Origin of the sequence: Paraburkholderia aspalathi, assembly GCF_905220735.1 — a bacterium.
Taxonomy (GTDB): Bacteria; Pseudomonadota; Gammaproteobacteria; order Burkholderiales; family Burkholderiaceae; genus Paraburkholderia; species Paraburkholderia aspalathi.
In genome coordinates, this window is sequence record NZ_CAJNBA010000002.1 from 1728801 (window position 1) to 1785256 (window position 56456).

Sequence of the window (56456 nt, forward strand, 5' to 3'; positions counted from 1 at the left end):
TCTCGCTGGTCACAGGCGCCGTGAACGGCAGCGTGGCGGCCACGTCGGGTGCACCGCCTACCTGCGGCGCGTTGCCCGGCAGCGCAGAGAAGAACGCATTGGCCAACGACGCCAACGTCGCCGGATCAGGCAAACCCGCGGGCGGATCCGTCGGCACGTCGTGCGGCAGGACGCTATCCATGGGCTTACTTGTAGGTGTCTGGGTAGTCATGGTACTTGCCGATCTCCACGTCATCGAGAACTGCCAGCGCGTCCGGCGAATGCACCGCGAGCGAGCAATAGAGCGAGATCAGATACGACGCGATCGCATGGTTGTTGATGCCCATGAAGCGCACCGACAACCCCGGACCCTGTTCGCCGGCCACGCCCGGCTGGAACAGACCAACCACGCCCTGGCGCTTATCGCCCACGCGCAGCAGCAGGATCTTGGTCTTGCCATCGGCAACCGGCACCTTGTCCGACGGAATCAGCGGAATGCCGCGCCACGTCAGGAACTGCGAGCCGAACAGGCTGACCGTCGGCGGCGGCACGCCACGGCGCGTGCATTCACGACCGAAGGCGGCAATCGCAAGCGGATGCGTCAGGAAGAACGCCGGCTCTTTCCATACCTTGGTCAGCAACTCGTCGAGATCGTCGGGCGTCGGCGCACCGGTCAGCGGAAACACGCGCTGCTCTTCGGTGACATTTGCGAGCAGGCCGTAATCCGGGTTGTTGATCAGCTGGCTTTCCTGCAACTCCTTGATCGTTTCGATCGTGAGGCGCAGCTGTTCCTTGATCTGGTCGTGCGGGCTGCTGTACAGATCCGAGATTCGCGTGTGCACGTCGAGCACCGTGCTGACCGCATTCAGGAAGTACTCGCGCGGTTGCTCTTCGTACGGCACGAATGTGCGCGGCAGGATGCTTTCATCTTCGCGCGCGGTGCAGGCCGCTTTGACGGCTTCAGGATTCTTCACCTGGTTCAGACGATAGATACCTGCCTCGACCGGCAGCCATTGCAGCAGATGCGTGAGCCAGCGGGGCGTGATCGTGGCGAGTTGCGGAACGGTTTTGGTGGCATTGGCTAGTTGCCGTGCTGCGGTATCGCCGAGCGCCGTCAGGCCGCCGACTGTTGCTGTCATCTGAAGCTCCAGGATTGATAGAAGAAAAACAGGAAAGCTTATGAGCGAAACTGATTATGGGAATACGCCCCAGGCCGTTCAACATGCTATAGACGGCAAAGCAGCGGTCTAACGGGCGGACGCAGGATCGATGAGTGCGGAATGCGGGCGTGCGGCAACGCTCACGCCATCGGACGAATGACTGAGCAGGCGTTCGACCGGCACGTTGAAAGCACGGGCAAGCTTGTCGAGCGTGACAATCGACGCGATCGCGGAACCGCGCTCGATCTCGCCGACATAAGACCGGTTGAGTCCGGCGTGCTCGGCCAATTGCTCCTGCGACCAGCCGGACGCCTCACGAAAGCGCCGCACCGCGGCGCCGAAGTCTCTGACGAGCACGCTCATCGAGCCGCCCCGGCCGTGGCAGGCTCCGCGACTGTCGCCTGATCGCGCGGCGGCCGTTCGCGGCCTGCGGCGGAGCCGGTGCCTTCGTTGCGCGACACGGCCTGCGTCACGTGTGAACCGGGCGCGACGTCCTGCGTGACCCACACATTGCCGCCGATTACCGCGCCCTGCCCGAGCGTGACGCGTCCAAGAATGGTGGCGCCCGCGTAAATCACGACGTCGTCCTCGACGATCGGATGCCGTGCATGGCCCTTTTCCAGATGTCCTTGCGCGTCGCGCGGAAAGCGCTTCGCGCCCAGCGTGACCGCCTGATAGAGCCGAACGCGTTCGCCGATGATGGCCGTTTCACCGATCACCACACCCGTCCCATGATCGATGAAGAATCCCGCGCCGATCCGCGCGCCTGGATGAATGTCGATACCGGTCTGCGCATGCGCGAGCTCGGCGATGATGCGCGCCAGCAGCGGCAGTCCCAACCCGTACAACTCATGGGCGAGCCGATGGTGGATCATCGCCAGCACGCCGGGGTAGCACAGCAGAACTTCATCCACGCTGCCGGCCGCCGGGTCACCGTGAAACGCGGCTAGTACGTCGCTATCGAGCAAGCTGCGGATCGCCGGCAAGCGCGCCGCGAAAGCGCGCACGGCGATACCGGCCTGCGCCTCGATCGTGGCGGCGGGCGGCGGTTGATGGCGGCTGCGGTAATGAAATTCCAGACGCGCCTGACTCAGCAACGCATGCAGCGCGGCGTCGAGCGCGTGCCCGACGTAGAAGTTTTCGCTTTCCTGGCGCAGATCGGGTGGTCCGAGCCGCATCGGAAAAAGCACGCCCTTCAGCGTTTCAATGATCTCCGAGAGCGCTTCGCGCCCCGGCAATTCGCGCCCGCCCGGCTCGAGCGAGCGCTTCTGCACTTCGCGCCATTGCTGGCGGACCGTCTGAAGCGCGTGAACAATCTCATCGACATCAAACACAGCCACAGCGGTTACTCCCCGTAAAGTGCAGCATGAACGATCAGACTGTCAGTCCTGAATCCACGGCAGGCCATGAAAGCGCCAACCATTGCTGGCGCCGCGCCGTTGCGTGCCGTCCAGTTCCCCTTCAAAGCCTTCCAGAACATTGAATACCTGCGTGAAGCCGGCTTTCGCCGCGGCCTCGGCGGCCAGTGCCGAGCGGTTGCCGCTGCGGCACAGCAGCAGCACGACGGCGTCCTTGCCGGTTTTCGCTTCCAGTTCACGCACGAAGCGCGGATTGCGCGTCAGGCTCGTGCCCGTCGCCCACGCGACATGCAGGCTGTCCGGCACGAGTCCGACGAATTTGCGTTCTTCGGCGGTGCGCACGTCCACCAGCACGGCGTCGCCGGCCTGGACGAGCGCCCACGCATCCTGTGGCGACAGGCCTCCGGCATAGGGCAAGCCGGCTTCGGCGGCCTTCGCACGAGCGGCTTCGAGCAATGCAAGCGTGGGGCGTTCTGCGAGTTCAAGCGTCATGATGTCTCCGTCGATATCGCGCGAATCAGTACGCGCGGGTCTAAGCCATCTGCGAATGCAACCGCCTATAGCCATCAGAAGACACTATGAAAGAGAGTCAGCCGAAGCCGAACCAATTAATTTTCATTTCTAAAGAAGCATCGGTTCGGATGCTCCGGCTTGCAGCGCCCCTGCTCTGCCCGTTCGCCGCGGAATTGCCACGCCACCGCCGCCAGGCGCGTTATTCTCGTGGGATCTCCAGCGGCACGACAAACATGCCCGCGGTGTATTCCATATGGAAATAGCCGCAGCGCGCGTAAGCCGCAATGCGTTCGAGCCGTTCGGGCGATTGGGAGGTATAGGTCACGGCAGCCGTCTCGTCTGAGGATTGCCCAGACGTAGGTGCGCGTTTTGACAATTGCTTCTGCAGGCTTCGCACAGGATGCCGAAGTCCGCCCCAGATGAGCGTCGCTGAAAGTGCGGCCATACGGCCTCCGTCGATTCATTGCGATATGAATGAATCTAGCGACCTGGATACTGAATCGCAAACAAGCTTTTGTGGAATGGTTTTCGGAGAACGGATCAAACAGTAAGTAGTGTTTTGCGCTGCCCGTGATGCATCCGCTTGGTGCACTCATGTATCACGGGCAGCGCTCTTCCCTGCCGTCCTGAATACGCTACAGCCCGTGCGACGGCGCCTCGCCGTACCAGTAGCTGCACTGATGCGCGGTGTACGCGTCGTAAGTGTTAGAGACCGGATAACCGAAGTCGAGCGTTTGCCGGGTCGCCGAGGTGTACAACGGCCAGTTCGCCACCGTGCTGCCCGAATTCGGATTACCGGAATGCGCGAAACCTGCAAGTGCGGTTGTCATCGCCGTGGACAGGCTTGCCTGGTTCGCCGTCGGGCTCGGGATCAGTTGCCACCAGTAGTCGAGGTCCGATGAGTGAAAGGCGCCGTAATTCATGGTGGTGGGCGGCAGCAATGAAATCAGGCTATGTACGCTGTATGGCGCGGGATCCGAAAAGCGGTACATGTAAGCCGCAGGCGAATACTTTGCGAGGTTGTCGGCGTCCTGCATTTCGCTGCAGGTGAACAGGTAGTCGCCCGTGGCTTTGGCCAGTGCCTGGCTCGGCGACGTGAACTGGCTCGCCGGATAGAGGGCCGCGGTGGCGGCGCCGGGCACGCCGAGGAAATTCTGGATCGCCGTTTCGTAGCCCGCGGATGTGACGGGATTGCCCTGCGCGTCGAATGCCGCCGCCACGAAGTACGTTCCTTCGTCCTCAGTGAAACCGGATATCACCGGCACGCGGTTGTACTGGCCATTGGCAAATGCCGCGCTCGTCGAACTCGGCAGTACCTTGCCGTCGATCGTCGCATACCAGGCCACGGGATTGCCTTGCAGCAGTGCGGACGCCGGCAGATTGCGCAGGCAAGCGGCGCTGGTGGTGTCCGTGCAACCCCATGTTTTGGCGTAGCCAATGCCATCCGTTTCAGCCTGCTGCAAGGTCTCCTGCTGCCGGCTGAAGCCACCGCTCATAGCGACCGCCTTCGCAAACAGACCCGCAGCACCGGGCGAAGCAAGTTGCACATACACCGAATGGCCGCCCGCCGAATCGCCGAAGATCGTCACGTTGGCAGGATCGCCGCCGAACGCCGCGATATTTTTCTGCACCCAGGCAAGCGCGGCGGTCTGGTCCATGATGCCGTAGTCGCCGGAAGCGCCGTTGGGATCTTCCGCCGCTAGCGCGGGATGAGCCAGAAAGCCCAGCGCATTGAGACGGTAATTGATCGTCACCACAATTGCGTTCGCCTTCTGGGCAAGCGCGCTGCCATCCGTCGCGGAACCGGAACCAACAATGAAACCGCCACCGTGAATCCAGAACAGCACAGGCAACGCCGTGGTGCTTGCGGTGGCGCCAGGGACGTAGACGTTGATGAAGAGACAGTCCTCACTGCCAGTCGGTGCCGTCGCCGTTCCCTGTACACACGACGAGCCGACGTGCGACGCGTCGTACATGCTCGTCGTGTAGGCCGCCGCAACTACAGGAGGTTTCCAGCGCAGTGCGCCTGTTGGCGGCGCCGCATACCGCAAGCCGAGAAACTCACGCACGCCGTTGACGGTGACGCCTTTGACCTGTCCTTGCTGGGTCTTGACGACAGTGGGGTCGGCGGGCGCTGTGTCGTGAACACTCCCGCCGCACCCAAGAATGACCAGTGGAATCGCTATTGCAATGAACCATCGAATGACGCGCCGGTGATAGGTACTCATGCTTGTCTCCTGAACTCCGGAGAACGCCACCGCCTGGCGCTTACTCCGGATCGGGTCCAACTGGCGGTTTGAAATGAGCTGGCGGCAATACGCAGCGCCTTCACTGCTGACACGTCAGGCCTAGAACAGCGTGCGCAGCCCCACCCGCACCGCGGTCGACGACTGACCTGTGCCGACATACACGCCATTGGCAAACACCGGCGCCGCACCGCCGCCGAGGAACACCGGTGCCGCGCCGCCCGATGCGCGCAGATAAGTCGCACTCGTATAGACATCGGTGCGCTTCGACAGCGCGTAATCGAGCAGGAGCGTGCCGTTCTGCCACTTCTGCGAGCCGAGCTTGCTGTACCAGTAGCCGCCCATCAGCGTCGTGGCGGGGGTGAGTTGAAACACCTCGTTCACTTCATAGGTCGGCATCGAGCCGTTGTCGTGGCCGATGCGGAAGTGCGTATCGGTGAACAGCAAGCGCGTCAGGCTCCTGCCAAAGCGATAGCTGCCGCCCACACCGAAGCTGCTGACGCTGCTTGCCAGCACAGGCGTGGCAGGCAGATTGGGGAAGAACGTTGTGCCGGCCTGGCTCGGCCCATTCAGCCCGAGATCATGCGTATCGGTGTACGCGGCGCCGAGGTTCAACGGACCGTTCGAATAACGCAGCCCAAATGCAATCACACGTCCCGTTCCCGCTGATACGGATTGCGAAGGAAATGCATACAGCGCGCCTGCCTGCAGTCCCAGGTAGTTCGGCGACGTGTACTTGATCGCGTTATTGATATGCAGCGTGCCCGCAAGGTGATCGAAGTCGCCCGGATGCCACGAGTACTGACCGGCGACCTGCCCCATCGCAAACTGCGTGAGGTTGTCCCAGAAGAAGTCGTATTGCTTGCCGAGCGTGAAGCGGCCGTACGTTGAATTCTCGATACCCAACCACGCCTGCCGGCTAAACAGCACGCCCGATTGCACCATCGTGCCCGAGTACAGATTGAAGCCGTTCTCCAGCACGAAGACGACGCGCGTGCCGCCGCCGATATCTTCCACACCGCGCAGGCCCCAGCGATTCGACTGGATCGAGCCGTCGTTGGCGACGAAGTTCGAATGGCCGTTCACGTTGCTGAAGTAGGTAATGCCCGCATCGATAATGCCGTACAGCGTCACGCTGCTTTGTGCGTGCGCAATCTGGCTGCTCATGCTCAATGCCAGTACAGCGGATGCGCTTAAGCTCAAGGCAAACTTTTTCATTGCTCGTCTCCAGTGGTTTTATTTTTAAAAGGCAAAACGGTGCCCTCCCTCGCAGAAGGGATATCTGTTCCCTGTCGGGAATGCCCGGCGGGCGGCCGGGCGCTGGGGATGTCGTTTAGGCGCTAACCGTTGAACCGGTATAACGTCGAATCAGTGCGAAAGCGGATCGCTTCACTCAGGCTGTTGCTGACCACCAGATAGCGCTGACCGTCATCGACGAAGCTGGCGGCGTCGGTCGCAGCGGATGTCGCGAAATCGCCCACCAGTTCGAAGCACCCATCGCGCCAGCGGAAAATCTCCGATTGCGGCACGACAACCGGTGCTTTCGGCGTGCCGGTGATAAAGCACACGCGCACCAGATAGCGCCCCTCCTTTCCGTCGATCAGGCACAGTTCGCGCCCGCCAGGGCCACCCAGCATCTGCATCTCGACGAATTGCGCGCCGTCGAATCGATACAGCGTGGTGTGTTTGAGCAGGTTCGCGTGCAGCATCCAGAGCGCGCCGTCGGCTTCGAAGAACCGGAACGCGCGTCCGCCGTTTTCCTCGAACGTTTGCAGCGGGACAAACTTCTCGCCGTTCCAGCGATTCACCGACGACCCGCTAACGTGGTCCGCATACGCGAGATAGTGCTCGCCACCGAACGACACGAACGCGAAGTTGTAGCCCCACTGTCCGTTGAAAGTCTGGAACGGCACGAAGCGCTCGCCATTCCACTCGAACAGGCACGATTCGCGAGGATGTTTCGGCTCGACACCGTCGACCACCACGCCTTGCGACAAGCCGAGAAAATGACGCGAGTCGAACGAAAAAGCCGTCCACTGCTTCGCCCCGAATACCGGAAAGCTTTGCAGTGGCACCCATGCGCCGGCGATGCGTTCATACAGCACCGCATCGGTATCGAGATCGTATGGCCCCTTGCCGGTTCGAATGCCCGCCACCGCGAGGAAGCGCCGGCCGTCGATTTCGAAGTACTCGAGGTCTTCGCCACCGGGCAATGGCAGCGCTTCATGCTCGACGAAACGGCCGTCCTGCCAGCGGTAGATCGGTGCTTCGATGTCGCTGTCGCCGCCGTTCATGTAAGGCGCCTCACCCGGCACATCGCGTGCGAGTTGCGGGACGCCGAGGAAGGTGCCCTCGTCCGTCGTAAAGACTTCGACTGCGCGCGCGCCGCTGGTCGGCAGCTCCTGCAGCCTGGTGAGCAGACCCGCGCCTAATTCAGTTCTTGCCATGACCCGCCTCTCCCAACTCCGAACTCGTGATCGCAAACGACGCAGCCGGCGTGACCGCGCCACTCTCTGTTTCACGCGGCCGCAGCACATTGGCGAGAATGATGCCGAGTGCCGCGCCTACGGCGAGGATCGCCGCCAGCATGAAAAGTGCTTCGAACGACAGATGCTGCGACAGCAGAATACCGCCCACCACCGGCCCGACGATCGAACCGATGCGTCCGATTGCCAGCGTCCAGCCGACACCGGCCGCCCGCACGTTAGCGGGAAAGAGATAGCTGGCAATCGCCGGAAACGTCAATTGCCCGCCGACCAGAAACCCGCCGACGGCAAACAGCATCGCAAGCGCGACATTGCCCGCACCGATGATCTGGCCCAAGGCCACCGTCAACACAGCGCCACCCAGAAAGGAAATCGCCACCGGCACGAACGGCCCGCGCTTGCCGACCAGAGTGGAAATCACCAGCGCGCCGCCGATCGCGCCGAAATTGAGCACGACCGAACCGAGCGCCGCGCGGCCCGGTTCGACGCCGTTCATGTTGAGAATGGTCGGCATGAAGCTGACCAGGAAGCCCGACAGGATCATGCTCGACAACACGCCGAACCACAGCGCCAACGTTGCCGGCAGCCGGCCACCGGCAAACACGCCGCCGATCACGCTCAGACCGCGCGCCGCATGCAATCGCGCGGCCACCCGTTCTGCGCGGCTCACGGTTTGCGCCGGAATCACGAGCAGCACCGGAATCATCGCGAGCAAGGCGAACGTGCCGCCCATCAGGAACACGAAGGGCCAGCCGAAGCGCACCATCAACGCCGCGGTGATCGCGCCGCCCACCACCGCGCCAAGTGGAAAGCCGATGAACATCAGAATCACCAGCGAAGAACGGCGTTGCGGCGAACCGCTCTCGGCCGTGATCGCCGCCACCGGCGGAATGGCGCCGCCCATACCGAGGCCGCCGATAAACCGGAGCGCGGCCAGCATCGTTGCCGACGTGGCAAAGGCACAGCCCAGCGTGAAAATGCCGGTTACGGCGAGCGCCAGCAGCAGCATCGGCCGTCGACCGAAACGGTCCGCCAGCGGGCCGATGATCAGCGAGCCGAGCACCGTGCCGATGAAACCGGCGCCGAACACGCGGCCTAATGTGGCGTGATCGATCTGCAGCGATTTCGCCAGCAAGGGCGCGACGAACGACAGCATTAGCGTGTCGAAGCCGTCGATCATCGACACCGCGAAGCACACCAGCGTGATGCGCAGCACGTTGCTGAGCGGCGGACCCGCCGACGGCTCTTGTGCAAGTGAATTCATGAAGCCTGTCTCCTTCATCAAGGGCATTTTGTTATGGCCCGCGCGGCTGCCCTTACGCGCGGGTATGAGTCCGGCGTCCGTCGTTACGACTGCACGGCGCTCGGGAAAGTCACATTCGTAAAGCCAGGAATCGCAACCTTTTGCGGCTGATTGCCATTGCTGTACAACTGATCGACGATGTAATCGGCAACGCAGTTCGACAACAGTTGCGTCGGATCTTCCATGATGCGGCGCAGGCGCGCCGTGGTCGCATCGCGGTCGTCGATCGAGGTGATGGGCGGCATGCCGCCGGCCGGCACCGGATCGAAGTGAAACGGCCGCTGCCCGGGAAACAGCAAGCGCGCGACATCGATACTCGAACGGGTGTTCAGCCACAACGCCCGATAGGTGCGCTCCAATTCCGCCATGCCCGCGGCGTCCGGCAATTCGGCGACCGAGAACGACGGTGCATGCGGTGCGATGAGCACGCGCTCCGGCAACAGCACACGATCCGATGCGCACCACACCAGATAGCAGATGTTGTTCGACGCCCAGCTCACACCGGCGGTCGGCCGGCCCGACTGTCCGCTGACGAGGAACATCAGACGGTTCCAGTCGATTGCTTGTGCGCGAAACCAGTTGCCGATGCGGTAGACGATGTCGAGAAACGCCAGCCCGAAAGTCGCGAACATCACGTCGTTCATCGGCACCGGCAACGCACTCGTGGACGGCGCGGCGAAGTACTCTTCGTTCAGACGTTCGAAGCTCAGCAGCGAGTGATCTTTCTCGATCCGATCGAGCAGATCGATCGTCACGCCGCAGGTGTAGTCGACGAGATCGGCGATCTTCCGCTCGTGGCCCGCAAAGCTGGCGACCGCGACTTGATCGCGCCACAACGCGAGCGAGTTCGCCGCGCGCGTTGCCTCGGCATGACTACGCAGGTTCGACGCGTCGCGTTGCCACGCATTGTCGTGCGGCGACAGTTCACGCATTCGCGCAAGATAAGCCAGCGCCAGCGGCAAATGCGATACCGCCGTCAACTCGATGAAGCCACGCGTCGATTTACGAAAACTCTCGATCGACGGCGCACGCCCCGCGCCGGGAAACAGCACGATATCGCTGCCGGTCGACACCAGCATTGGATCGTCCGCCTGCAGCTGCGCCATCTGCTGCGTCAGATGGATGCCAATGCTCTGCGGGTCCGACGTGAACGCGCGAAAGAGACCGGCAAACGCTGCGTTGGGTTGGTAGGACATAGTGGGTGTGGATTGCCTCAGTAGTCGAACAAGCGTGCGGGATTGTCGGACAGAATCATCTTGTGCACCACCGGATCGTCGGTCCATGCGCCGAGCAGATTCAGCAATTCGCCGGTGTCGCGCGTCGAATCGGGAATGTGCGGCCAGTCCGAACCCCAGATCACTTTCTGCGGTGCTGCCTTGATGATCGCCTCGGCCATCGGCGCCACGGCTTCATAGCCGCGATGTTTGGCGATCCGATACGGCGCACTGAGTTTAAGCCAGCAGTTGCCGTCTTTCAGCAAACTGAGGAGGCGGTCGAAATCCGCCTGCGTAAGGCCGTCTTCCTCGAGCATGTAGCCCATGTGATCGATGACGAAATCCGTCTGCACATCGGCAAGAAACGGAATCAGATTGCGCACAACCCAGCCCGGCGCATAGAACTGCACGTGCCAGCCGAGGCTCGCGCACAGGCGCGCCATGCGCGTGATGTACTGCTGGATCTCGACAGTCGGCAGGCCGGAACGCGCAAACAGATCAAGACGCACCGCGCGAACGCCGGACTGACGGAAGCTATCCAGCGTGGCCGCGTCCGTGTTCTCCTCGATCATCACGACACCGCGTGCGATCGAACCCGCCACGTGCAGCGCGTCGATCAGGCAGCGGTTGTCCGTGCCGTAAAAACTCGGCTGCACGATCACGAAGCGCTTCAGGTGCAGCACGCTCATCATCTGCAGATAGTGCGAGAGCTTACCGTCCGGCAGCGTGTAATGCGGATGCTCGACCTTCGGATATTTGTCTTCGGAACCGAACACGTGCATGTGCGCGTCGCAGGCAAGCGGCGGCATCGTGAACGATGGGCGCGACAGGGTTTCGTAGTCACGCATCGGCGTGGAAATCAGCGGGGTTTCTGCCATGATCTGAAATTGGAAGTTCGAATTAAAGTTGACGTGCCTGTTCGACGCGTTCACGCAGCGCCGCCAGATAAACATCGCTGTCGATGCCGGCAAAGACGAAAGGCGCGGCGCCCTCGCGGCGCAATTCATTGAGCGCCTCGCACTCGGGCATGCCGCCCACGATCACCACCTTGCCGTGCCGCTGCGCTGCCGCGATCACCTTGCGGCATGCGGCCACAACCTCTGGATGCGCCGATTCGCCGGTGTGGCCCAGATCGGCGGAGAGATCGTTACAACCGAGCGCGAGCACGTCGACGCCTTCGATCGCCGCAATCGCATCGGCCGCCTCGACGCCGGCGCGGCTTTCGATCAGCACCTTGAGCACGGTCGCGTCATTCAGACGGCGGTTGAGTTCGCGAGCGGGAAGTTTTTCGAAGTTGACGTAGGGCAGCGTCGCCAGTTGCGAGCGCTGGCCGAGCGGCGGAAAGCGCGTGGCGATCACCGCGTCGCGCGCCTGCTCGGCGGTTTCCACACGCGGCACGATGATGCCGAGCGCGCCGCCGTCCAGCACGCGGTTAATCGTGCCGTAATCGCGTTCCGGCACGCGCACCCACGGCATCAGGCCGAGGTCGACCGCGCATGAGCACAGTTGCGACACGGTATCGACCGGCAACGAGCTGTGTTCCATATCGACCCAGATCGTGTCGTAGCCGGCCGCTTTGGCCCAGCGCACCGCATCGGTTGTGCGCGAGGCGCGAATTCCCAGCGCAATGATCTTGTGTCGCGCTCGCAGGCGTTCGACCAGTTCCGCACCGTTCATGCTGTCTCCGTCGTTTGAGTAAGTGGAAAACAGTATCGCCCGGGAAACAGTTTTGATTTATTCTCCAAATCAAGGTTATTGATTTACAGAGCAAATCAATGAATATCCGTCATCTGGAATTTTTCGTGGTGCTGGCGCAGGAGCTGCATTTCCGCCGCAGCGCCGAGCGGCTGGGCATTACGCAGGCGCCGCTGAGCCTCGCGATCCAGTCGCTGGAGACGGAACTGGGCGCGCGGCTCTTCCACCGCACGCGCCGCTCGGTCGCGCTGACCGAGGCGGGGTTGGCCTTGTTGGACGACGCCCGGGCGATCCTCGCGCGGATCGAACACGCGAAGGAAAGCGTCTGGGAGACCGTGAGCGGCGACGTCGGGCGTTTGCGAGTCGGCTTTACCAATGCTTCGACGCTATCGCCGTTTTTTCCCAAGCTGATTCATGCGTACCGGACGCAGCGTCCGAAGGTCAATATCACGCTGCTGGAGTTGTCGTCGTCGCGGCAGATCGAGGCGATCGAGCAGCGCGAAATCGACGTCGGTTTGTTGCGGATGCCCGAAAGCGTGCCCCCTACCGATCTGGTGTTCACGCCGTTGATGGAAGAGCCGCTCGTGCTCGCCATGCATGCGCGGCATCGGCTCGCCAAAGCCGCGTCGATCAAGGTGAAGGATCTGCGCGATGAGCCGTTCATCGCCTATCCGCGGCAAGCGGGGGTCGCGGTCCACGAAAAGATTATCGCGTTGTGTGCGAAGCGTGGCTTCGAACCTCAGGTCGTGCAGGAGGCCCAGCAGGCATCCACCCTGATCGGGCTGACCGCTACCGGGCTCGGTATTGCGCTCGTGCCCTCGACACTGCAGACCATCGCAGTGCCGGGGGTGGTGTTCAGAGAGCTGGACGAGACGGACACCATCACGACGCTGTACATCGCTCATCGTCGTGGTGACGCCAACGCGCGGGCGATGCAGTTTGTGGAGTTGGCGCTGGGGCTTCGGTAGAGTGCGCTGATACCGTCGACACTGTGCACATCATGCACAGAACTTGTGATGCACACGGCATTGTAGCGACACCCTCCGGCCCCTAGACTTCGTTCCTTTCCAGTCCATCGAAAGGAACCTCATCATGTCGAAGCGCACACTGCGTAGCATCCTCGGTGCGGGTACGCCAGCTTCTTTGCCGGCACGCACCACCGCATTGCTGGTGATTGACTTCCAGAACGAATATTTCACAGGTTCATTGCCGATTCCCAACGGCATCAGTGCGTTGCAGAATGCGCGCGCCCTCGTCGATTACGCCGATCGTCATGGCTGGAAAGTCGTGCACGTGCAGCACATTGCGCCGGCAGAGTCGCCGTTATTCGCCGCTAATAGCCGGAACGCCGAGATCCGTTCCGATATCCAGCCGAGACCCAGCCACCTGCTGATCACGAAGACTTCCGTGAGTGTGTTTGCCAGCACCGATCTTGCTCAGACGCTGAAAGCAGAAGGCGTGACTCATCTCGTGTTGTGCGGTCTGATGACACACGCCTGTGTTGCCGGCGCGGCGCGTGATGCGGTGCCTGCGGGCTTTGACGTTGTGGTGGTAGCCGACGCATGCGCGACCCGGGACATCGAGTTCAACGGCACGTATAGCGTCTCGCATGAGATGTTGCATCTGTCTGCGTTAGCCGAAATCGCGGATACCTTTGGCTCCGTGGTGAACACACGGGATTTGCTGTCGCTAACTTCGTAACGGGCTTCTTCGCCATGCCGTTCGGCTGCAGGGTCGTGATAGCATCCGACGCTTCGACAACGGGCTCGATTCATGGATCAACTGCTCGCCATGCGGGTCTTCCGCGGCATCGTGGATGCCAAAGGATTCTCCGCTGCCGCCGAACGGCTCGGCACTTCTCACTCGACCATATCGCGCCAACTCAAGCAACTCGAAGCCACGCTCGGTGTCCAGCTGATCAACCGTAACACGCGGCGATTTGCGCTCACCGCTGCGGGCGAGCGCTACTTCGCGGCGAGCGTCGACATTCTCGAACGTGTCGATGCTGCAAGCGAGGCGATGGCCGGTGAGCATCAAACGGTGGCTGGCCGCTTGCGCGTCAGCGTGCCGCTTGCCATCGGCACGCTTGAACTGGCGGACTGGCTTCCGGCGTTCCAGAAACGTTACCCCGACCTCCAGCTCGACCTGTCTTGCAGCGATCAGTTTGTCGATCTCGTGGCGGATGGCTTCGATGTTGCGTTGCGGATCAGCGGGCCTTTGGCCGACACCAGCCTGGTTGCCCGAACGCTGACGGTATCGGACATCGTCCTCGTCGCGTCACCCGCCTATCTGGCACAACACGGACTGCCGCGCACGCCTCCACAACTCGCCAAACACGAGTTGCTGACCTTTTCCGGCGCCCATGCGGCGGACCACTGGATGCTGACCTCCGGGCGAGGCGCACCGGCCCACGTCGAACTGAACGGCCGCCTTACATTCGACGCGATCACCGCGCTTTACTCCGCCGCCCTGGCAGGTGCGGGCATCGCCGCGTTCACTCGGCACACCGTTCAGACCGATCTGGCTCGCGGCCACCTCGTCCACCTCCTGCCCGGTTACTCCCTCGGCGCGCGACACTATTACGCCCTTTACCCGCAAACACGGCACGTAGCGCCCAAGGTGCGAGCTTTCGTCGACCATATGGCCGAGCACTATCGCGAACGCTGACAACTCGATTATCGGGGCCGATCTGTAGGACAATAGGTTCCGACCGGCTGCGGCGCTCCATCGCGCGTTGCCGGCAAAGCATCAACGCGGTCCATGAAAAACTCCGCGATGTATTGTCGGGCACGGCATATGCGTTGTGCCTTTGGCGACACGAATGTACTGAGACGACCAGAACACCAACCGACCAGGTCAGAATGGACAGCTTGCTTATAGGACCCGCGACACGCAAACAGGCCGTTCTTGCAGGTACATGTGCGTTGCTCGTTCTGCTCATATTCGCGATTGCCGGTCAGCGTGCGCACCGGCCGTTGCCGGCAATCACGCCTTTCATGCCGATGTGTGCGCTCACGGTGTTCACCACGTCGGGAATCGCCGCGTTTCTTCTTGGCGCCCGCTTCAGCGTGACGCAACAACCCATGCTCGGCGCGCTGGGCGGAGCGTATGCGTTCACGGCGATTACCGTCGCTTTGCAATTGCTGATGTTCCCAGGCGTTTTCACGCGCACCGGCCTGTTCGGTGCAGGCCCTCAGAGCGCGGCGTGGATGTGGGTTTTCTGGCATGCAGGATTTCCGCTGCTCGTCATTCTGGCCGCGCTCATCCGCGACCGCCTCCCGAGCAAGCCGATCGGGCTGCCTCGCATCGATGTCTGGACCTGGGCGTTAATCGGCGTTCCCACTGCGCTTGCCGCAGCGCTTGGCGTATTCGCCATTCATGCGAACCTGTCCGCGCCTTTTCATGCAGCTTCCGAGACAAACGCGCTTTTAGGCGGCCGCACCGGACTTGTCATCTGCGCGCTCGATGCGCTCGCGATCAGCGTGGTCCTGTTCAAAGGGCGCCTGCGGACCGTGCTCGATCTGTGGATCGCCATTGCCCTGCTCGCCTCCCTTGCGGACGCCAGTCTGAATCTGTTGAGCACGGTTCAGTTCACGCTTGGCTGGTACGTCGCACGGGTTTTCAGCATGCTGGCGCCCGGCGTGCTGGTATGCGTGCTGGTCTGGGAAGTGACCGTGCTCTACCGCGAATTGTCCGAAGCGCACGCTTCGCTTCTGCATACGTCCACACGCGACGCCCTGACGCGCGTTTATAACCGTAGCTACTTTGACGACCAGTTTCGCAGGGAATTCGAACGTGCCGCGCGCAACGGTCAGCCGCTCTCGCTCGTCATGATCGATGTCGACAATTTCAAGGACTACAACGACGCCTTTGGCCATCTTCGCGGCGACGTTTGCCTCAGCGCAATTGCGAAAGCGCTGGCAGGAACAGCACGCCGGTCGAGCGATTTCGTCGCCCGTTACGGTGGCGAAGAATTCGCCGTGGTGTTGCCCAACACGGGATCGGAAGAAGCATCGGTCATTGCCGAGCAAGCCCGGCTCGCCGTCATGCAGTTGGAACTGACGGCGCCAATTCCTGCCGGTCAGGTCACCATCAGTGCCGGGTGCGCGACGAGCGAGCAGAGCACACTGAGCACGCTGAACACACCCAACGCACTCGTTCAGGCGGCGGACGCGGCGCTCTACGACGCGAAACGTGCAGGACGCAATCGGGTCCAGTCCGTCACGCCCAGACAATAAAGCTGGATGCCTTTCAGGCAGCAGAGTCCTGAAACCCCGCAAGCTCCCCACTACGGTAGCAAGGGAAAACCGCAGCGCCAGGCCCACCCCACCCGTGGCAAAATCACCCGCACCGCGGCATTGGTCCGGGAGACCTGCAATGGGCAACAAGACGCACGGCAAACGCAACGCTAACGCGGCAGGCCAGTCGGAGGCCGCACCGGATATTCCCGGACAGGTTGTTCTTGTCTTTCAGGGAGGCGGCGCCCTCGGCGCGTACCAGGCCGGTGTCTATCAGGCGATGCATGACCGCAAGGTCAAACCCGACTGGGTGATCGGCACGTCGATCGGTGCGATAAACGGCGCGATCATCGCGGGCAATCTGCCCGAGAACCGTATTGAGCGATTAACCCAGTTCTGGAACGGCGTGGCGCGCCGTGGCGTCGATGCGGCAAGCTGGCTGTTGCCAGGGCTCGCCAACTGGTCGCGCGATCTCGCGATCGTCACGCAAGGCGTGCCGTCGTTCTTCACCCCGCAACCCGGCTCATGGGCGAATATTCAGGCGCGTGTTGGGCCGGAGCGCGCGGCGTTCTATTCGACCGAGCCGCTGCGTGAAACCCTGTCTTCGTTGATCGACTTCGACTACCTGAATCGCAAGGCGACGCGGCTGACGGTCGGCACGGTCAATGTCTGCAGCGGACGTATGCGGTACTTCACTAATCGCGATGCACCGATGGACGTCGAGCACGTGATGGCATCCGCCGCTTTTCCACCCGGCTTCCCTTCGGTCCGACTGGAAGGCGAATCGTACTGGGACGGCGGCATCTATTCGAACACGCCGCTTGAAGCCGTGCTTGATGATCGACCACGCTGCAGCTCGGTGATTTTTTCGGTGCAGTTGTGGCCATCGAGCGGTCCGGAACCCGAATCCATCCTGCAGGTCATGAGCCGGCAGCGCGACATTCAGTATTCGAGTCGCGCGGAAAGCCATCTCGATCGACAGAAGCAGATTCACCGGCTGCGGCATGTGATTCGCGAACTCAGTCAGCACGTGCCTGAAGAGAAACGCGATACGCCGGAGGTTCAAGCGCTCCTCGGCTGGGGCTGCGGCACGACGATGCAAGTATTGGAGCTCGACGCGCCGGCATTCGACAACGACGATTTGAACAGGGATATCGATTTTTCGTCGAGTGGCATCGAGCGACGCTGGGCCGTGGGCTATGAAGACACGATCCGCTTGCTGGAGCGAGCACCCTGGCGCGAAACACTGGACCCTATGGAGGGGATCTCGGTGTTTCGAATGGGGTCTGGGGATGAGGCCAAAGGTAACTAAAGAAGCACGGCAAAACGAGCCTGCAGTCAGACTGGAACGGTATCAAAGCCGCAGCAGTTCGTCTTTCATCCATTCGTGGACGGCTCGCCCCAGTTCCTGCTGTGACAGGTCCCGAGGAGAGAATGCCGGGCCGACCACCACACGAATTTGTCCACGGCCGCTGGGCCAGCCTTTCGCCGGCCAGACTTTGCCCGCGTTGAGCACCACCGGAACAGCAGGCACACCAGTCGCGCAAGCCAATCGAACGCCGCCCGATGTCATTCTCAACGGGGCATCGTGTGGCACCCGCGTCCCCTCCGGGAAAATGACGATGACATCCCCCTTCGTCAGCCTCTCAGCACTTTCCTGCGTCACCGCCTGATGAGCCTGCCGAGCGGAGCCGCGGTTCAGGCTGACCATGTCAAGGCCACGCAGCACCCAGCCAAAAAAAGGAATACGAAGAAGCTCTTCCTTGAAAACAAAACTGATGCGCCGTGGAAAGAGCGCAAGAAATGCGAGCGTCTCCCAGGTCGATTCGTGACGGCACAGCAGTATCGCCGGCCCTTCAGGAAGATGTTCAAGCCCTTCTATCGAACATGAAACGCCCGGCAGCCAGCGCATCACCGCCACCAGTGCACGACACCATTGTTTTGCCAACCAGTATCGTCCACCCCTGCCGACGAAGGGGAACAGGAGCAGTATGGCCATTGAATAAAGTGTCCCGCTACCGAGAACGTAGACGATGAAGAGCCATTTAGTGAAAGTCGAACGCATCGGGGCCTGATTCAGATTGGTTTGCGGTGGAACATTCACCGTTGACAGGTGAGACCATGCCGCGAGCGATGCGTTCGTATGCCACCCGCCTCCAAAGGACAGTGGAGTGGTTCGGGACCGGGTTTCTGGAGACGAAAGCGGACGCGTTGGCAGAACCGGCTCGCGATGCCGCAAAGGCAGGATGAGATGCTCACAAGCCTACGCTGGCGCAAATATCACGGCTCCAACGTCTGCGATATGAGTGAAGCTTCGAACGAACCGGTACGTCTGGTCGCCGACCGTTATCCGGTTCAGGCCGGCGTGAGTCAGTTCGAGAATCTCATTGGCCACGCCTGCTGCGATCGTTCCGTGACCGGTCAACGGGTTGTCCTCGTCCGCCGGGTCGCCGATGTAGACCGCACAGACGTCTGTACCTTGCCTCATCATGACGACGCACTCGCCCTCATCCAGCGAGAGTTCGAGATATCCAACCAGCGTCAGCAATGACCCAGGCGTTTGTCCCTGTGGGTCGTAAGCCAAACCAGAATCAGCAGGCATATCGCCGTCCCCCATCAATTGCGTCGGTCCAGAAAACGAAGCTCGCCCGTGGCGGGACGATGACTCCACTATAGACGCCTATGCTTGAAAGCGGGACATATTGGAATGCCCTTGTTAGGAGCGCAATATTCCTTTAAGGCGTCCCAGCTCAGCGGGTCTCGTGTATGACCGATACAGTTCGCCGACTGTGCCGAATGCCAGGGCCGGTTTGAGCGTCGCGCCGGGAAGCGCGTCTGCAATCCAGTCAAAAGCATTCATTTCACGTTGAGCCGCATGGACTGCGGCAGTGAGCACAGTGAGGGCCCGCTCTGCGGAGTGCCCGCCAAGGTCGACGAAGCAGCTCTCAAACGGATGCTTTGTTGCATTCTCGACGTACAACGTTGATTTTCGAACGGTCAAATCAATCTCCTTCGAGGATTGCCCGTCCTGTATATCAACTGAATGTGACAATACATCACACCGCCCCGCCAAAGCTACGACTGGGCAAGTACGACCGCGCGACGCCCGGCCTGCGCCGGGTTTACAGCCACGCGGCTTGCTGATCTTCTACCGTGAGTTCTGAAAGTAATTCAAACCAAGCGCAGCTTTCGCCTCTGATACCGTCGCACCCGCCACTTCCCGAGCGCGCATGGTCCCGCGGCGCAGAACGTTAAGCACCTCCGCGCGGTCGGTCGCCAACTCCTGGCGGCGTTCCCGAATCGGTGCAAGCATCGCCTGCAGCCGATCATTGAGTGTGCGCTTGACCACACTGTCCCCCAGACCACCACGGCGATAGTGTGCTTTGAGTTCGTCGACCATCGGTACGTCCGGCTCGAACGCATCCAGAAACGCGAACACAACGTTGCCTTCAACCTGGCCTGGGTCGCTGACGCGCAGGTGGTTAGGGTCGGTGTACATGTTGTTCACGGCCTTGGTGATTTCGTCCGGGCTCGCGCCGAGCGTAATAGCGTTACCCAGTGACTTGCTCATCTTGGTCTTTCCATCGAGGCCCGGCAGCCGCGCGACGTGCGAGAGCACCGCTTCGCATTCGACCAGCACCTGCCTGTCGACGGTGCTGTTGAAACGGCGCACCAGTTCGTTGGTTTGTTCGATCATCGGCAACTGGTCGTCACCGACAGGCACGCGCGTCGCCTTGAACGCAGTGATGTCGGCGGCCTGACTGACCGGATACGTCAGGAAACCGGCGGGGATATCCCGCTCGAACCCGCGGAGTACGATTTCCGCCTTGATGGTCGGGTTGCGTTCGAGGCGTGCAACCGTCACGAGATTGAGCAGATACTGCGTCAATTCCGCGAGCTCCGGCACCTGCGATTGGATAAAGATCGTTGATTTGGCAGGGTCGATGCCGACAGCCAGATAGTCCAGCGCGACTTCGATAACGTTGTCGGTCACCTTCTGGTGACGGCCGACGTTGTCCGTCATCGCCTGCGCATCGGCGAGCAGCAAAAACTGCTGCGCTTCGTTTTGAAGCTGCACGCGGGTGCGCAGCGAGCCGATGTAGTGGCCGAGGTGCAAGGGACCGGTTGTCCGGTCGCCAGTGAGGATAACGGGTTGTTTCGCCTGTGACATGGTGAACTCAGTGTTTGGGGACACCACCAGTCATGCGCGCAAAAACAAAAATGCCGCCAGGACTGGCGGCATCACGTTGTAGATGTACGTGTGAAAACGGGCCGCCTGGGTCAGGCGTGCCACCAACAATACAGCTTCAGCGAGGTCGGATTCGTTTCCATGAAGTGAGTATAACGCAGCACGCTGCTTCTAGAATGGCCCACGGCTAGCCAGGTGGGCGTACTCGTCCTTTAGCGTCTGAATTCGCGACCGATATGCGCCAAGCAGGCAAGCCTGGTTCGCACCGCATTTCTTCCTCGCGCTCAACCAGGACTGTTGCTCGTCCCCCATGTCACCGCGCGTACCCATGGCGACAAGACCCGTCAGCATCTGGTAGCGCACTGACATCTCGACGTCCAATTCGCTCAATTGCCGGGATGCGCATATCGCTTTTTCGTCCGGCAGACGCGCGCGATTGCAGTCGAAGCTCGCCGCTGAAGCGGGTACTGAGCCGGCTGTGATCGCTATCAACAGCGCCAGGCGCAAATGATGGCCAAAACTGTGATCTCGTTGTTTATCCATCGTCGTTCGTGACATGACTGAACCCATTGCGCAGTCCGGTTGGTTGGCCTCAAAGTCGCGAGCCAATTCCCGCCTTTCAGCCTTCTCCCGCAGCACGTGTGAAGGTAACCCAATTTGCGCAGTTGCCACAGAGCGGTAACGATGGACACGGGCCACGAAAAACCTGTATATTTATACAGTACTACGCGGCGCAATTTCACGGCAACGAATTGGCACTTTTATTGTCCCGGCTGCGATGGCGGCTGCGTCGGGCAAGGCGTTGGTTGCAAAGAGTGGCTGCAACGGAAAGCAGGCAAGGAGAAAGCGTGAAACGTATTGGATTGGCCATACTGATGGCGACGCTCACGCCGGCCGTATACGCGGCTGGCTACACGGAAGTCTGGAATCCGCCTGAGGCCCGTGCAACCGCTCCCCATAGGGCCGGCGCTGCACGCAAGCTCGCGGTTCATCGACCCGTCGTTGCTCACCCGGTGAACATGCATGCGCGGCGCACGCCGACATCCGCGCCCAGGCTGCTGGCGAAGCAAAGCCACGTGCAGAAAACCGCGCCGACAGACGAACCCGATATGTCGGCAATTCCGCGCCAGTTCACGCCCGAGGGAAACGTGCTTCGGGTTGATTCTCGTGGCATGTCGGCTGAGGTCACGCGCTGATGGAATTGGAGAGCTACCACGGCTATAGCGTGTGGGGGCACGCCATCCTGCAGCAGGAAGGCATTCTCCAGCCGGAACGGTACGCAGCAAGCGGCACGATTACTCGAAACAACAAGCTCGTTGAAGCATCCGGCGTCCTTGGCTATTTCGATACCGAAGAGCAAGCCCAGCACGCCGGACTTGACTGGGCCCGCGCGTGGGTCGACAGCCACGGTTAGAGGTACGGCGTGGCGATCCCCCTCACGTCGAGACGGACCGCCCTTTCCTGGAAGTTAGAACAGGTACATGCCGGCCACAAAAATAACGCCCGAGAACAGAAGCGCCGTGACGCAGTAGCCCATGATGTCGCGCACGCCTAAGCCTGCAATGGCAAGCGCCGGAAGCGCCCAGAATGGTTGCGCCATGTTTGTCCAGGCCTCACCGTAAGCAATCGCCATCGCGGATTTGCCGAGGTCCGCGCCGAGCGCTTGCGCGGCCGGCATAACAAATGGGCCCTGCACGACCCAATGACCACCACCGGATGGCACGGCAAAGTTGATCAGTGCCGAGCTGAGGAACGCGAGCAACGGGAATGTGTGGACGTTGGCGATATCAACGAACCACTTCGTGATGACACCCGCGAGACCCGAGTGGTCCATCAGCGCCTGGATGCCGGCATAAAACGGAAACTGAATCATGATGCCGGACGCGCCCTTCGCTGCCGCCGCTACCGCGCGTGCGTACGCCATGGGGGTCTTGTGAAGAACGATGCCCGCTGCGAGGAACACCAGATTGACGGTGTCGATATCCAGTGCGAACCCTTTGTTGATGAACCGGATGACGAGGAAGACGGCGCAGAGTGCTGCCACGAGGATGGCCAGTACTCGGCTTTCTTCCATTCGCTCAGCGAACGTCGCGTCGGGCGCAAGTTTGCGCTCCACACTCGGCGGATCCTGCAATAGAGCCGGGTCTACCGTAACCACGTCTTCAGGTTTCGGCATCATGAGTCTTGCCAGGATGGGCAAAAGAATAATGAGGCCGATGGTGATGAACGCGTTGTAGCCCGTAAAAATGGTGTGCGAAACCGGAATCAGACCGACGGTCTTCTCCATCGGATTGCCCTTGGTGGCAGCGACGAGCGGCACAGAGCCAGACAAGCCACCGTGCCAGGTCAGGAAACCCATGTAAGCACTCGCCACGAGCAGCCGATAGTCGGTTCCCTTGACGCGTCGGGCGACCTCTCGTGCAAGCATCGCGCCCAGAACGAGACCGAATCCCCAATTGATGGCACACGCGACGGCGCCGACAAACGCCACCAACATCACGCCTTGACCTGGCGTGCGAGCAGAGCTCGCTAGCGCGACAAGCACTCGCTTGACGGGCGCCGAGCTAGCCAGCGCATGTCCCGTTACTAGAATCATCGCCATCTGCATCGAAAATGCGAGCAGGTTCCAGAATCCGGAGCCCCACAGCATCACGAGGTCGGCGGGCGCTTTCGGCGTCAAACCAAGCGCGAGTGCGAAGGTGACGCCGGTGAGCAAAATGGCAAAAATCAGGGGATCGGGCAACACCCGATGCACCACCTGAGTGAAAAAAGCGGAGATACGCTGAATCAATTGTCTACTCCTCGTCACCTTTATAGATGCGGCCAACTGTCCTTGTTATGGGCGGTAAACCGTATGGACCTTAAGTCGCGCGCGCCGATTTTTGCACACAACGAAAAATCCTGCGTCGAGGAGCGCAATTGCGCTTGCAGTCGTTGAGAAGGCGGGCGCGAAGACCGTTGTAATTAAACCGATAAGACGTGTTCTGAGCCCTCCGGTGCACTGGTAGGCAACTCGACTTGCACTACCGTGCAATCCTCCGGCGCGCCCTTGCGATATCGTTGATTCACCCACAAACCACGCCGAACTCGAATTCGGTTTGGCGAAATCTGGAGACGACGATGGACATCAAACCGAAGGTTCGCGAAGAAGCGGTTCAAATCGATGAGATTCCGTGGAAGCCCTTCCCGGACGCTCTCTCCCAAGGAGGAATCCGCTGGAAGATGCTTCACGCCTCCCCCGAAATGGGCGCATGGACCGCAATTTTTGATTGCCCCGCGGGCTCGTCCTTCAACGCGCATTTTCACGTCGGGCCGGGCGAATATTTGCTGACGAAGGGCCGCATGGACGTCCGTGGTGGTAGCGAACACGGCGGCGACACGGTCGTCGCGCCGGCGTACGGTTACGAGTCCGCAAATGCGCGTCATGACAAAACCGCGTTCCCGGTCGACAGCGAGTTCTACATGACGTTCCTGGGGCCGCTATCCTTCATCAAGGAAGATGGCACGCCGATCGTGGTGGTGACCTGGGACGAGGCGCAGCGTGCATACGCGGGCTGAAGACACTGCTGTCTACGTCATGTATCGGCAACGGCCATCGTTACCGAACCATCCCGTTGCTCCTCTCGTGGATACTCGACATGTCAAATCTCTCTGAACAGGCAGAAACAGCAACCAGACAGGTGCTGGACCATCATCTCGGCGCGTTCGCTCACGGCGTTGAGGAGATTCTCAAGGATTACGACGACAGCTCCGCCGTCATTACGCCGGACAGGACCTTCCGTGGCCGCGATGAGATTGCGGGCTTCTTCAAGGCATTTGTTGACGGTGCAGACCCGGCGTTCTGGCCGGCGTTCAAGATTACAAGCATGAGCACAATCGGCGACGTGGCCTACCTCGCCTGGGAGGCAAAACCGTGGGTCACACTCGCAACGGACACTCTTTACGTCAGAGACGGGAAAATTGCGGTTCAGACGTTCACGTCTTTTTCGGCCTGACTCGCGTCGCGCATTACGCAACAAGGGAGTAAAAATTGGCCAAAATCATTCACGCCATGGTGCGGGTTCACGACCTTGAGCGTTCGCTGCAGTTCTACAAGGACGCGCTCGGGCTGTCGACAAGTCATCGCCTTGATTTCCCCGACTTCTCGCTGGTCTATCTTCGCAACGAAGAGAATGACTTTGAGATTGAGCTGACGTGGAACAAAGGCCGCGAGCCGGCATATACGCATGGCGACGGCTATGGGCACATCGCTGTAGCCGTTCCAGAGCTTGAAAATGAGCATGAGCGCATGACGCAGCTCGGCATCCATCCCACGGCCGTGAAGGAATTCAAGCGCGGCGAAGAGATGCTCGCCCGGTTCTTCTTCATTCAGGACCCTGATGGCTACAAAATTGAAGTTCTCGAGCGTTCGGGGCATTACGTATAGGTACACGCATGCAGGCAACACAAGCACGTGGACTCAGCGAAAAGGCTAGCTCCGGTCCGCGTTTGTCATGTCAACTCGTCCAACGGACCGACGCCCGTAGTCCTGCGAACATCACCCGGTGAGGCGCCGTACTTCTCCTTGAACGCCCGGCAGAAATGGCTGGTTGAATTGAATCCCCAGCGGAACGCTATCTCCGAGATGCGTTGCCGGTTGTAGGCCGGGTCCGTCAACGCCTGCTTGCAGGCGTGCAGTCGTCTGTCCAGTACCCATCCGGAAACGGTCATGTCGCTGCGCTGAAACAGCATGTGCAGGTAACGCAGCGAAATGTGATTTGCCTCGGCAACCCGGGTCGGGTTCAGGTCGTCTTCGTGCAGATGCTGCAGGATAAAGTCCTGCACACGTCTGAGCATCGCCGCGCTGGCGTCGAACGTCGCTGACGGTTGCTGGCCGGATAGCGCGATACCCAACAGTTCGAGCGTGGATCTGCTGACGGAACCCTGAACGCTTTCGTCGAGTGTTGCGATTTCATTTGAAAGGGCGAGCAGGTGCACGGCTAGCAACGAACCGACGCCTGTGCGGCTTTCGATTTTGCCTCCTGTCGGCGGCTGTTTGCGTTCCGGTAGCCGTTCTCGCATAACCGACCATGGAATCATCAGCGTCACCTTATGCAGGCGCTCGAGAACTTCGAACTCGATGGACTGATCGGTCGTCCAGACGACTACATCGCCGGACGCGACCTCCACGCCTGAATCGCCAATCCTGAACCGTTCGCGCCCGCCCGTCGTGAGTTGCACTCCGACATACAGTTCATCATCGTGGCGAACCTGCCCGCGCGTGCGTTGCCCCTTGCAAGGGTCGCATACCGTTTCGACAATCCCGGCTCCTGCGAAATCATGATGTTTGACGTGGGCGTAGAAGGTAGCAGGCAGACGGTGAGGGACTTGCCACTCTCTGTAGCTGCTACTGAGCACCGACTGCCAGGCATCTGTGCGGTCACCAGCCGGGACGTCGTTGCTTGACCACTCGGTAGATTGATTTCGCACGTCGTCGCTCCTTTCGCTCGGTCTCACGATGCGCTCGATGACGCGTCCAATTATCCTCCCTTCCGGTTGAATACGTGGAACAGCGCCGACGTTTCGAGCAAGTGAACCTCCGCTCAGGAGCTCTGGTCACACCAAACTAAGCTCTCAATCCGATTCTGCCAACGCGCGATCTGCGCCTAGCTGTTGCCGTGCCTTTGCCCAATATTCCTGGGAACGCCCCTCGGGACTTCCCGCTTTCTCCCACAGATAGAACGCAAGCGTACGAACTTGCTCCTCAGTAACAGGCATATCCATTTCAATCTCCACAAAAATTTCTTCGATTGACTAGAGCGTTGACGCCCCGGTCAATCAACAAGCAAGCCTTAAAACAGGACGCAATACAGCGCCCCTCTCTCGAGTGTCAGGACCGTCCATTCGCGCTCGGCCCAAGGCGCCGACTAACCTCTATGCTGGTAACGGCTGCTTGCTGCGATGCGCGCCACGACCGGCACCAAACGCGGGTTGAACAAGGGAATGGACCCAGCACGACCTTCAGCGCGAGCAACTATTGCATCGATAGTGACTCGTGCAACCGCACGTTGTGCCCGCTTTGCGAACTGCTTCAGACGGCGATCGCTGACCGGATGCCGCGCCCATATCAGCGCCGCGAACCAACCGATCACGGTCCATCCGAGCAGGATGTTCACCATGGTCACCGCAAAGGCGTCTTCGCGGTCTCTCGCGTCTGCAATCATTGCGGGCACCAGATACAGCATCAGCGCACCCAGGAACACCGCACCTTCGATAAGCTTCATCATTTCTTCACCTCGCTACAGTTTCGATAGGAGTTTAGATCTGGCCTATCTTTTTTCTAGACCGATAGCGTGAAATCACAATTGCAAAATGCCAGACAATGCCGCCCGCTCCCGCGCTTCGCTGGTTCGCGGGAATCCCTATGCTGAAGGAGGTTTGCGACGCGTAAGCTGCAGCGCTCCCCTGCGCGCCAATAACGGCGGAAGCGTATGCTGCTGTAAATCATCAGGAGACGACCATGAGCCTTGCTGGCAAGACACTATTCATGTCCGGTGGCAGTCGCGGCATCGGACTCGCGATTGCACTCAGAGCCGCACGCGACGGCGCGAACATCGTGATTTGCGCCAAGACCGCGGAGCCGGACCCGCGTCTCGAGGGCACGATTCATACGGCGGCTGCAGCCGTTGAAGCTGCCGGCGGCAAGGCGCTCCCGCTGGTTGTGGATATTCGCGACGAAGAACGCGTGAAAGCGGCAGTCGCCGAGGCCGTTGCTTTGTTCGGCGGCATCGACATCCTCGTGAACAATGCCAGCGCCATTCGACTGACAGGCACGCTAGATACACCCGTCAAACGGTACGACCTGATGCATGGGGTCAATGGCAGAGGCACGTTCGTATGCGCGCAAGCGTGCCTGCCGCACCTTCTCAATGCGTCGAACCCGCACATCCTCACGCTGTCCCCTCCGTTGGTCCAGGACGCAAAATGGTTTAGCGATTTTCCGGCATACACCATTGCGAAATACACGATGAGCCTGTTCACACTTGCGCTTGCCGGAGAGTTCAGAGACCGGGGTGTCGCCGTCAATTCGCTATGGCCTCGAACAGCGATAGCGACAGCTGCTGTGCAAAATGAAATTGGTGGCAAGGACATGATTGCAGCGTGTCGCACGCCTGAGATCGTCGCCGACGCGGCCCATTACATCCTGACGCGCCCGGCCAAAGAATGCACAGGAAACTTCTTCCTCGACGACGAAGTTCTGCTGGCCGCCGGTGTGCGCGACTTTGCACAGTACGACGTGCAGGCTGGGGCCGCGTTGCAAGCGGATTTCTTTGTTGAGGCGTTGCCGGGCATGTTGCCGGCCGACAATATGACGAAGCGCGCATCCCGCAACCCAGCCCGCTAAAACGTCAGGATGTGCGGATACGAATGCAGTCACACACACGCTGGAATTGCTAACTTCGCTCCTACGTGGCAGTTCCAGTCCCTGTTGAATTCGGAGGAACCGTGAGTCGAACTGAGACCGCTTTGATTGTGGGCGCAGGAAAGGGATTGAGTGCTTCGCTCGCGCGACTGTTCGCGGCAGAAGGCATGCAGGTTGCCCTCGCGGCACGCGATACCAGCAAGCTGACGGAGCTCGTCGACGAAACGGGCGCTCTGCCCGTACGTTGCGACGCCAGTCAACCGGACGATGTCACCGCACTTTTTGACCGCGTAGAGGACGCATTCGGCGCGCCCGATCTCGTTGTGTACAACGCGAGTGGCCGCTACCGCGCGGCAGTCGAAGACATCGAATCAGAGAAGCTTGAGGATGCGTTGAAAGTGACCGCCGTCGGTGGCTTTCTTGTAGCCCAGGCCGCAGCCGTTCGAATGCTGGCGCGCGGCAGCGGCACCATCCTTCTGACTGGCGCTACTGCGAGTGTGAAGGGGCTACCGGGTTCGACGCCATTTGCGATGGGCAAATTCGCGTTGCGTGGGATGGCCCAATGTATGGCGCGAGAACTCGCTCCGAAAAATATTCATGTCGCACATTTCGTCATCGACGGTGGCATCGCGAGCAGCCGCCCCGAGGCGGCCGTTGCCAGCAATGAAGACAAATGGTTGGACCCCGACGCCATCGCCAAGGAATACCTCCATATCCATCGCCAGCATCGTAGTGCGTGGACGTGGGAGGTTGAGTTGCGACCTTGGGTAGAGAAGTTCTAGCGCGTCTTGTCTTTCGAACGCAGTTAGGTAGCTCGTCATGTTCTGGCATGCTGTCGTTCATACAGAGGCAGCCCCGGAGGCTCCCAGGTCTGCTCGCGCCTCGGTTGATTCGGCGATGAAGATGCGGTCCGCCGCATCTCCATCGCTCGACGTCAGCGCTCGACTGACTGTCGGACTGTCTCAAGCCCGAACTGTTTGCCATCAGTAGCGGCACGCTCAGCGGATAAGAAAATTGAAGTCTTTAGAGTGGACGCGCACGGCCTCGGCTGAAAAGTCGCAAGACAGCGAGCAGGATGACCGCGCCAATCAGCGCCGTAATCAGTGAGCCGATTATGCCGCTTCCCAGGTGCAAACCCATCGCCCCGCCAAGCCAACCACCTATGAAAGCTCCGACAATTCCCACGATGATATCAACCACAATGCCAAAGCCGCCGCCGTCGACGATACGACCCGCGAGAGCGCCAGCGATGCCTCCGATAATCAGCCAGAAAATAATTCCATGCGAGACTGGGTCCATATTTCTTCTCCTATAGAGCTGAATCCGCGTTAGCGGCGAGCAAGCATGCCGATGATAAGTCCGCCTATGAGTGCCATCGTGACCGCTTTCCACGGAGCCTCATGAACGTAATCGTCGGTTGATTCAGAGACGACACGGTACTTCTTCTTGACTACCTCCTGTGCACCAGCAATCTTGTCCTTCACGTCGGACAGCGTCCGGCCACCGGTTGCTCGGTCTCCGTTGCCGCCGCTGGACTTCGCTGTAGAGTCGTTGTCCTGTTGAGATGACCCGGTGGAACTGGCCGGCTCGGACGCAACGGGCGGGGCCCCGGCCGCCGCGGCGGTGAGTTGATGCGACTCAGTCATTTGAACCTCCATATTTCGTTTGAATGGCCCGAGGGTTGCGCAAGTGGCGTGCCACACGGAGCGCGTTGAACGCGGAGGTTGTCATCAACTGCCGCCCGAACCAGGATTAGTGGCCGACGCCGGCGTGGCAGCGCTGGACTTCTTGTGCATCTTCTTGTGCGAAGTAGTACCAGCGGGTGCCATGCTATTCGCCCCAGACGCGCCCGATACCGTGCCGGTTGAACCATCCGCGCTCGGTTTGCTCATTCCCGTGCCGCCTTGACCGCCGGCCGCCCCTCCGCCACCCGCCCCCTGTGCGTAGACGGAACCTGATACACCGAAAATCAACGCTGAAATCAAAACTCCTCTCGTCGCGACTCGCATAACAATCTCCTTGAGCGAAGCGGCCGTTAGCACCGGAAGGTGTCAGCCCGCGTCCTGCTTTGCGCAAGTGCCGTGCCGTGGGTCAGTAAAGCCACCTCGGCAACGACGGGATAACGAGCGCCCTATCGAGCCGCCGCCGGGCCAGGCCGCAGAACCGCCAGACAGCACCATGGCACGCTCATTCGCGAACGGACTAGCTGCAGGGCAGCCGCAATGGATTGATTCTGGCTTCACAAGTGGGCCGTAGCCAGGTTGGCAGGCATAGGCGTTGCGCAAAAACGGAATACCTCTGGGTTCGCGATATGTCTACCATCCTGCTCGTCGATGACGACGTAGATTCGCTGTGGCTGCTCCAGATTATCCTGGTGGGACGCGGTTACCACGTGCTCCTCGCGGAAGGTGGGGAGGCAGCTCTCGCCAAAGCTGCGCAGTGCCTTCCCGACTTGATTGTCACTGACTGCGACATGCCAGGCATGGATGGAATTGCCTTATGCGAACGACTGAAGTTTTATCCCGCGCTTGCCCAGATTCCTGTGGTGATGGCTTCCGGGCGGATGCCGCCGGAAGAGAAATCCACGCTTTGGAATGTTTTTCTTTCAAAGCCCGTCGACCTGAGTGCCTTGGAGCTCGCCATTAACTCACTGTTGGCGAAGCGTTTGTCTGGTCCCCAAACCCGCGTCAATGTGCCCGCTCCTGCAGGCTCCCGATGGCAACCAATACCCTCCAGACTTTGCCTGTAGTTGCCCGCGCTCGAAGCTTCGACTGGGAACACCGCTTGCGCGCCATTGAAGTACCTTTTTTGAAGGAGGTGAATCATGGGCTCAATTAACCCGCAAGGCGACACCAAACGCGGAGCTGACATCGTCGGCGGTGGCATGGGAGAAGGACCAGGGCCTGACATCATGGCCGCAGCAACGCTCGATGGGAACAAGGTCATGTCATCTGATGGCGAACACGTGGGAAAAATTTCAGACATCATGCTTGACGTCCGGAACGGCCGCATTGCCTATGCGGTACTTTCTGAGGGAGGTTTCCTTGGAATGGGTTCTACCCTGCATGCCATCCCGTGGAGCGCACTGACTCTTGATACGGAAGAGAAATGCTTCGTCGTCGACATTGCCGCGCAGCGCCTTAAGGAGGACCCTGGATTTGACAAGGACCACTGGCCGATGATGGCGGATGCGAAGTGGGGAGAGTCGACATATCGCTACTACAACCAGCAGCCGTACTGGTCAGCGACCCGCGAGGCGGTGGAAAGTGACCCTGCTTTCCGGCCAAGCGAACACTAAAATCCAAACGGTACCGTTGTAGCGCCTATGCCGCCGCGCGCCCCATTGCGGCGGCATAGGCGTCAAATCATTCCCAACGCAACCGGAGATACACATGGCCGCCAGCCCGAAGGAACAGAACCCCGCGAGTGAAAAGTCTGAGGAGGATGTCGATAAGACTATTGAAGACACCTTCCCTGCCAGCGACCCTCCAGCGACGGGTGGAACCACCCGGATTGAGTCGGAGGACGGCGAAGAAGTTGACGAGGACAAGCCGGAATAATAGCAATCGACTTCATCACGAGACGCTCCCTCAAATGACGTTTCCATTAAAAGGGCGCAAAGAGCGTACTGGAAATAAAAGCGAAAGCCAGTGCCTTCGCGATGTCAAATGGGAGCTCCATCACCAGTGCGCCGAGCACGGCCATACTGCAGTTCATTTTTGAATCCAGGCGCAGGTATTCCCCGTATATGCAGTCAAGGCCGCGCAATTACGCATGGCAATCCGACGAACGGAGCATTCGCAGCGCTGTCATTTTCCGCGTCGAACCGCGACTGAATCACATACCTCACATCTGGACTCAGCAAATAGCTGTTCTGTTCAGACTCGGGTAGCTGCTTGCGCGTCGCCGCTACGCAACCAGTCAGCCTTGAGCGGTCTATGAGACTTCGGCGCTGCAAACGCATGCCGATATCACCGGAGAAATACCATGGAAAAGTTGACGATGAACGCGCTGTTCGCGCGTCTGGCTGTTGCGTCGCTTTGCGCGTGCGCTGCAACGTTTGCGCAAGCCGGCGGGAATGGCAACGGCGGCAACGGCAGCGGCGGCGCGCACGGTGCCGCGACGGCAGGGATGACGTATCACAGCGAGCCCGTATCGAGCCCGTGGAACCGGGTTCCCGGCGACATGAGCAAGACCACGGCCGCCACGAGCGGCATAGGCATGTCCGCTATGCACTCTGAAGACAACGGCATGCCAACAAAGACTGTTCAATAAGACCGTTCAGGATTGCCGGCGGCGCATCTGCCTTCTGTTCATGCGCCGCCCGCTTTGCCTGCGGTTTAATAGCGGTGATAGTAGCCGCCTGCTGGCACCACAATGCAGCCGCCCAGCGCGCTACCAAGACATACGGCCATCAGCATCAGCACAAAAACTCTTTTCATACACGCCTCACTAGTCAGTTGTGAGCGCACTATATTGAGCCGGCAGATTACCGGTGTTTTTGTGTGTAACGAGACGTGTAGATTGAAACATCTCCCTGCGTTCGCATGATTTCCCGCAGCCCAGTCGTCACGAAATATTCGGTTTCAGAACTCACAACTGCGCGGTCAGCATCGTGGTCGTCCGAAACGTTAAGCAGTTGAACGGCTAGAAACCGTCCCTTCAACTGAATCGGAGACGACCATGCACAACGCTGCCTACAAAATCGCTGCTGCGGCGGCACTCGCCCTGTCATTCGTGGGCACCGCGTCGGCGCAAACGAACTGGGATGCATCGCACCCACGCCGTGCCGAGGTCAATGATCGCCTCGCGAATCAGGACCGTCGCATTCACCAGGAAGTACGAGAGGGTGAGATGTCCCACGCCGAGGCGGCGAGACTGCATCGCGATGACCATCAGATTCGCCAGGAAGAGCGCGACATGGCGAGCCAGAACGGCAGCCACATTACCAGGCGCGAAGACTACGCGTTGAACCAGCAGGAAAACCACGTGAGCCGGCAAATCGGACAATAACGCCTATCGCTAACGCCAGCGACGGCCCAATGTCAGGCCGGCGCTGGCGTCGGTGGTCTGCGTTCTATCTAACCTTGGTGGCCTTCAGACTTGCTGGAGGGAGACATGAAGAGCACGAATGGGCAATCCCTGCGTTGCCAGGTAGAGAAATGGCTCGCGCCGACGCCCGCAACGCCAGTTCGTGTGACCGCTTTCAGCCGCACCAGATTGGGTGGCCGACGATACGTGTGCGTCGAAAGCGCGTCGCAATCGGGAACGCACATGCTGTTCTTCTTCAAGCATGATGACGGCAGTTGGTACGTGTTCCCGCAGACTGCCAACAAGCGGAAGTTGGCCGCGGAGCAACCCGTTTTCTCGCATTCGCTTCGAGCAGACGCGGCAGCATGACGTACCACCGCCAGCCAGTATCGAACCCGCACAATTTCAAAGGCCAGAGCCGCTGCACGGGAACCGTCGGCACGACAGGTGGTCTTCGTATGCACGCCGAACGCCTGCTCAGTAAAAGACACCTGCCTCAACCTGCTCGCGCTAACGGCGAAGCTCCCGATTCTGCCACCACCCAGGCGCCATCATCATCGGCCGCCTCCGCACCGCCGGCCGCCCCCTCCGCATCGCTACTGAAGAACTGTATTTGTTGCACACAAAGGGGCGTTTTAGGAATGCCGCAGATTTTGTTGTGCACCCATGGACGAAAAAAAAGGCGTCACGTTTCCGTGACGCCTTAAAAAGTTCTAGCCATTCCGAGGGCCGTGCTAGAACCTGAGAGACGGTATTCGAAAGTTGGGCGGGCGCGCGATATTGAACGCCGGACTCGAGACAGACACTGCGTGGACTGCTACGGGAGACTGTTAGAGGTACTCGACCAGACACTCCGCGGACCACGGTTGGTTCAGAATTTCAAAATGCAGAACCTGAAACCGTCTTTCGAAATGAGATTCCATTTTTTATGGTTATGCTGACTAAGTCAAGCAAAATCTAAAGAGGCCTCATTCGTCTCGGCAAAATATTCCGATACAATGAATCTTCTGATGAAAAATGGAATTCATGCCCCATTTTGGGGCTTCTGCCGCATCTTTGCGGAACGGTTGCCGACAGGCAAACGAACAGAATATTGAAATATAGTTCCAGAAAAACGATATGACCCGACCCACGTCCTCCCGAACTGCCGCAGGCCCAGCCAAAGACAAAGACGGCCCGGGCGAGGAAGTCACCGCGCTGGCACGTGGTTTGACCGTGCTGCGCTCGATCGCCGCGGCCGATGCGCCGCTCAGCAACCGCGAGTTGACCGAGCTGACCGGCATTCCAAAGCCTACCGTCTCGCGCATTACCGCCACGCTCGTCGGCGCAGGGTTCCTGTTCCGCCTGCCCGACAGCGAGCGATTCGTCCTGACTTCGTCGGTACTGGAGTTGAGCAACGGCTTTTTGCGCAACTTCGACATCCGGGCCCGGGCGCGCCCCTTCCTTATCGAACTCGCCGAACGCACCGCGTTGTCCGTGCATCTGGCCGTACGCGACCGCCTCGACATGGTGGTGATCGATGCGATCCGGCCACGTTCGGCGGTGCTGGTATCGCGCCTCGAAATCGGCTCGCGCATGAACCTCAGCCGCACGGCAGTCGGCCGCGCCTATCTGTCGGCGCTTGCTGAACCGGAGCGGGAAAAATTGCTGACCGGCCTGCAGGCCGCCGAAGGCGACGACTGGGGCCATGTCAGCAACCGCCTGACAAGCGCACTACGGGAAACCGCGGAGCAAGGCTTCGCGATCGCCACGGGCGAATGGTACGACGGCCTGAACGCCATCGCGTCAGGATTCATCGGCCCCTCGGGCGAGCGCTACGCCGTCAATTGCGGCGGCGCCGCAGACCAGTGCCCACGCGACTGGCTGATCTCGCGCGCGGCGCCGGCCCTGCTCGAATGCATCAGCAAGATCGTTCTCGAGATCGGCGGCACCCCCGGGCGCCGCCTCGACAATTGAAACGCGCGGGCACGCGCCGGCCATTACATTGCCTTGCCACCCTCCGCTCGTACTGTAACCTTCGTAATCAAAAGAAAAATACACGGGTGGACTGTTACAGAGCCCGCGACGTAGGATCACGCATTCCCGTCGCGGGCGCTTGCCCGGCTTGCCGCTATTGCCCTTCGATAACGTCCCGCCGACTGTCATGATGGCGCAATGCGTTAACATCTTTGTCCCGCGCCTCGGGTAGCATCGCGCTGAACATTTGCGGCGCGTCCGCTGTCGAAACCGCCTGCCATGCCGCCTGCGTGCCGGTCCGCTGAACTCTTGAAGCGGTACAAGCGCACGAGCGGCTCACATCAAAGCCAGCCACCAGACCGAACCGATGGACGAACAACAAAAGCATTCGGAAACTTCACGCCCTGCCGCCCCGGCTTCTCAACCCGGTTCGCAACCGTCCACCAGCGGGAAGCCTGTCGGCGGTCCCGGCAACACACCGGTCGCAGCAAAAAGCCATCGCGGGCGCAACATTGCGCTGATCGTTGCGGCGCTGGTCATCCTCGGGATCGTGTTGTGGCGCTGGCATCCGTGGGGCGGCCCCGGCGGCGGCGCGAGCGGAGCTGCCGGTGCAAGCGGCGCGAGCGGCGGCGGCCGCGGGGGCCGTGGCGGCGGCCTCGCCAACATGCCACAGCCGGTTCACGTGGCGACCGCCACCCAGGGTGAGATGCCGGTCGTGCTGACCGCGCTCGGCACGGTCACGCCGCTCGCCAACGTCACCGTGCTGCCGCAGTTGAGCGGCGTGCTGCAGGACGTGTTTTTCAAGGAAGGCCAAATGGTCAAGAAGGGCGACGTGCTCGCCCAGATCGACCCGCGCCCCTATCAGATCTCGCTGGAGAACGCGCAAGGCACCCTCGCGCGCGACCAGGCGTTGCTGCAAACCGCCCGCCTCGACCTGAAGCGTTATCAGACGCTGCTCTCGCAAGACTCGATCGCCAGCCAGCAGGTCGATACGCAGGCCTCGCTCGTGCGGCAGTATGAAGGCACGGTGAAGTCCGATCAGGCGAACATCGATACCTTCAAGCTCGACCTCGTCTATGCGCGCATCACGGCGCCGGTGTCAGGGCGCGTCGGTTTGCGCCAGGTCGATCCGGGCAACTACGTGACACCGAGCCTGACCAACGGCATCGTCGTGATTACGCAGTTGCAGCCGATCAGCGTGATCTTCACGACCTCCGAAGATAACCTGCAGCAGATCCTCCAGCAGACCCAAACGGGCGCGAAGCTCTCGGTCACCGCGTACGACCGCAGCAACACCACCTCGCTCGAAGGCGGCTCGCTCGAAACCCTGGATAACCAGATCGACACCACGACCGGCACGGTCAAACTGCGCGCAGTTTTCCAGAACGAGAAGAACGTGCTGTTCCCGAATCAGTTCGTGAATACGCGCCTGCTCGTGGACACGATCAAGGACGCTGTGATTGTGCCGACGCCGGCCGTGCTGAACGGCTCGATGGGTCAGTTCGTGTATGTCGTGAAGCCGGACAACACGGTGACCGTGCGTCCGGTCAAGATCGGTCCAGTGGACGGCGAACGCACCAGCATCAAATCCGGCCTGCAGATCGGCGAGCGCGTCGTGATCGACGGTTCGGACCGGCTGAAGGAAGGCGCGAAAATCACGATTCCGGCCGACAAGCCGCGCGGCGCTTCGGGCGCGCGTGGTGCGAGCGGTGCAAGCGGTGCGGCTGCCGCTTCGGGCGCATCCGGCGCGCATGGACATCATCGCAAACACGCGGCGCAAGCCTCGGAATAAAGGCACGGCAACTATCGCATGAATCCATCCCGCGCCTTTATTCTGCGTCCCGTCGGCACCGCGCTGCTGATGGCGGCGATCATGCTGGTCGGTCTCGTCGCGCTGCGCTTTCTGCCGCTCTCCGCGCTGCCCGAGGTCGACTATCCGACGATCCAGGTGCAGACCTTCTATCCGGGTGCGAGCCCGGACGTGATGACCTCGTCGGTCACCGCGCCGCTCGAACGCCAGTTCGGGCAGATGCCGTCGTTGAATCAGATGTCGTCGCAAAGCTCGGCCGGCTCGTCGATCATCACGCTGCAGTTCAGCCTCGATCTGCCGCTCGACATCGCCGAGCAGGAAGTCCAGGCGGCGATTAATGCCGCGGGCAACCTGCTGCCGTCCGACCTGCCCGCGCCGCCGATCTACGCGAAGGTCAATCCTGCCGACGCGCCGATCATCACGCTCGCGATCACCTCGAAGACGATGCCGCTCACGCAGGTGCAGGACCTGGCCGACACGCGTCTCGCGCAGAAAATCTCGCAGGTGGCGGGTGTGGGTCTGGTGAGCCTGTCCGGCGGTCAACGCCCAGCCGTGCGGATTCAGGCGAACCCGCGCGCGCTCGCCGCCTACGGTCTGAATCTGGACGACTTGCGCACCACGATTTCGAACCTGAACGTCAACACGCCGAAGGGCAACTTCGACGGCCCGACGCGCAACTACACGATCAACGCGAACGATCAGCTGACCGACGCCGACGCCTACAAGAGCGCCGTGGTCGCGTACAAGGGCGGCCGCCCGGTCATGCTGACGGACGTCGCGAACATCGTGCAGGGCGCGGAGAACACCAAGCTCGGCGCATGGGTCAACAACACGCCGGCGATCATCCTGAACGTGCAGCGCCAGCCGGGCGCGAACGTGATCCAGGTGGTCGACAGCATCAAGGCACTGCTGCCGCAACTGCAACAATCGCTGCCCGCCGCGCTCAACGTCGAGATCGTCACCGACCGCACCACCACGATCCGCGCTTCGGTGCGCGACGTGCAGTTCGAACTGCTGATGTCGGTCGTGCTGGTGGTGCTGGTGATGTATCTATTCCTCGCGAACGTCTACGCGACCATCATTCCGAGCCTGTCGGTGCCGCTCTCGCTGATCGGCACGCTTGCGGTGATGTACCTGTGCGGGTTCTCGCTGGATAACCTGTCGCTGATGGCATTGACCATCGCGACCGGCTTCGTGGTGGACGATGCGATCGTGATGATCGAGAACATCGCGCGCTATGTCGAAGAAGGCGAATCGCCGCTGGAAGCCGCGCTGAAGGGCTCGAAGCAGATCGGCTTCACGATCATTTCGTTGACGGTTTCGCTGATCGCCGTGCTGATTCCGCTGCTCTTCATGGGCGACGTGGTGGGACGCCTGTTCCACGAATTCGCGATCACGCTGGCCGTGACGATCGTGATTTCGGCAATCGTCTCCCTCACGCTCGTGCCGATGATGTGCGCGAAGCTTCTGCGCCACTCGCCACCGCATGAAAGCCACCGTTTCGAAGCGAAGGCTCATAAAGCGATCGACTGGGTGATCGCCCGCTACGCAGTCGCGCTCACCTGGGTGCTGAACCGGCAACGCTCCACCCTGTTCGTCGCGGTGCTCACGCTGGTGCTGACCGGCGTGCTGTACGTGTACATTCCGAAGGGCTTCTTTCCGGTGCAGGACACCGGCGTGATCCAGGCGATCACGCAGGCGCCGCAGTCGGTGTCGTATGCGTCGATGGCCGAGCGTCAGCAGGAACTCGCGGCGCAGATCCTGAAGAACCCGGACGTGGAGAGTCTCACCTCGTTCATCGGCGTGGACGGCAGCAACATCACGTTGAACAGCGGCCGCATGCTGATCAACCTGAAGCCGCGCGACGACCGCAGCAACACCGCGAGCGAAGTGATCCGCCAGTTGCAGCAGGACGTCGCGCATATTCCGGGCGCCTCGCTGTACATGCAGCCGGTGCAGGATCTGACGATCGATTCCACGGTCAGCCCGACGCAGTATCAGTTCATGCTGACCGACCCGAACATCAGCGAATTCACCACGTGGGTGCCGAAGCTGGTCGACCGGCTGAAGCAGTCGCCGGAACTGGCGGACGTGGCCACCGATCTGCAGGACAACGGCCAGTCGGTCTACATCGAAATCGACCGCGCCACGGCGTCGCGTTACGGCATCACGCCGGCTACCGTGGATAGCGCGCTGTATGACGCATTCGGCCAGCGCATCATCTCGACCATCTTCACTCAATCGAACCAGTACCGCGTGATTCTGGAAGCGCAACCGCAGATGCAGCACTACACCGAGTCGCTGAAATCGATCTACCTGCCCTCTTCCACTTCGTCGGGCGGTCAGGTGCCGCTGTCATCGATCGCGAAGTTCATCGAGAAACCGGCGCCGCTGCTCGTTACGCACTTAAGCCAGTTCCCGGCCACCACCGTTTCGTTCAACCTCGCGCCCGGCTCGTCGCTCGGCGCGGCGGTGAAAGCAATCGATCAGGCGGAGAAGGATGTCGGGCTGCCGGCGTCGTTCCAGACGCGCTTCCAGGGTGCGGCACTGGCGTTCCAGGCGTCGCTGTCGAACGAACTGTTCCTGATTCTGGCGGCAATCGTCACGATGTATATCGTGCTCGGCGTGCTGTATGAGAGCTTCATCCACCCGATCACGATTCTGTCGACGCTGCCGTCGGCCGGCGTCGGCGCCCTGCTCGCGCTGCTGATCACCGGGCACGATCTCGACATCATCGGCATTATCGGTATCGTGCTGCTGATCGGTATCGTGAAAAAGAACGCCATCATGATGATCGACTTCGCGCTCTACGCCGAGCGCGAGGAAGGCAAGCCGCCGCGCGAGGCCATCTATCAGGCGTGTCTGCTGCGCTTCCGGCCGATCCTGATGACGACGCTCGCCGCCCTGCTCGGCGCCCTGCCGCTAATGCTCGGCACTGGCGCCGGCTCGGAGTTGCGCCGCCCGCTCGGTATCGCGATTGCCGGCGGTTTGATCGTCAGCCAGTTGCTCACGCTGTTCACCACGCCGGTGATCTATCTCGGCTTCGACTCACTCGCCCGCCGCGCACGTGAACGCTTCAATCGCGGCAAGCCTGTGCCGCCCGCCACCGATGCAGGGACTTAAGCGATGAACCTGTCGCGTCCGTTTATCTCCCGCCCGGTCGCCACCACCCTGCTGGCGATCGGCATCGCGCTGTCCGGTATTTTCGCGTTCACCAAGCTGCCGGTCGCGCCGCTGCCGCAGGTCGATTTCCCGACCATTTCGGTGCAGGCGACGCTGCCGGGCGCGAGCCCGGACACGGTTGCGACCAGCGTGGCGAGTCCGCTCGAACGGCATCTCGGCTCGATCGCCGACGTCACCGAAATGACCTCGCAGAGCTCGGTCGGCTCGACGCGCATTACGCTGCAGTTCGGTCTGAACCGCGACATCGACGGCGCCGCGCGCGACGTGCAAGCGGCCATCAACGCCGCGCGCGCCGATCTGCCGGCGAGCTTGCGCAGCAACCCGACGTACCACAAGGTGAATCCGGCCGACGCGCCGATCCTGATTCTCGCGCTCACCTCGAAGACGCTGACCGCCGGCCAGTTGTACGACTCGGCAGCCACCGTGTTGCAGCAGTCGCTCTCGCAGGTGGACGGCGTTGGCGAAGTGGATGTGAGCGGTTCGGCGAATCCGGCTGTGCGTGTCGAACTCGAACCGAATGCCCTCTCCCACTATGGCATCGGTCTCGAAGACGTGCGCGCGGCGCTCGCCGCGGCCAATGCGAACAGCCCGAAAGGCTCGATCGAATTCGGCCCGAACCGAGTGCAGATCTACACCAACGACCAGGCGAGCAAGGCGTCGCAGTATAAGGATCTGGTCATCGCGTACCGTAACGGCGCGGCGGTGAAACTGTCCGACGTCGCGGAGGTGGTCGACTCGGTCGAAGATCTGCGCAACCTGGGTCTCTTCAACGGCAAGCGTTCGGTGCTGGTGATCCTGTACCGCCAGCCCGGCGCGAACATCATCGACACCATCGACCGCGTGATGGGCATGCTGCCGCAGTTGCACGCGTCGCTGCCCGCCGACGTCGACATCGCGCCCGCGGCCGACCGCTCAACGACGATCCGCGCGTCGCTGAAAGACACCGAGCGGACGCTGATGATCGCGGTGGCGCTGGTGGTGATGGTGGTGTTCCTGTTCCTGCGCAACTGGCGCGCCACGCTGATTCCAAGCGTGGCCGTGCCGATCTCGATCATCGGCACGTTCGGCGCAATGTATATGCTGGGCTTTTCGATCGACAACCTCTCGCTGATGGCGTTGACGATCGCGACCGGCTTCGTGGTCGACGATGCGATCGTGGTGCTGGAGAACATCTCACGGCATATCGAGAACGGCGTGCCGCGCATGAAGGCCGCCTTCCTCGGCGCGCGCGAAGTCGGCTTCACGGTGCTGTCGATCAGTATCTCGCTGGTCGCCGTGTTCCTGCCGATTCTGCTGATGGGCGGCATTGTCGGCCGGCTGTTCCGCGAGTTCGCGCTGACGCTGTCGCTCGCGATCGGCGTGTCGCTGATCGTCTCGCTCACCTTGACGCCAATGATGTGTTCGCGCCTGCTGCGCGAGCCGCATGAGAAACAGGAAGAAGGACGTTTCGGTCTCTGGCTCGAACGCGGCTTCATGTCGATGCATCGCGGTTATGAGCGCACCCTTGGCTGGGCGCTGCGGCATCCGCGCCTGATCGTGATGATTCTGCTCGCGACCATCGGACTGAACATCTGGCTGTACATCATCGTGCCGAAGGGCTTCTTTCCGCAGCAGGACACGGGCCGGCTGGTCGGCGGCATCCAGGCCGACCAGAGCACGTCGTTCCAGGCGATGAAAGGCAAGTTCTCGGAAATGATGGAAATCGTCGGCAAGAACCCTGCGGTGGACAGCGTGGCGGGTTTCACCGGCGGCCGGCAGACCAACTCCGGTTTCATGTTCGTTTCGCTGAAGCCGAAGAGCGAGCGCAAGCTCTCCGCCGACCAGGTGATCCAGCAACTGCGCGCCCCGCTCGGCGACGTGGCCGGCGCGCGGACTTTCCTGCAAGCGGTGCAGGACATTCGCGTTGGCGGCCGACAATCGAACGCGCAGTATCAGTTCACGCTGCTGGCCGATTCGACGCCTGACCTGTATCTGTGGGGACCGAAGCTCACTGAGGCGCTGCAGGCGCGCCCCGAACTCGCCGACGTGAATTCCGACCAGCAGCAAGGCGGCCTCGAGGCCATGGTGACGATCGACCGCGCGACTGCCTCGCGCCTTGGCATCAAGCCGGCGCAGATCGACAACACCCTGTACGACGCGTTCGGCCAGCGCCAGGTCTCGACGATTTACAACCCGTTGAACCAGTATCACGTCGTGATGGAAGTGGCGCCGAAGTACTGGCAGAGTCCCGACATGCTGAAACAGATTTACGTCAGCACTTCGGGCGGCAGCGCGAGCGGCGCGCAGACCACTAACGCGCCGGCGGGCACGGTGACCGCGCAGACAACGACTACAGCGAGCACGAGCGCAACGACTGGCGGCACAGCCGGCACGACGGCATCGAGCGTGGCGAGCATCGCTGCCGACTCCGCGCGCAACCAGGCGATCAATTCGATTGCGGCGAGCGGCAAGTCGAGTGCTTCATCGGGCGCGGCCGTATCGACCTCGAAGGAAACGATGGTGCCGTTGTCGGCGATCGCGAGCTTCGGGCCGGGGAATACGCCGTTGTCGGTGAATCACCAGAGCCAGTTCGTGGCCTCGACGATTTCGTTCAATCTGCCGCCGGGCGTGTCCTTATCGACGGCGACGCAGGCGATCTACGACACGATGGCGCAGATCGGCATGCCGGGGACGATCCACGGCAGCTTCCAGGGCACGGCCCAGGCGTTCCAGCAGTCGATGTCCGACCAGCCGATCCTGATTCTGGCCGCGTTGGCGGCGGTGTATATCGTGCTGGGGATGTTGTACGAGAGCTATATCCACCCGCTGACGATTTTGTCGACCCTGCCCTCCGCGGGCGTGGGGGCGTTGCTGGCTTTGCTGCTGTTCAAGACTGAGTTCAGCATCATTGCGTTGATCGGGGTGATCTTGCTGATCGGCATCGTGAAGAAGAACGCGATCATGATGGTGGACTTTGCCATTGAGGCCTCCCGGCAGGGGTTGTCGTCGCAGGATGCGATTTATCAGGCTTGTATGTTGCGGTTCCGGCCGATCATGATGACGACTTGTGCCGCGCTGCTTGGGGCGTTGCCGTTGGCTTTTGGAAGTGGTGAAGGGGCGGAGCTTCGGGCTCCGCTGGGGATTGCTATTGTGGGTGGGTTGATTGTTAGTCAGATGCTGACTTTGTATACCACTCCCGTGGTTTATCTTTATATGGATCGGATTCGGGTTCGGTGGGAGGGCCGCAAGGGGCGGCGGGCTGGAGTGGCAGCGTCTTGAGGTTTTTTGCCTTCGCGGCGCTTGTTGTTCGTGGCTCTGGCCTTGGTGCCTTTCCTTGCATTGTTAGTGGTCTATTAGCGTTGCCCCTGTGCGGGGCGGCACTTACTTTCTTTGCCGCCGCAAAGAAAGATAAGCAAAGAAAGCGGCTAGAAGCCCCTGCTAAGTGGGCACCGTGGTCTGCTACGGGTAGTGGTGCGACTGGAATCCGTGTTCTCTCACATTCCACGCTAGTGACAAAGGATTCGTCAGCTCCCACTCCGCACTGCGTGCGTCGCGGACGGGTCTGCATGGGAAACCGCCGGCTTCGGTTTTGGTTTGTGGGGCCGTTGGCTTCGCCTCGGCGACGCGCCCTGCACTCTTCCGGGAACCCCGCCTCAAATGATATGGCGGTGCGATGACGAGCCACGGCCCGGTGGCGAGACGCGGGCGCCAAAACGTAGCGATCGGTTTTATGAACAGCTCTTCGGCGCGCGCAGCGCCGCCGGAAGTATGACGCCCTTGTCACAAGCCTAAGCAGCGGCACGAACACAGATTCCAGTCGCACCACTACCGGTAGCAGACCACGGTGCCCACTTAGCAGGGGCTTCTAGCCGCTTTCTTTGCTTATCTTTCTTTGCGGCGGCAAAGAAAGTAAGTGCCGCCCCGCACAGGGGCAACACTAATAGACCACTAACAATTCAAGGAAAGGCCAAAGCCCCAGGAACACGGCCAAATGCCGCCGCAAAAGGCAAAAAAGAACCCTAAAGCCTCTGCCCAACAGCAAGCAAAAAAATCCTCCTCCACTGCTTAGCCTGCCGCTCGCCCAGCATGGGCAAAACCCAAACCTGATGCTTAGCGTCTTTGACCATCAAAGCAACCTGCCATAGACCATCATGGCACCGCACCTCAGCCCCAAGCAGATCGGCAAAAATATAAGCCCCTAGCTCGCCGCCAAGGCGAACCTCACAAAACCGCTTACCGGCAGCGAGCCGCACCGAACCCCAGGTGCCATTAAGTTCGTGAGTCCAATCACCATCACGAACATTAGGAGCGACCTCCTTCCGCCGCCGCCACCAATAACCAACCGCAGCAATCAAAAGCAACCCAACAAAAACAGCAACCCCAACAGCAACACCCAACCCAAAAGCCGCCTGCAAGGCATAAAACGCCCGCACAGCGCCATATACCAGCGCGATCAGCGCAATGAGTGCTACAAGAATCGGCATCGCAAACTCACCCGGCAAAAAAACTCAGGCTAGCACGAGCAACGCCCGATCCTCATGGCAAAAAACCATTGCGAAAAACGCGCCGCCGCGCAAACCCCAGCCGTTATGGCTGCTTATGCGCAGCCGCCCAATCCTTCACCGCCTTCAACGTATTCTCGACGTGCTTCTCCGGCGACAGGCTCGTGTACTCGTAAATAATCTTGCCGTCCGGCGCAATCACGTACGACACACGATTGGCCATCGAACTATGCATCGGCATACCGGCATCATAGGCGCCGATCACCTTCGAATCGGCATCGGCCGCCACCGGGAATTTGCTGCGGCATTCGCTCACCGAAAACTTCGTCAAGGTGTCGATGTTGTCGTGCGATACGCCAATCACCGTCGCGCCATATTTCTTGTACTCGTCAACCGCTTCGGCAAACTCGTGGGCTTCGATCGTGCAGCCCTTCGTGAAAGCCGCCGGATAGAAATACAGCACCACAGGCCCCTTCTTCAATTCGTCGGCCAGAGAATACGTGTAGGTCTTGCCGCCCAGCGAAGCATCCGCGGTAAACGGCGGCGCGACATCGCCCGGTTTGAGCGTGGCTGAAGCCGTCAACGAATGCATCGCGAATCCCACCGACAAGACAGCCGCCAGCGTCATCGGAATGAGTTTTCTCTTCATCTGCAGTCTCCTCGGAACGTTAATGCACGCAGTCAGTGCAATAAGCCAAAGTCACGGCGTTCAGCCGAACCTCGGCAACCTCAATACGCTATTGAAACACGTACTGACAAGGTACGTCGGAAACTGCTCGGAGGATGCATCAGGCGGCTTCTTCGATATGCGCGCCGAACCATGCCGCAGCGGACAGGTTCAGCTCCGCCAGCACCTCAGGCGTCAGCGCCGTGAAGCCGGCCGGCGCATCGGGACTGACCGCGATCAGCGCGGCATCGGCGCCCTCGCCGGCCGCTTCGGCAATCCGCAACAAGGTGCCGAGCGCACCACCGCGCGTGACAATCGCTTCACGAATCTGCGGGGCAAGGCCGAGTTTCTCGAGCACAGCCGCCGGCGTGCTGCCAAGCACCACGTGGACCAAAGAAAAAATGCCGGTCATGAAAGCGGCGTCGGCAAAATCGTCATCGGACGGGCGCAGGCAGCCCGCGGCCAATTCCATGAAGCGCGAGCGCGTGCCGGCCAGCTGCACCAGCGGATCGGCGCGCCACGGCAGATCGCCGCTGTCCGCATACAACAGCAGTTGCGCCCAGCGCGCAATCTGCCGCGTGCCGGTGGCGATGATGGCCTCACGCAGCGAGGCAATATTGCGCCCCAGCCCGAATGCGCTCGAATTGACGAGACGCAGCAGCTGCACCACCACGCTCGGGTTCTGCTTGAGCTCCGCTTCGAGCTCCACAATCCCGGCATCGCGCGACAACAGCGCCAGCAAACGCAGCAAACCGGGGCGCGGCGAGCGATTGCGCGGCGCGGCCAGCACCTGCGGCCGCGCGAAGAAGTATCCCTGGAACAGATCGAAGCCGAGGTCGCGAGCCAGCAAAAAGTCTTCGCGCGTCTCGACCTTCTCGGCGATCAGTGTTTTGCCATGGCTGCGGACGGTCGACGCCAGTTTGGCCAGTGCGGACCGCTCGGTCAGCAGGAAGTCGATCTTGACGATGTCGGTGTGCGGCAGCGCGGCGAGCAGCTCGTCCGACAGTTCGCTGACGTCGTCGAGCGCCACCTGAAAGCCGGCGCGGCGCAATTCGGTCAGCCGGCGTGCCAGGTGCGCATCGAACTTGACGGTTTCGAGAATCTCGAGCACGAAGCGCTCGGGCGGCATCAGATGGACGATGTCGTTAAAGAGCAGCGCGCGGTCGATATTAACGAAGCCGCGGTGCTGGCCCAGCACGGCCGCCACGCCAATCCCGCCGATCGCGCGAGCCACGACCTGCGCCGTCGCCTGGGCGTCGTCGCTGACTTCGGCGTAGTTATGCGCGCCGGATCGAAACAGTAATTCGTAAGCTTTGAGCGCGCCATCGCGATCGAGAATCGGCTGGCGTCCCAGATAAACGAACTGTGCCGAGGATGCCGGGTCGGCGTCGTCGGCACCGTGTTCGATCACCTCGATGTGCCGGGGGGTGGCCCTGACAAAGTGACGTTCAGACATGGATCATCGGTGCAAGTGTTCGGAAAGCTACGCAGCGTCGTCATCGCCGGCACTGCACAGCAGGTTTGACGTATTAACGGAAACGAAGCCAGTCCACTTTAACTGAATCATCCTCGCGCCGCCGCCGGGCCACGCCGTCACTTCCTTACCATTTGTTTTTTGCAGCAGGCGCTAAAGATTTTCCGCCGGGGGTCGTTATCTTGTTCTGATGGGGCGGCCTGATACCTCTCAACCGCCCGAATACGGCGGGCAGTATGCCGCCCCGCCTGCAGACGAACACAGGTTGCCAGCGACAAACATGGAAGCGAACAGGATCACCGCGCCCCGCCGGGGCTCCTTGCGCACGGTCATCGACCGGTTTCGTGCGTTCGGCCGGCATGCCCCCGGCAAACCGCAAGCCGGCGTCAGCCGCGCTGCGCAACTGGAACAGGTGGTCGGCGCCGTCGACCTGCTGGCGCACATCGATGAGAGCCTGCGCTTCCTTTATGTTTCAGACGCGAGCCTGCGCTTCATCGGTTATCACCGCGAGTATCTCGAGACCATCACGCTGCACGATCTCGTGGCGCCCGCCGACGTGCCGCGCCTCGATGCGCTGCTGACGCGCGCCACCGCCACGGGCAACGTCGAAAAGGCCACGCTCGGCCTCATCAAGTCACTGACCTACCCGATCACCGTCGAACTGCGCGTGGTACGCAGCCTGCATGACGGCGTCGAAGGCTATGCGATCGCCGGCTTCGACGTATCCGCCTGGCGCGCCACCGAGGAACGCCTGACCCAGGCGCTGCATCTGGACCGCCTGACCAACCTGGCCAATCAGCCGGCGCTGATCCCCGCGCTGCTCGACGCGCAGCAGCAGGCCGACGCCCACGGCACACCGGCCGCACTACTGCTGCTCGACCTCGACGACTATCAGCGCGTGAACCGCGCGCTCGGCTACGATGCCGGCGACGAGATGTTGCGCGACACGGCGCGGCGTCTATTGAATATGACGAGCCCGAACGAGACGGTGGCGCGTGTCGCCAGCGACGAGTTCGCGATCCTGGTGAAACCCGCCGCGAGCCGCACCGACGCCGCCGCCGCGGCCGAAGCGCTGGCGCGCCGCCTGCTGACCGCGATCCAGCAACCGTACGTTTTCAACGGCCAACAGGTGCACCTGTCGGCAAGCATCGGCATTGCGCTCTACCCCGACGTGCGCCACGCCAACGACGACGCCGCCCACGACACTCACCTGCTGCGCTGGGCCGATCACGCCTTGCTGCAGGCGAAGGCGGCCGGCGGCAACACGCTCGCCTTCTACGTACCGGACGACAACCCCGCCGACGCCGAGCGCCTGAAGCTGGAGGCCGATCTCTACGACGGCGTGCGCAACGGCGAGTTCTCGCTGCACTTCCAGCCGATCACGAGCAGCCGCACGCACGGCGTGGTCGGTGTCGAAGCGCTGATCCGCTGGTCGCATCCCGTGCACGGCCTCGTGCCTCCTTCGATGTTCATTCCGCTCGCGGAATCGATCGGCCTGATCAACTTCCTCGGCAACTGGGTGTTGAAGGTTGCCTGCATGCAGCTGATCCAGTGGGACGCGCGGGGCATCTCGTTGCAATACGTCGCCGTCAACGTGTCGCCGCAGCAGTTCCGCGATCCGCGGTTCAAGGACAGCGTGCGCGAAGCGATCGAATTGACGGGCATCGATCCGCGCCGCCTCGTGTTCGAGATCACCGAAAGCCTGCTGATGCACGACCCGGCGCATGCCAAGGGTTTGCTGGAAGAATTGACGGCGATGGGCATCCGCTTTGCCGTCGACGATTTCGGCACCGGCTATTCGAGTCTGGCTTACCTGCAACGATTCCCTCTGGCCAAGCTCAAGATCGACCGGAGTTTTGTCGAGAATCTGCTAACCTCCCGGAACGATCAGGCAATCGTTAGCGCGGTCGTCGGGCTCGCACAAACGCTCGATCTCGAGCTGGTTGCCGAGGGCGTCGAAACGGAAGCGCAACGCAGCCTGCTCACCGAGATGGGATGCGACCACATTCAGGGATGGCTCGTCTGCAAGGCGTTGCCGTCCGACGAACTTGCACAACGTTTCGAAGCGCGCACGCTTCATTTGCACACCGCATAATGACGCGGGCAAACTTCGTGCGCTGCGGAAGATGCCGGCCTCGTGCCGGTGTGGCACTCATTGGAACATGTATGGCTTTGGCGGGACTCACATGGTAAAGGCGGCGGTGCTCGACCGGCTCTGGACGCGAATGAGCGAGCGCGGCGATTTCCCCATGCTGTCGCAGTCGTTGCGCACCACCATGGCGGCGATGAACAACGACGACCTCGACTTCACCGGCCTCGTGCAGGTCGTGTTGTCGGATTTCGCGTTGACGCAAAAAGTGCTGCGGCTGGCCAACTCGGCCATGTATATGGCGTTTGGCGGCAACATCACCACCGTGTCGCGCGCACTGATGGTGCTCGGCATGGACGCAGTCGGCCATCTGGTGGTCGGCCTGAAAATCGTCGATCACTTTCATCACAGCGCGCCGCGCCGCATCGACGCGAAACTCGAATTGAACCGCACGCTGCTGTCAGGCTGCGTCGCCCGCAAGCTCACTGAGCGCGGCGATCTGCGCGCCGGCGAGGAAGCCGTGGTCTGCACGCTGATGCGGCAGATCGGCAAGCTGCTGGTGGTGTTCTATCTCGACGCCGAGTGGGATCAGATCCGCCGCCATATCGACGACGGCGCTCTCGAAGCCGATGCCTGCGTGCTGGTGCTCGGCGTCACGTTCGACGAAATCGGCGCCGAAGCCGCGGTCCGCTGGCGCCTGCCGGACATGATCCGCTCCGGCATGGGCGAGTTCGATCCGCTGGACGTCGAGCAGCCGCGCCAGGTGCAGTGGCTGCGCGCCATCACCAACTATTCGACGGCGGTCGCCGACGTGCTGACCCAGCAGAACATGCCGGACTGGGAGCGCGAAGAACGCATCGCAGAACTGGCGCAGGAATACAGCCACGCACTGAATACCGATCCGGACGTGCTGCAAGGAATGAGCATCGCGCTCGCCCGTGAAGAGGGCGGCGACGGCGTGATGCGCGAGATCGTGGAATTGCGCGCCAACGCGGACGCAATCGCGCGCGAGGCACTCAATCCGGAAGCGCGTATCGCGGCAGGGGTGGGCGATCTGCGCGGCCTGCCCGACGGCAGCGCGCTCGCGCCGGCCCTTGCGCTGGCCGCGGAAACCGTGCTGGCGGCGCTCGGCTTTGCGCGCACGGTGGTGTTCGTCAAGCACAGCAACGGCACCTTCAAGGCGCGCCTCGGACTCGGTCCGAAGATCGACGCGGCGTTGCCGAAGCTGTCGTTCAACACCGCCTTCGAACCCGACGTGTTTCATCTCGCGATCGCGAACTCGGTCGGCATTTTCATCGAGAACGCACGTGACCCGAAGATGGTCGCGCGGCTACCGGAGTGGTTCCGCCGTTCGTTCGACGATGCCCGCGCCTTCGTGCTGCTGCCGGTAGTCGACGACACCGATCAGACGGTGGCGCTGCTATATGGCGACTGGTCTCATACGCAGGAGCCACGCCGAATATCCCAGAAGGAAATGAGCGCGTTGAATGAGTTAGCCAAGGAGTTAGGACGTTTTTTTGGCCTGGGGCAGATGCAGGCAATGGAGATGATGTGAAGACGTGGCGTGATCGTTGATCACGGTGCTTCACTCTCACCTGTTTTGTGTTTGCCCTAAATCGAGAATCGCAGATGTGCAAAGGCCGGCACGCGCAGCATGCCGGCCTTTGATTCAACCCTCCCCCTCAATCCTCAATCCGCTCCAACCCCTCCGCACTCCGATCCGCAACGCCGGCCCACGCCCCCGCCGCCAACCCCAGCAGCGCGATCTCTTCCACCGTCAACGGCTGCAAGCGCGCGCACAAGGCATCGAGTTCATCCCACGCCCCGCGCTCAAGCTCTTCGACCGCGGTCAGCAACAACCCCAACACGCCTTGCCGATGCAGAATCCCCGCCTGAATCGGCCGCGATAGCGTCAGCACATTCAGCGTGCTTTCGAGCGAGCCGCCGAACACCGCATCGACAAACGAAAACACGCCAGTCAGAAACGCCGCATCGGCTTCGTCACGCCCCGCTTCGGGCAAACGCTCGATCGCCAGTTCCATGAAGCGCGCCCGCGTCGCCGCGAGTTGCAGCAGGGGATCGTCCTCTAGCGCAACCTTGCGGCCGTCCGCGTACAACAGCAATTGCGTCCAGCGCGCAATCCGGTTCGTGCCGGTCGCATTGATCGCTTCGCGCAGCGTCGTGACCTTGTGGCCGACAGCCAAGCCGCTCGAATTCGCGAGCTTCATCAGATGCATGACCAGCACCGGATTCAGCTTGAGTTCGGCTTCGAGTTGCGCGACGGTCGGGTCGCCCGACAGCAGTTGCAGCAGATTCAGCAATGCATGCCGCGGCGCGCTGACACGCCGCGTCGTCGAGGTCTGCGCACGCGCGAAGAAGTAGCCCTGGAAGCGGTCGAAACCGAGACCATGCGCCTCTTCGAAATCGCTCTGTGCATCGAGACCCAGCGCGATCAGCAGCTTGCCCGCGGACTTGAGCACGCTCGTCAATTTGGGCAACAGCGCTTTCGACGCCCGTGTGAAATCGATCTTGACGACTTCCGCGTAGGGCAGCAGCTTCGCAAACGTTTCATCGGGCTGCGTCACTTCGTCGAGTACGAAGCGATAGCGCCGGCCGTGCAATTGAACGATGCGCTCAATCAGCGCATCGTCGACCAGGATCGACGGCGACAATTCGAACATGAAGCGGTCAGTGGGCAGATGCTGGATCGAATCGTCGAACAGCATCTCGCGGCTTACGTCGACGTAAGCGGGATGCCCGGTGAGCGCACCGCGCACATTGCCCTGCATCAAACCGCGAATCACGGCTCGCGCGACGAGTTGCGCCGGATCGGGCGCGCGGCCCGGCAACGCATCCGCAGCCGGATCGCCAGGCGATGCTGCGCCCGCTTCGGAGTCGGCGCCCACCGGCAACTCCGGCACGCGCACCTTGATCTCATAGCCGCATAGCATGCCGTCCCGATTCAGAATCGGCTGGCGCGCGAAGCTGGCATTCAGTTGCGCATCGTCCGCAGCCCCCGTATGGCTGGGATTCTCGATTGCGATGGTGGTCATTCTGGTCCCCCGCTAAGCGCCGCCCGGGCGCTTCCTGCTGTATTTTGGTTTTTGCTGCACCAATCGCGCCCATCCAGGCCCCGAGACCCTTTGCGCGTGCGGTGTGCCTGCCGATTTTAGCGCAGGCCGATGCGCCCGGACATGTCAGCGCCGCAATATCTTGAAATAATTGGCAACCAGTCTGGCTGAAGAGAAGGAAAGAATCGACGATACTCTTGTGCAGTGCAAAAGCGTTCCACCACAGCCTTTAACCACCAAGGAAAATCATGGACGTCAAAAGCGTGCTGTCAAATGCCTTCGCGATGCCGATCACGAGCCCGGCGTTTCCGATGGGTCCGTATCGTTTCGTCGACCGGGAATTTCTGATCATCACTTACCGCACCGATCCGGACAAACTGCGCGCCGTGGTGCCCGAGCCGCTGCAGATCGGCGAGCCGCTCGTCCATTACGAATTTATTCGCATGCCGGATTCGACCGGCTTCGGCGACTACACGGAAAGCGGTCAGGTGATCCCGGTGTCGTACAACGGCGTGGCAGGTGGTTACACGCTGGCGATGTATCTGGACGATCATCCGCCGATCGCCGGCGGCCGCGAATTGTGGGGCTTTCCGAAGAAGCTCGCCTCGCCGGTGCTGGAAGTCCATACCGACACACTCCTCGGCACACTCGATTACGGCCCCGTGCGCATCGCCACCGGCACGATGGGCTACAAGCATCGGCAACTGGATCTCGCGCAGCAGCAGAAGCGTCTGGAGACGCCGAACTTCCTGCTGAAAGTCATTCCGCACGTGGACGGCACACCGCGCATTTGCGAACTGGTGCGCTACTACCTGCAAGACATCACCCTCAAAGGTGCATGGACGGGTCCCGCTTCGCTCGAACTGGCACACCATGCTCTGGCGCCGGTCGCGGAATTGCCGGTGCTCGAAATCGTCGAGGCGCGGCATCTGATTGCCGATCTGACGCTAGGACTCGGTGAAGTGGTGTTCGACTATCTCGAGCAGCCTGAAGCGAACGTTCGCTGACAGCCTCAAAAGACAACCGGCCGCATCAAGCGGCCGGTTGCTTCAAGCAAAACCATTCAGGCAAAACACCCAACGCCTTACTTCAACACAACCTTCACGTCGAAGTACTTCGCGGCGAAGCGGTCGATCGTGCCGTCGGCCTTCAGTTCCTTGAGCGCCTGGTTCACCGCGTCCTTCAACGCCTTGTCGCCCTTGCGCAGGCCAAAGCCCACGCCCGCGCCGAGCAGCTTCTCATCGCTGACTGCCGGGCCCGCGAAGTCGAAGCCTGCGCCTTGCGGCTTCTTCAGAAAGCCCTTCGAAGCCGCTTCCGCGTCCTGGAACGCGGCGTCAAGACGGCCCGATGCGAGGTCGGCGTAGATCTGGTCCTGCGTCTGATACGGCACGACGTCGACGCCAGCCGGCGCCCAGCGCGCCTTCGCATACGTTTCCTGAATCGTGCCTTGCAGCACGCCGACGTGCTTACCCTTGAGCGAGGCCGGCGTAGGCAGCAGACCGCTGCCCTTCTTCGCGATCATCTGATTCGGGATCGTGTAGATCGGATCGGTGAAGTCGATGGCCTGGCGGCGCTGTTCCGTGATCGTCATGTCCGAGTTGATCGCGTTGAACTTGCGCGCTTCAAGCGCCGGAATCAGGCCGTCGAACGAATTCTCGACCCACACGCATTTCGCCTTCAGCTTTGCACACACAGCATTGCCGATGTCGATATCGAAACCTTGCAGCTCGCCCGACGGCGACTTTGATTCGAACGGCGCATACGACGCCTCGACACCGAAGCGCACTTCCTTGATATCCGCTGCCGACGCGGACCCTGCCGCTACCGTTGCCGTCGCGAACAGCGCGAGCGCAGCCATGTTTCGCCAATTCATCTTCATTACGGGTGTTCCTCTACGGTATTGAATAAGACGGAGCCGAATCCGGGCGAGCATGATTGCCGCGCCAAAAATGCGATTCAAACTCGTGCGGCCAGTGTGGTGCAGCGCAACAGCCGCGAGGGCGGGATTGTACAGGCTTCGAATCGCGGTCCTGCAGGCGGCCCTGTGGGCGCCCCTTTGCCAAGCTCGTTTGCCGAACCAGGTAACGCGCGCTTAAAGGTGCAACTTCGTGTCGCGCTCACGCAAGCCGGCACGCTGTGTGATGCACGTCAGACCGCGCCGTCGCCGGCTGCGAAATCGCTGCCGAGCCGCTGCGACAGATGCGTGTAGACCGCCGCGACATGCGGCAGATGACGCGACTCGGGATGCGCCAGCACCCACACCTGCGATTCCGCTTCGTCGAGCGGCGGGGTCAGTTGCACGAGATCGTCGCGCTCACGCGCGAGGAAGGTGGGAAAGATGCCGACGCCGAAACCGCGCACCACCAGTTCGAACACCGCCATCACGCTATTGGTCTTGTAGCGTGGCTCGACCGTCGGACAATGGCGCTTGCGCCACAGAACCGAAGGATGATCGCCGAGCGAACTGTCCGGCGCCGCCCAATCGCAGCGCGACAACGCATCGGCGTCGCTCGCCCGGATACCGCTCGCCTTCGCGGCAAACACGGCGATACGCAGCGGGCCTACATGCTTGCCGACCAGATGATCCGGCGCGCGGCGCGTAGCGCGCACGGCAATATCAGCGTCGCGTTTGGTCAGGCTCGCGAGACTATTGGTGGCAGTCAATTCGAACGACAGCGCCGGATGCAGCGCCGCGAAATCATGCAGCGCGGGCAGCAGGAGACCGTAGAGCACGGTATCGGTGGTCGTCACGTGAACCGCGCCGCTGACGCGGTCACTGCTCGCCTGCACGGTCGAGCGCGCGGCCGCCAGCTCGCTTTCGATCCGCTCGGCGTGACGCGCCAGTTGCGCACCGAGCGGCGTCGCGCGATAACCGCTGCGCGAACGCTCGAACAGACGCTGCCCGAGCCCGCGTTCGATCCGCTGCACCGAGCGAAAAATCGTCGAGGCATCGATCCCCAGACGCTGCGCGGCCTCGGCCAGCGTGCCGGCGCGCACCAGCGCAAGAATGGTCTGGGTATCCGCCGAAGTCAGTTCGTATTGCGTTTTTGCACGCATGGTTTGGCAAGCCGCCTGTTTATTCTGAACGCGATCCGGGCTACTTTTACCACATCGACTTGTCGGCCGACGAGCCTTGCCACCGGCACCTGCCGGGACTTCACTCTCGTTTATAGCGGTGACACCATGAAACTCTATTACTCACCGGGCGCCTGCTCGCTGGCCGTTCACATTGCATTGCGCGAAGCCGGACTCGACTTCGACACCATCAAGGTCAATTTGCAAACGCACAAGCTCGCCAATGGCGACGACTACTACGCGATCTCGCCGCGCGGCTATGTGCCACTCGTCGAATTCGACGACGGCTCGCGCCATACCGAGGGCGCTGCGCTGTTGCAATACATCGCCGATCTTGCGCCGGAGCGCGCGCTGCTACCGCCCGCTGGAACGCCGCAACGGTTCGAAGCGGTCGCATGGCTCACCTATATCAGCACGGAATTGCACAAGACCTTCAGCCCATGGCTCTGGCATCAGGAGACAGCCGAATCGACGAAGCTCGAATGCCGCGTGAAACTCGCTACACGCTTTAACGAACTCGAGGGTGTACTCACGTCACGCGACTATCTCACGGGACAATACTCTGTCGCCGATGCGTACGCATTCACGGTGTTGAGCTGGGCCAGGATGCTGTCGGTGGATCTAGGCCCGTATCCGCAGCTCAGCGCGTATCTGGCCCGCGTGGCAGCGCGGCCGAAGGTACGTGAGGCGATGGTGGCGGAAGGACTGGTCAGGGAGACCACGACGCAGGCCGCGTAAGCGGTCTGGGATGAGACGTTGCGCGCAAAGGCGCGCAACGTTCTGCTCTGCAACGATGCGTCTAAACGAGACCGGACAGCGTGTCCTGCGTCGTCTCGACCACCAGCAAACCCGCGCGCAAACCGGGCTTGACCGTTGCGTTCGGAAACACGAGACGTTCCTCATCGTGACGCACGGTGTAGCGATAATCGCCGTCGCGTGCGAGCACGGTGTCTTTCACGAAGGGCGTGAAATTCGGCACGTCCGCGGCCACCAGCAATTCGAATGCCTCGCTCTGCTTGGTGAGCTGGTCGATCACGGTGAACACGCGCGGCATTGCCGCGGGCGCGTTGCCGTTCTTTGTGCCGGCCAGCAGATGACGCACCGCTTCGTCCGCACCGGCGAAACGCGTCAGATCGTTCTGTCCGAAGGGGCGCACCTTGCCGAGTTCGAGCGTGCACGCTTCGGCGCCACATGCATGCGCGGTGAAGTGCGAATAGGTGTTGCCCTTAGTCGTATGAAGCAGGACGGCGCTGATGCGCGCTTCGCCGAGCCACTCGAACATGGCGCGCGAAAACGGCTTGCCGGTGTGCGGCAACAAGGCGAATTGCTCGAAAGCCGAGGGGCGGATCGCCGTATGCATGTCGACGTGCCAACGGGCGCCCGGCTCCTGCGACGCCGCGGCAAAGAACTGCGTTGCCGCACGCTCCAACGCCGCCGCGCGCGGCGCTTCGTGGCTGTGCGGCACCTGCTCGTGACGTCCGCTGAAGAGGCGGTTCAGATCGTCGTCACGATAGCGGCACGCGTCGCGCATGGCGTCGACGTTGCCGAGAATCACCAGCAGGCGACACGACAGCGCGGCATCGCCTCGTGCGATATCGCGCACGAGATACGACAGCAGTTCAATTGGCGCGGTTTCATCGCCATGCACGCCGGCAGAGACGAGCACACTGCGGATGCCTTCATTCCGCACCGCGGGCTCCATGAGCAGCACGCCGTCGTCGAGCCATGACCAGCGCACGGCGTTGGCATTGTTGCCGCACGCACCCTGCGTTTCCTGCGCGCCAGGCCGCGTTCCCGCCAACGTGTAGGCGAGGAAATCGTCGAGCATCGAAACCG

57 protein-coding genes (2 of these 57 cut by a window edge) are annotated in these 56456 nt (G+C 61.3%); 26 read left to right on the forward strand and 31 right to left on the reverse strand.

Annotated features, from left to right (window positions below; translation table 11 throughout):
- The 13 genes from KHO30_RS18470 to KHO30_RS18530 all read right to left on the reverse strand — a co-directional run.
- A protein-coding gene (locus tag KHO30_RS18470; protein WP_211701769.1) for a family 2A encapsulin nanocompartment cargo protein cysteine desulfurase crosses the window boundary here: on the reverse strand, positions 1-211 show its 5' portion. Its footprint begins 1835 nt before the window's first position; 211 of the gene's 2046 nt are visible here — the first part of the coding sequence; it begins with the start codon at positions 209-211; its stop codon lies off the left edge, out of view.
- Positions 186-1118 (reverse strand): family 2A encapsulin nanocompartment shell protein, encoded by a 933-nt coding sequence (locus KHO30_RS18475; protein ID WP_211701770.1) that lies wholly within the window; start codon positions 1116-1118, stop codon positions 186-188. Before KHO30_RS18475 ends, KHO30_RS18470 begins: the two co-directional genes overlap by 26 nt.
- A 108-nt stretch (positions 1119-1226) precedes the next feature.
- The gene (locus KHO30_RS18480) at positions 1227-1502 is read right to left on the reverse strand and encodes a helix-turn-helix domain-containing protein (protein ID WP_093632366.1); all 276 of its coding nucleotides are present in this window, start codon (positions 1500-1502) and stop codon (positions 1227-1229) included.
- A complete protein-coding gene (gene epsC / locus KHO30_RS18485; RefSeq protein ID WP_200658807.1) occupies positions 1499-2479 on the reverse strand; it encodes a serine O-acetyltransferase EpsC in 981 nt (326 codons plus the stop codon). Before epsC ends, KHO30_RS18480 begins: the two co-directional genes overlap by 4 nt.
- 42 nt (positions 2480-2521) lie before the next feature.
- Entirely contained in the window at positions 2522-2989 is a 468-nt protein-coding gene (locus KHO30_RS18490) for a rhodanese-like domain-containing protein (protein ID WP_093632362.1), read from the reverse strand.
- 220 nt (positions 2990-3209) lie between these two features.
- Positions 3210-3335 (reverse strand): hypothetical protein, encoded by a 126-nt coding sequence (locus KHO30_RS39570; protein ID WP_280531445.1) that lies wholly within the window; start codon positions 3333-3335, stop codon positions 3210-3212.
- Between the two features lie 310 nt (positions 3336-3645).
- Complete coding sequence (locus KHO30_RS18500) at positions 3646-5238, reverse strand: carboxylesterase/lipase family protein (RefSeq protein WP_211701772.1); 1593 nt, start codon at positions 5236-5238, stop codon at positions 3646-3648.
- A gap of 120 nt (positions 5239-5358) precedes the next feature.
- Positions 5359-6474 (reverse strand): porin, encoded by a 1116-nt coding sequence (locus KHO30_RS18505; protein WP_093632356.1) that lies wholly within the window; start codon positions 6472-6474, stop codon positions 5359-5361.
- A gap of 122 nt (positions 6475-6596) precedes the next feature.
- Positions 6597-7703, reverse strand: a complete 1107-nt coding sequence (locus KHO30_RS18510) for a hypothetical protein (RefSeq protein ID WP_211701773.1) — start codon at positions 7701-7703, stop codon at positions 6597-6599.
- Positions 7690-9006 (reverse strand): MFS transporter, encoded by a 1317-nt coding sequence (locus KHO30_RS18515; RefSeq protein WP_211701774.1) that lies wholly within the window; start codon positions 9004-9006, stop codon positions 7690-7692. Before KHO30_RS18515 ends, KHO30_RS18510 begins: the two co-directional genes overlap by 14 nt.
- Before the next feature lie 83 nt (positions 9007-9089).
- Positions 9090-10241 carry a DUF5624 domain-containing protein gene (locus KHO30_RS18520; protein WP_211701775.1) on the reverse strand — a complete coding sequence of 384 codons (1152 nt, stop codon included), beginning with the start codon at positions 10239-10241 and terminating at the stop codon, positions 9090-9092.
- A 17-nt stretch (positions 10242-10258) separates the two neighbouring features.
- Positions 10259-11137 carry an amidohydrolase family protein gene (locus KHO30_RS18525; protein WP_093632748.1) on the reverse strand — a complete coding sequence of 293 codons (879 nt, stop codon included), beginning with the start codon at positions 11135-11137 and terminating at the stop codon, positions 10259-10261.
- 22 nt (positions 11138-11159) lie between these two features.
- Positions 11160-11936, reverse strand: a complete 777-nt coding sequence (locus KHO30_RS18530; protein ID WP_093632348.1) for an HpcH/HpaI aldolase family protein — start codon at positions 11934-11936, stop codon at positions 11160-11162.
- A 98-nt stretch (positions 11937-12034) separates the two neighbouring features.
- Here KHO30_RS18530 and KHO30_RS18535 point away from each other — a divergent pair, with 98 nt between their 5' ends.
- The 5 genes from KHO30_RS18535 (at position 12035) to KHO30_RS18555 (ending at position 17504) form a co-directional block, all read left to right on the forward strand.
- On the forward strand, positions 12035-12922 hold the full coding sequence (locus tag KHO30_RS18535) for a LysR family transcriptional regulator (protein WP_200618611.1): 888 nt from the start codon (positions 12035-12037) through the stop codon (positions 12920-12922).
- 124 nt (positions 12923-13046) lie between these two features.
- The gene (locus KHO30_RS18540; protein ID WP_211701776.1) at positions 13047-13655 is read left to right on the forward strand and encodes a cysteine hydrolase family protein; all 609 of its coding nucleotides are present in this window, start codon (positions 13047-13049) and stop codon (positions 13653-13655) included.
- 72 nt (positions 13656-13727) lie between these two features.
- Complete coding sequence (locus tag KHO30_RS18545; protein WP_211701777.1) at positions 13728-14621, forward strand: LysR family transcriptional regulator; 894 nt, start codon at positions 13728-13730, stop codon at positions 14619-14621.
- 194 nt (positions 14622-14815) lie between these two features.
- Positions 14816-16192 carry a sensor domain-containing diguanylate cyclase gene (locus KHO30_RS18550; RefSeq protein ID WP_211701778.1) on the forward strand — a complete coding sequence of 459 codons (1377 nt, stop codon included), beginning with the start codon at positions 14816-14818 and terminating at the stop codon, positions 16190-16192.
- Positions 16193-16331: 139 nt separating this feature from the next.
- Positions 16332-17504 carry a patatin-like phospholipase family protein gene (locus tag KHO30_RS18555; protein ID WP_211701779.1) on the forward strand — a complete coding sequence of 391 codons (1173 nt, stop codon included), beginning with the start codon at positions 16332-16334 and terminating at the stop codon, positions 17502-17504.
- 42 nt (positions 17505-17546) lie between these two features.
- Here the strand turns inward: KHO30_RS18555 and KHO30_RS18560 are convergent, their stop codons facing one another.
- The 5 genes from KHO30_RS18560 to KHO30_RS18580 all read right to left on the reverse strand — a co-directional run bounded on the left by KHO30_RS18560 (position 17547) and on the right by KHO30_RS18580 (position 20951).
- On the reverse strand, positions 17547-18257 hold the full coding sequence (locus KHO30_RS18560) for a lysophospholipid acyltransferase family protein (RefSeq protein WP_093632338.1): 711 nt from the start codon (positions 18255-18257) through the stop codon (positions 17547-17549).
- Positions 18258-18455: 198 nt separating this feature from the next.
- Entirely contained in the window at positions 18456-18794 is a 339-nt protein-coding gene (locus KHO30_RS18565) for a hypothetical protein (protein ID WP_211701780.1), read from the reverse strand.
- Between the two features lie 114 nt (positions 18795-18908).
- A complete protein-coding gene (locus KHO30_RS18570; RefSeq protein WP_175053332.1) occupies positions 18909-19193 on the reverse strand; it encodes a hypothetical protein in 285 nt (94 codons plus the stop codon).
- A 147-nt stretch (positions 19194-19340) separates the two neighbouring features.
- A complete protein-coding gene (gene trpS / locus KHO30_RS18575; protein WP_211701781.1) occupies positions 19341-20363 on the reverse strand; it encodes a tryptophan--tRNA ligase in 1023 nt (340 codons plus the stop codon).
- Positions 20364-20552: 189 nt separating this feature from the next.
- On the reverse strand, positions 20553-20951 hold the full coding sequence (locus KHO30_RS18580; RefSeq protein ID WP_244864073.1) for a lysozyme inhibitor LprI family protein: 399 nt from the start codon (positions 20949-20951) through the stop codon (positions 20553-20555).
- Positions 20952-21229: 278 nt separating this feature from the next.
- Here KHO30_RS18580 and KHO30_RS18585 point away from each other — a divergent pair, with 278 nt between their 5' ends.
- Positions 21230-21577 (forward strand): hypothetical protein, encoded by a 348-nt coding sequence (locus KHO30_RS18585; RefSeq protein WP_211701782.1) that lies wholly within the window; start codon positions 21230-21232, stop codon positions 21575-21577.
- Positions 21577-21795 carry a hypothetical protein gene (locus KHO30_RS18590; RefSeq protein WP_093632330.1) on the forward strand — a complete coding sequence of 73 codons (219 nt, stop codon included), beginning with the start codon at positions 21577-21579 and terminating at the stop codon, positions 21793-21795. Before KHO30_RS18585 ends, KHO30_RS18590 begins: the two co-directional genes overlap by 1 nt.
- Positions 21796-21849: 54 nt before the next feature.
- On the opposite strand, the gene KHO30_RS18595 is transcribed toward KHO30_RS18590, so the two are convergent.
- A complete protein-coding gene (locus KHO30_RS18595) occupies positions 21850-23172 on the reverse strand; it encodes a TIGR00366 family protein (RefSeq protein ID WP_093632328.1) in 1323 nt (440 codons plus the stop codon).
- 329 nt (positions 23173-23501) lie between these two features.
- On the opposite strand from KHO30_RS18595, the gene KHO30_RS18600 reads away from it, so the two are divergent.
- The 3 genes from KHO30_RS18600 (at position 23502) to KHO30_RS18610 (ending at position 24807) form a co-directional block, all read left to right on the forward strand.
- A complete protein-coding gene (locus KHO30_RS18600) occupies positions 23502-23939 on the forward strand; it encodes a cupin domain-containing protein (protein ID WP_093632326.1) in 438 nt (145 codons plus the stop codon).
- A gap of 80 nt (positions 23940-24019) precedes the next feature.
- Complete coding sequence (locus KHO30_RS18605; protein ID WP_211701783.1) at positions 24020-24376, forward strand: nuclear transport factor 2-like protein; 357 nt, start codon at positions 24020-24022, stop codon at positions 24374-24376.
- A 35-nt stretch (positions 24377-24411) separates the two neighbouring features.
- A complete protein-coding gene (locus KHO30_RS18610) occupies positions 24412-24807 on the forward strand; it encodes a VOC family protein (RefSeq protein WP_211701784.1) in 396 nt (131 codons plus the stop codon).
- Between the two features lie 65 nt (positions 24808-24872).
- Here KHO30_RS18610 and KHO30_RS18615 read toward each other — a convergent pair whose 3' ends face one another.
- From KHO30_RS18615 to KHO30_RS18625, 3 genes are all read right to left on the reverse strand, one after another.
- Positions 24873-25877: a helix-turn-helix domain-containing protein gene (locus KHO30_RS18615; protein ID WP_244864074.1), complete on the reverse strand. Its 1005-nt coding sequence runs from the start codon at positions 25875-25877 to the stop codon at positions 24873-24875.
- Positions 25878-25994: 117 nt separating this feature from the next.
- Entirely contained in the window at positions 25995-26144 is a 150-nt protein-coding gene (locus tag KHO30_RS18620; protein ID WP_128576660.1) for a DUF2934 domain-containing protein, read from the reverse strand.
- Between the two features lie 143 nt (positions 26145-26287).
- The gene (locus tag KHO30_RS18625; protein ID WP_093632318.1) at positions 26288-26647 is read right to left on the reverse strand and encodes a superinfection immunity protein; all 360 of its coding nucleotides are present in this window, start codon (positions 26645-26647) and stop codon (positions 26288-26290) included.
- A 233-nt stretch (positions 26648-26880) separates the two neighbouring features.
- Here KHO30_RS18625 and KHO30_RS18630 point away from each other — a divergent pair, with 233 nt between their 5' ends.
- Positions 26881-27765, forward strand: coding sequence for an SDR family oxidoreductase (locus KHO30_RS18630; protein WP_093632316.1), 885 nt, complete (start codon positions 26881-26883; stop codon positions 27763-27765).
- Positions 27766-27893: 128 nt separating this feature from the next.
- Positions 27894-28565: an SDR family NAD(P)-dependent oxidoreductase gene (locus tag KHO30_RS18635; protein WP_244864092.1), complete on the forward strand. Its 672-nt coding sequence runs from the start codon at positions 27894-27896 to the stop codon at positions 28563-28565.
- 241 nt (positions 28566-28806) lie between these two features.
- Here KHO30_RS18635 and KHO30_RS18640 read toward each other — a convergent pair whose 3' ends face one another.
- On the reverse strand, positions 28807-29082 hold the full coding sequence (locus KHO30_RS18640; RefSeq protein WP_054039962.1) for a GlsB/YeaQ/YmgE family stress response membrane protein: 276 nt from the start codon (positions 29080-29082) through the stop codon (positions 28807-28809).
- Between the two features lie 29 nt (positions 29083-29111).
- Positions 29112-29429 (reverse strand): ElaB/YgaM/YqjD family protein, encoded by a 318-nt coding sequence (locus KHO30_RS18645; protein ID WP_093632312.1) that lies wholly within the window; start codon positions 29427-29429, stop codon positions 29112-29114.
- A 665-nt stretch (positions 29430-30094) separates the two neighbouring features.
- Here KHO30_RS18645 and KHO30_RS18650 point away from each other — a divergent pair.
- The 10 genes from KHO30_RS18650 to KHO30_RS18695 all read left to right on the forward strand — a co-directional run bounded on the left by KHO30_RS18650 (position 30095) and on the right by KHO30_RS18695 (position 43021).
- Positions 30095-30532 carry a response regulator gene (locus tag KHO30_RS18650; RefSeq protein ID WP_093632308.1) on the forward strand — a complete coding sequence of 146 codons (438 nt, stop codon included), beginning with the start codon at positions 30095-30097 and terminating at the stop codon, positions 30530-30532.
- Positions 30533-30607: 75 nt separating this feature from the next.
- Positions 30608-31081, forward strand: a complete 474-nt coding sequence (locus KHO30_RS18655; RefSeq protein WP_211701786.1) for a PRC-barrel domain-containing protein — start codon at positions 30608-30610, stop codon at positions 31079-31081.
- 94 nt (positions 31082-31175) lie between these two features.
- Positions 31176-31343, forward strand: coding sequence for a hypothetical protein (locus tag KHO30_RS18660; RefSeq protein ID WP_211701787.1), 168 nt, complete (start codon positions 31176-31178; stop codon positions 31341-31343).
- Positions 31344-31770: 427 nt separating this feature from the next.
- Positions 31771-32058 carry a hypothetical protein gene (locus tag KHO30_RS18665; RefSeq protein WP_211701788.1) on the forward strand — a complete coding sequence of 96 codons (288 nt, stop codon included), beginning with the start codon at positions 31771-31773 and terminating at the stop codon, positions 32056-32058.
- A gap of 408 nt (positions 32059-32466) precedes the next feature.
- Positions 32467-32796 (forward strand): hypothetical protein, encoded by a 330-nt coding sequence (locus KHO30_RS18670; RefSeq protein WP_200569948.1) that lies wholly within the window; start codon positions 32467-32469, stop codon positions 32794-32796.
- Positions 32797-32901: 105 nt separating this feature from the next.
- Entirely contained in the window at positions 32902-33183 is a 282-nt protein-coding gene (locus KHO30_RS18675) for a hypothetical protein (RefSeq protein ID WP_093632300.1), read from the forward strand.
- A 750-nt stretch (positions 33184-33933) separates the two neighbouring features.
- Positions 33934-34770, forward strand: coding sequence for an IclR family transcriptional regulator (locus KHO30_RS18680; RefSeq protein ID WP_093632298.1), 837 nt, complete (start codon positions 33934-33936; stop codon positions 34768-34770).
- Between the two features lie 367 nt (positions 34771-35137).
- Positions 35138-36562, forward strand: coding sequence for an MdtA/MuxA family multidrug efflux RND transporter periplasmic adaptor subunit (locus KHO30_RS18685; RefSeq protein ID WP_093632296.1), 1425 nt, complete (start codon positions 35138-35140; stop codon positions 36560-36562).
- Between the two features lie 18 nt (positions 36563-36580).
- Complete coding sequence (locus KHO30_RS18690; RefSeq protein ID WP_211701789.1) at positions 36581-39703, forward strand: MdtB/MuxB family multidrug efflux RND transporter permease subunit; 3123 nt, start codon at positions 36581-36583, stop codon at positions 39701-39703.
- Positions 39704-39706: 3 nt separating this feature from the next.
- A complete protein-coding gene (locus KHO30_RS18695; RefSeq protein ID WP_200622470.1) occupies positions 39707-43021 on the forward strand; it encodes an efflux RND transporter permease subunit in 3315 nt (1104 codons plus the stop codon).
- A gap of 740 nt (positions 43022-43761) precedes the next feature.
- On the opposite strand, the gene KHO30_RS18700 is transcribed toward KHO30_RS18695, so the two are convergent.
- The 3 genes from KHO30_RS18700 to KHO30_RS18710 form a co-directional block, all read right to left on the reverse strand.
- Positions 43762-44226: a hypothetical protein gene (locus KHO30_RS18700; RefSeq protein ID WP_211701790.1), complete on the reverse strand. Its 465-nt coding sequence runs from the start codon at positions 44224-44226 to the stop codon at positions 43762-43764.
- A 103-nt stretch (positions 44227-44329) separates the two neighbouring features.
- Positions 44330-44893, reverse strand: a complete 564-nt coding sequence (locus KHO30_RS18705) for a peroxiredoxin (protein WP_175053312.1) — start codon at positions 44891-44893, stop codon at positions 44330-44332.
- 139 nt (positions 44894-45032) lie between these two features.
- Complete coding sequence (locus KHO30_RS18710) at positions 45033-46367, reverse strand: EAL and HDOD domain-containing protein (protein WP_211701791.1); 1335 nt, start codon at positions 46365-46367, stop codon at positions 45033-45035.
- Between the two features lie 298 nt (positions 46368-46665).
- Here KHO30_RS18710 and KHO30_RS18715 point away from each other — a divergent pair, with 298 nt between their 5' ends.
- Together KHO30_RS18715 and KHO30_RS18720 are read left to right on the forward strand one after the other, a co-directional pair.
- A complete protein-coding gene (locus tag KHO30_RS18715) occupies positions 46666-48480 on the forward strand; it encodes a putative bifunctional diguanylate cyclase/phosphodiesterase (protein WP_054043040.1) in 1815 nt (604 codons plus the stop codon).
- A 91-nt stretch (positions 48481-48571) separates the two neighbouring features.
- Positions 48572-50029: an HDOD domain-containing protein gene (locus KHO30_RS18720; protein ID WP_093632284.1), complete on the forward strand. Its 1458-nt coding sequence runs from the start codon at positions 48572-48574 to the stop codon at positions 50027-50029.
- A gap of 127 nt (positions 50030-50156) precedes the next feature.
- Here the strand turns inward: KHO30_RS18720 and KHO30_RS18725 are convergent, their stop codons facing one another.
- Complete coding sequence (locus KHO30_RS18725; RefSeq protein ID WP_211701792.1) at positions 50157-51527, reverse strand: EAL and HDOD domain-containing protein; 1371 nt, start codon at positions 51525-51527, stop codon at positions 50157-50159.
- Positions 51528-51793: 266 nt separating this feature from the next.
- Here KHO30_RS18725 and KHO30_RS18730 point away from each other — a divergent pair, with 266 nt between their 5' ends.
- Positions 51794-52552 (forward strand): acetoacetate decarboxylase, encoded by a 759-nt coding sequence (locus KHO30_RS18730; RefSeq protein ID WP_200621525.1) that lies wholly within the window; start codon positions 51794-51796, stop codon positions 52550-52552.
- Between the two features lie 77 nt (positions 52553-52629).
- Here KHO30_RS18730 and KHO30_RS18735 read toward each other — a convergent pair whose 3' ends face one another.
- Complete coding sequence (locus KHO30_RS18735) at positions 52630-53424, reverse strand: ABC transporter substrate-binding protein (RefSeq protein ID WP_211701793.1); 795 nt, start codon at positions 53422-53424, stop codon at positions 52630-52632.
- Positions 53425-53693: 269 nt separating this feature from the next.
- A complete protein-coding gene (locus KHO30_RS18740; RefSeq protein WP_093632276.1) occupies positions 53694-54602 on the reverse strand; it encodes a LysR family transcriptional regulator in 909 nt (302 codons plus the stop codon).
- A 126-nt stretch (positions 54603-54728) separates the two neighbouring features.
- On the opposite strand from KHO30_RS18740, the gene gstA reads away from it, so the two are divergent.
- Positions 54729-55358, forward strand: coding sequence for a glutathione transferase GstA (gene gstA / locus KHO30_RS18745; protein WP_200654404.1), 630 nt, complete (start codon positions 54729-54731; stop codon positions 55356-55358).
- Between the two features lie 61 nt (positions 55359-55419).
- Here gstA and astE read toward each other — a convergent pair whose 3' ends face one another.
- Positions 55420-56456, reverse strand: the 3' portion of a protein-coding gene (gene astE / locus KHO30_RS18750) for a succinylglutamate desuccinylase (protein WP_244864075.1). Its footprint extends 28 nt past the window's final position; the window shows 1037 of its 1065 coding nt (coding positions 29-1065); the start codon falls outside the window, past its right edge — the gene reads right to left on this strand; the stop codon is at positions 55420-55422.

Coding starts and splice junctions, on each gene's coding strand:
- KHO30_RS18475 (WP_211701770.1), bottom strand. CDS start 1,118: ATGACAGCAACAGTCGGCGGCCTGACGGCGCTCGGCGATACCGCAGCA.
- KHO30_RS18480 (WP_093632366.1), bottom strand. CDS start 1,502: ATGAGCGTGCTCGTCAGAGACTTCGGCGCCGCGGTGCGGCGCTTTCGT.
- KHO30_RS18490 (WP_093632362.1), bottom strand. CDS start 2,989: ATGACGCTTGAACTCGCAGAACGCCCCACGCTTGCATTGCTCGAAGCC.
- KHO30_RS18500 (WP_211701772.1), bottom strand. CDS start 5,238: ATGAGTACCTATCACCGGCGCGTCATTCGATGGTTCATTGCAATAGCG.
- KHO30_RS18505 (WP_093632356.1), bottom strand. CDS start 6,474: ATGAAAAAGTTTGCCTTGAGCTTAAGCGCATCCGCTGTACTGGCATTG.
- KHO30_RS18510 (WP_211701773.1), bottom strand. CDS start 7,703: ATGGCAAGAACTGAATTAGGCGCGGGTCTGCTCACCAGGCTGCAGGAG.
- KHO30_RS18515 (WP_211701774.1), bottom strand. CDS start 9,006: ATGAATTCACTTGCACAAGAGCCGTCGGCGGGTCCGCCGCTCAGCAAC.
- KHO30_RS18520 (WP_211701775.1), bottom strand. CDS start 10,241: ATGTCCTACCAACCCAACGCAGCGTTTGCCGGTCTCTTTCGCGCGTTC.
- KHO30_RS18525 (WP_093632748.1), bottom strand. CDS start 11,137: ATGGCAGAAACCCCGCTGATTTCCACGCCGATGCGTGACTACGAAACC.
- KHO30_RS18530 (WP_093632348.1), bottom strand. CDS start 11,936: ATGAACGGTGCGGAACTGGTCGAACGCCTGCGAGCGCGACACAAGATC.
- KHO30_RS18535 (WP_200618611.1), top strand. CDS start 12,035: ATGAATATCCGTCATCTGGAATTTTTCGTGGTGCTGGCGCAGGAGCTG.
- KHO30_RS18540 (WP_211701776.1), top strand. CDS start 13,047: ATGTCGAAGCGCACACTGCGTAGCATCCTCGGTGCGGGTACGCCAGCT.
- KHO30_RS18545 (WP_211701777.1), top strand. CDS start 13,728: ATGGATCAACTGCTCGCCATGCGGGTCTTCCGCGGCATCGTGGATGCC.
- KHO30_RS18550 (WP_211701778.1), top strand. CDS start 14,816: ATGGACAGCTTGCTTATAGGACCCGCGACACGCAAACAGGCCGTTCTT.
- KHO30_RS18555 (WP_211701779.1), top strand. CDS start 16,332: ATGGGCAACAAGACGCACGGCAAACGCAACGCTAACGCGGCAGGCCAG.
- KHO30_RS18560 (WP_093632338.1), bottom strand. CDS start 18,257: ATGCGTTCGACTTTCACTAAATGGCTCTTCATCGTCTACGTTCTCGGT.
- KHO30_RS18565 (WP_211701780.1), bottom strand. CDS start 18,794: ATGCCTGCTGATTCTGGTTTGGCTTACGACCCACAGGGACAAACGCCT.
- trpS (WP_211701781.1), bottom strand. CDS start 20,363: ATGTCACAGGCGAAACAACCCGTTATCCTCACTGGCGACCGGACAACC.
- KHO30_RS18580 (WP_244864073.1), bottom strand. CDS start 20,951: ATGGGTTCAGTCATGTCACGAACGACGATGGATAAACAACGAGATCAC.
- KHO30_RS18590 (WP_093632330.1), top strand. CDS start 21,577: ATGGAATTGGAGAGCTACCACGGCTATAGCGTGTGGGGGCACGCCATC.
- KHO30_RS18600 (WP_093632326.1), top strand. CDS start 23,502: ATGGACATCAAACCGAAGGTTCGCGAAGAAGCGGTTCAAATCGATGAG.
- KHO30_RS18605 (WP_211701783.1), top strand. CDS start 24,020: ATGTCAAATCTCTCTGAACAGGCAGAAACAGCAACCAGACAGGTGCTG.
- KHO30_RS18620 (WP_128576660.1), bottom strand. CDS start 26,144: ATGGATATGCCTGTTACTGAGGAGCAAGTTCGTACGCTTGCGTTCTAT.
- KHO30_RS18625 (WP_093632318.1), bottom strand. CDS start 26,647: ATGATGAAGCTTATCGAAGGTGCGGTGTTCCTGGGTGCGCTGATGCTG.
- KHO30_RS18630 (WP_093632316.1), top strand. CDS start 26,881: ATGAGCCTTGCTGGCAAGACACTATTCATGTCCGGTGGCAGTCGCGGC.
- KHO30_RS18640 (WP_054039962.1), bottom strand. CDS start 29,082: ATGGACCCAGTCTCGCATGGAATTATTTTCTGGCTGATTATCGGAGGC.
- KHO30_RS18645 (WP_093632312.1), bottom strand. CDS start 29,429: ATGACTGAGTCGCATCAACTCACCGCCGCGGCGGCCGGGGCCCCGCCC.
- KHO30_RS18650 (WP_093632308.1), top strand. CDS start 30,095: ATGTCTACCATCCTGCTCGTCGATGACGACGTAGATTCGCTGTGGCTG.
- KHO30_RS18655 (WP_211701786.1), top strand. CDS start 30,608: ATGGGCTCAATTAACCCGCAAGGCGACACCAAACGCGGAGCTGACATC.
- KHO30_RS18660 (WP_211701787.1), top strand. CDS start 31,176: ATGGCCGCCAGCCCGAAGGAACAGAACCCCGCGAGTGAAAAGTCTGAG.
- KHO30_RS18665 (WP_211701788.1), top strand. CDS start 31,771: ATGGAAAAGTTGACGATGAACGCGCTGTTCGCGCGTCTGGCTGTTGCG.
- KHO30_RS18670 (WP_200569948.1), top strand. CDS start 32,467: ATGCACAACGCTGCCTACAAAATCGCTGCTGCGGCGGCACTCGCCCTG.
- KHO30_RS18675 (WP_093632300.1), top strand. CDS start 32,902: ATGAAGAGCACGAATGGGCAATCCCTGCGTTGCCAGGTAGAGAAATGG.
- KHO30_RS18680 (WP_093632298.1), top strand. CDS start 33,934: ATGACCCGACCCACGTCCTCCCGAACTGCCGCAGGCCCAGCCAAAGAC.
- KHO30_RS18685 (WP_093632296.1), top strand. CDS start 35,138: ATGGACGAACAACAAAAGCATTCGGAAACTTCACGCCCTGCCGCCCCG.
- KHO30_RS18690 (WP_211701789.1), top strand. CDS start 36,581: ATGAATCCATCCCGCGCCTTTATTCTGCGTCCCGTCGGCACCGCGCTG.
- KHO30_RS18695 (WP_200622470.1), top strand. CDS start 39,707: ATGAACCTGTCGCGTCCGTTTATCTCCCGCCCGGTCGCCACCACCCTG.
- KHO30_RS18700 (WP_211701790.1), bottom strand. CDS start 44,226: ATGCCGATTCTTGTAGCACTCATTGCGCTGATCGCGCTGGTATATGGC.
- KHO30_RS18705 (WP_175053312.1), bottom strand. CDS start 44,893: ATGAAGAGAAAACTCATTCCGATGACGCTGGCGGCTGTCTTGTCGGTG.
- KHO30_RS18710 (WP_211701791.1), bottom strand. CDS start 46,367: ATGTCTGAACGTCACTTTGTCAGGGCCACCCCCCGGCACATCGAGGTG.
- KHO30_RS18715 (WP_054043040.1), top strand. CDS start 46,666: ATGGAAGCGAACAGGATCACCGCGCCCCGCCGGGGCTCCTTGCGCACG.
- KHO30_RS18720 (WP_093632284.1), top strand. CDS start 48,572: ATGGTAAAGGCGGCGGTGCTCGACCGGCTCTGGACGCGAATGAGCGAG.
- KHO30_RS18725 (WP_211701792.1), bottom strand. CDS start 51,527: ATGACCACCATCGCAATCGAGAATCCCAGCCATACGGGGGCTGCGGAC.
- KHO30_RS18730 (WP_200621525.1), top strand. CDS start 51,794: ATGGACGTCAAAAGCGTGCTGTCAAATGCCTTCGCGATGCCGATCACG.
- KHO30_RS18735 (WP_211701793.1), bottom strand. CDS start 53,424: ATGAAGATGAATTGGCGAAACATGGCTGCGCTCGCGCTGTTCGCGACG.
- KHO30_RS18740 (WP_093632276.1), bottom strand. CDS start 54,602: ATGCGTGCAAAAACGCAATACGAACTGACTTCGGCGGATACCCAGACC.
- gstA (WP_200654404.1), top strand. CDS start 54,729: ATGAAACTCTATTACTCACCGGGCGCCTGCTCGCTGGCCGTTCACATT.